The following is a 56,528-nucleotide window of genomic DNA, read 5'->3' as shown; positions in this document are numbered from 1 at the left end:
ACAGCGGTAGTGTTCCAGCCAGCGTTTGGGAAAGGTGGTGATGAGACCAGCGAGAGGATCGGTATCCCCCGGCGTTGCCGGCCCGAGGCTGATGAGGTAGCTGCCGAAGCCGAGTTGGCGCAGCACTTTGTTCAGCAGGCGCTCCCAATCGCAACGGTTGGCATCCTTGGCGAGGCTCGTGAAGGCGGTCAGCGTAGCAGCACGCTCGGTCTGGGTCCGGCCGCAGGCGGGGGAGTGGTGTTTGTCCATAAACGGATCGCTCTAGTTGTAGCAGGAATGAAACAGTCGGAGTACAGGAAGGAAGGGGCGCATGCCCCTTCCGGATGGATCACTTGTGCACATGACACCGGATGAAGCTGCGGAACAGGTCCAGGCCGTTTTCGGTGAGGATGCTTTCAGGGTGGAACTGCACGCCCTCCACCGGCAGGTGGCGATGGCGCACGCCCATGACATAGCCGTCGTCCGTGGATCTGGACGTGATCTCCAGGCAGTCGGGTAACGGCTGCTCGCTGATCATCAACGAGTGGTAGCGGGTCGCCCGAATCGCATGTGCCTGGGTGTGGTCATAGACGCCCTTGCCGTCGTTCTCGATCGTGCTCACCTTGCCGTGCATCACGTGTGGGGCCCGGCAAACCTGGGCTCCGAAGGCCAGGCCGATGGCCTGGTGACCCAGGCACACACCCAGCAGCGGCAGGCGTCCTTGAAAGTGCCTGATCACTTCGATGTAGCCCACATCGGCCGGATGCCCAGGCCCAGGGCCCAGCACGCAGAAATCCGGTGAGAACGCTTCAATGCGCTGGATGAGGCCCGGTACGTCGTGACGCTCGACGTGGGTTTCCAGCCCCAGTTGTTCCAGGTATTGGCTGATGATGAAGACGAAGCTGTCATAGGCGTCGATCAAGAATACTTTCACAGTGCGATCTCCTGGCCGGTCACTGCCCGATAGACGGAACCCATCTTGTACAGTGTCTCTTTCCACTCAAGCTCTGGCACCGAATCGGCCACCACTCCGGCGGATGCACGCAAGTGGTACGTACCCTCATCGAAGACCGTCGAGCGAATGCACAATGCGGTGTTGACACTGCCATCGAAACCGACCAGGCCCAGGGCCCCGGCATAAATGCCCCGGCGGTTGCTTTCCATCCCTTCGATCAGCTCCATCGCTCTGACCTTGGGCGCGCCGGACATGGTGCCCGCGGGGAACGAGGCCTTGATCACGTCGAAAGCATCCAGGCCCGGGCGCAGCAAGCCGCGAACATTCGACACCATGTGGTAGAGGTGCGAGTACTCTTCCACTAGCATGAACTCATCGACCTCCAGCGAGCCGGCCTGGCACACGCGACCGATATCGTTGCGACACAGGTCGATGAGCATCAGGTGTTCGGCGCGCTCCTTCTCGGAACGGGTCAGCTCCAGGACCAACTGAGTCGGATCGACGCCAGGCTTCTTGCCCACGGTGCCGGCGATCGGGCGCATCTCGATCAAGTCGTCCTTGATCCTGACGAACAGCTCGGGGCTGGCGCCGATCAGGTCGATGCCGCCAACGTGGGCCAGGTACATGTAGGGTGAAGGGTTGCGCAGGCGCAGGTTCTGGTACACGTCGAACGGCGAAACCTGCGAGCGGATGCGAATCTCATGACCGAGCTGGATCTGGTAGACGTCGCCGGCGCGGATGTGCTCCATCGCCACTTCGACACGCTCGACGAATTGCTCCGGGGTCACCGTGCGCTCTTCCTCGAAGCCCTCGGGGTACGGTAGCGGGGCCAGCGCCTCGGATGCCGGGGTTGTGCTCAGGAAGGGGTAGTCCTCCAACGTGCGGGGCGACCAGAGATCGTGGTTATTGATCAAGGTTTCGACGATGCCATTGCTGTGGAAATAAACCAGGGTCTGATAGACCGACAGAGCAATGAGCGGGTAGTCGTAGGTCTGTTTGGCCAGATCGGGAAGTCGCTCGATCAGGCGAACGCAGTCGTAGGAGAAATAGCCGAAGAAGGCCAGGCTGGAAGGGGCATTGGATGCAGGTTGGAACGTTGCCTGGATCGCCCGGAGCAGGTTCCACGCAGCCTCGCTGTCGGGTAGATGGATCTTGTGTTCCGGATCGACCTGCATGCCCGCTTGCCGCAGGCTGGCGGACAAATGTTCACACAGGGCGGCGCAGCCTCGCAGTTGGGCCTGGCCCTCATTGATACACACTTCGAAAAGCGGTTCGAGCCCGACGATCGTCGCCCGGCGATCACGGCTTGGGCCGGACAGCGATTCAAGAATGAAAACAGACTCGCGACCCAGTTTTTCCAGTGCATTTGCATATATGCCAAGTGCATCCGTCGGTCGACGTTCTTCACGGCGAAGAACATTCACGCCAATTAAATTTTTATTCACGGTTAATACCATATTCAAGGTGTAACGATTCAGGCGCTCGATTAAGAGAGCGCCACGGAAATATAAAGCGCGCGGGCACTTTAAATACGTGTTGACGGATATTCTGAATAGACGGGACGGACGCTGTTCATGTCGCGCGCACTAAAAAGCTTGCAATGGATTGCAGCCAATTGTTGCGCAGGGCACAAGGCGCGAGCGCCTTCGATTTCAGAGGGGAAAGATCAGGACGTTGCTGGCAGGCAGCAGACAGACTCCGGTCTTCGCTAGATTAGCGACGCCAGATATTGCTTTTGAAGATGGCCAGAATGGCCCGGGAACAGCTGTCGGGATAGCTGTGGGAGGAACTGATAGCAGAAAGGTGATAGTACATTTTTAGACATCCCAGTCTTGGCTAAGCACTGCGGGAATAATTGGCAGTGCGGCGAAATTACCAGCGTGCCCTGGGGCTGTCAACTGCTGAGGGCATATTAATCTTTCATTCATTTCTGAATGTCGACGGGGCGAAGAGCTATCCCTGTGCGTATGTAATCGCGCGTGCTTTTAACAAGAAACTCGTGCGCGCACAACTGCGAGATAGCGCAGCTGGGTATTTATAAGTTCTGTTACTAACGTAGCGGCCGTTGAGTTCCAGTAACCCATCAAACCTGAGCGGCTGAAATGAAAGAGCATTTAGAGACATTCAAGAAGCGGTACGATCCGATTCATCATGCCTATTGGACCGACGTCCTCGGCGACACCGAGCTGGCGGCCTGGCACCAGGCACAGTTGCGGGAAGTGGTCGGCCACGTGAAGCGGTCCTCGCCGTTCTATTCCAGGCACCTTGCCCAGGTCGACGAGCGTTCGCTCACCTTGGATGACCTCGCCACCTTGCCATTCACGACCAAGGATGATCTGCGCGAAGCAGGCTTCGACATCTTGTCCGGCCCGCTGGAGGACAGCATCTTCTATTACGAGACCACGGGGACCACCGGGCCCGCCACGCCATGTCCGCGGGACCGCAAGGAGAGCTACACGAGCAATCGCCAACTGGCCATGGCTTACCAGGCCGTGATCGAAAAGCATTTCCCGGGCGAAAAGACCGTGGTCGGCATCATGGGACCTACCGAGGTCCATTCCTTCGGTGACACCCTGGGCGATGTCTGCACCCAACTCGACCTGTGTAATGCCAAGATCTGGCCGCACTCACCGGTGATCGGTTGGCCCAAGGCACTGCAACTGCTCAAGGACCTGCGGATCGGCGTGCTCGCATCGGCGCCGGGGCTCTTGCTGGCCATGGCCAAGGAAGCCGAGCGTCAAGGCTTGAACCCACGCGAGGACTTCGCCCTGCGCGCGTTCATGATGAGCGGCGAGCTGTGCACCCCTGCGTTGAAGAACAACCTCTACAGCCTGTGGGGCGCGCAGGCCTACAACAGCCTGTATGGCTCCCAGGAAGCGATGATCATCGCGGCCTGCAACGCCAACGACCAGTTGGTGCCGCATCGCCTCAACTACATCATCGAGGTGCTCGATCCCAAGTCCGGGGAAAGCCTGGGCTGCACCGGCGACGGTGAGTTGTGCGTGACCATGCTGATCCCTGGCAGCAAGCCGTTGATTCGCTACCGCACGGGCGATCTGGTCTCGATCCAGTCGCGCCCCAGCTATCCGCAATCGATGCGCCAGACCGTCAAGGTCGTCGGTCGGGTGAAGGATGCCGTGCAACTGAACGATCGCGCCTTCTCGGCCGCACAGATCGAGCAGGCGCTGCTTGAAGGCGTCGAACAATGCCTTGGTTACCAGATCATCCTCAGTCGCGCCAATGGTCGCGACACCGTCATCGCCAAGTTGGAAATGTCGCGCTTCTTCGAAGGCGATCGTGGACGTCTGGTGCTGCTGATCAAGGAGCGCCTGCGCGAACGGCTGGGGGTCGATGCCACGGTCATGGTGGTGGGCGATCTGGCCGAGCATGTGAACCTTGGCAGTTGGTTCAGCTGGAAAGAAGCGCGCATCGTCGATCAGCGCCAAGGCCAGTGAGGTCAGCGATGAGCCTGTCTGTTCGCGTGATTGACAATGCCAACGAACTGTTCGAGTCCGTCAGGCAACTCAGGAGTCGCTACCTGGGGATCAACCCGGCACGGGAGGATGACTTCGAGCGAAGGGAGCAGGTGCGCGACGCCTTGTCCTATCACCTGGTCTACCTGGACAAGGACGAAGTGGTCGGGACGTTGCGCGTCACGCCGCTGGGTCATGGCCTGAGCTTCGTCGAGCGAGCGGTCGACGTGCAGGCCTATTTCGAACAATCGACAGATGCCTTCGATGCCAATCGCCTGGTGCTGGACGAGCGATACCGAGGCGGTCGGCACCTGCGCATGTTTCTCCTGCAAGCGGCCATTTGGCTGAAAGCCAACACTCACCTGCGATTCATCTCGGCACTGTGCCGCGGCCAATTGGCTGCGCTCTATGTCGGCCTGGGCGGGCGCGTGCTGGTGGATGACGTTACCTGGACCGGGGAACAGGTCGAGCGGCGCTACAGCCTCGTGTACCTGGAACTCGAAAGTGTTTACCTCAATGTTAAAGGAGCCAATTGAAATGCAAGCATTCTTCAAGGAACTCGACGCTATCGTCGACGCGGGCTGGGCCCAGATCAAGCAGGGCGCCTACTGGAAATTCAGCCTGGACAACCCAACGCCGCCAGCCCTCTACCAACAGCTCATGCTGCAGGTCTACCACTACACCCGCTACAACTCGGTGAACCAGGCCGCCTGCGCCTTCAGTGCCGATCCAGAGGAAACGACGCTGTTGCGCTTTGTCTACAAGCACGCCTTGGAAGAGCTGGGCCACGAGCGCATGGTGCTGCGTGACCTGGAGTCGGTCGGGCTGTTGCCGCAAGCCATGCCGGCGCCCCTGGCGCCGACCCAGGCACTGATCGCCTTTCTCAACGATGTGGCCATCCGCAAGGGGCCGATCGCTCGCCTGGGTTACAGCTACTGGGCCGAGGACGTCTACGAGCATATCCAACCGATCCTGGAACGGTTCCGTGCCGACCTGGGCTTGAAGGATGAGCAGATGACCTTCTTCGTCGCCCACTCGACCATCGACGAGAAGCACGCCGAGGAAGTGCGTATGGCGATGCAGCGTGCGGTGAAGACCGAAGCAGATCGTCGTCAGATCAAGGAAGTGGCACGCGTCACGCTCTGGCTGACCGGGCAGTTGATGGAAGAGGCTTTGCGCGCCTACCTGGCTGGCGAAGAAGGGTTGCGGGAGGCATCCTGAATCATGAATCTGACCATCATTGTCGGGTCAAGCCGACCTTGTGGTGTCAGTGCACGGGTGGTGGCGCTGGTGCGCCACCACCTGGGCGAGGAGGTCGCGGTCGATGACATCTGGCTCAAGGATTACCGGATCGACTACTGCGACGCCGACAACGCCTGTTCCGGCCAGGACTGCCAAGTGCAGGACGACGTCGGGCAGTTGGTGGCGCGGCTGGACCGCGCCGATGCGGTGCTCTATCTCCCCGTCATGCATGCCTACGGCACCAACAGTCGCTTCCAGGCGTTTCTGGAGCGAGTCGGCTATGGCTTCCTGCGGCCTCGGGAGCGTCCGCTGCGCGACAAGCTCGCGGCGATTGCGGTCGTCGGCCGACGCTATGGACACACGGCGGTTTTCTCCCAGGTCGCGCTGAACGTGCTGCTCAACAAAATGATTCTGGTCGGCTCGGGATTTCCGCCGTGCTTCCAGACCCAACTGGCCCACGATCCTGAAGCGGAACAGGCCCTGCGCGAGACATTGGACCGGCTCTGCGAGCATCACTGTCGACTTAACCCCCCAGCACTTGCGACAGGCAAGCCGGAAAGAATCCTGCGGCCCATTCAATTTCAGAAGGGATAACTGTCATGCCATTGAAAGACTCATTGCTCGCGTTACTGGTCGCGTTTCTCTGGGGCGCGCAGGTCACTGCAGTGAAAATCGGCGGCGCCGAGTTGCCGCCTATCCTCATGGTCGCCATGCGCTACGCGATCATGGCGCTGTTTCTCCTGCCGCTGCTCAAGCGCGTCAAACGTGAACAGTTTGCGTCCGTGGCCCTGATCGCCACGATTACCGGGACCTTGCATTTCGGTTTGCTGTATTGCGGTATCGCTCGGGTAGACGCCTCTACCTCGGCGATCATTTATCAATTGGCGGCACCGTTTACCTTGGTCCTGGCATTCGCGTTATTGGGGGAAGTCCTGAAACTGCGGCTCCTGGCGGGCATCCTGCTGGCGTTCGCCGGTGTCCTGGTGCTACTGGCTACGCCATCGGCGGGCGGGACGTTCATCGGCATGTTGCTGGTGGCGCTGGCGGCCTTGGCATTCGCTGCCGGGTCAGTGTTGACCAAGCGTCTCGGACCACTGGATCCGCTGGCCTTGAGTGCCTGGACGGCGGTCATCGCCGCACCGCAGCTGTTGCTGTGGTCGTTCGTCCAGGAAGGCGAGCAATGGACACGCGTCTACACGGCCAGCGCCCAGGCGTGGTGGGCGGTGCTCTACACCGCACTCAGTGGTGGTCTGCTGGGGTTCGGTCTGTGGTTCTGGTTACTCGGCCGTAACTCGATGCAGCAACTGAGCCCGTACCTGCTTCTGGTGCCGGTGTTCGCGATCGCTGTCAGCCAGGTCATGCTCGCCGAAGGTTTCAGTCAGCGCCTGGTGATCGGCGCCGTGTTGACGCTGTCAGGCGTGGCGCTATGCCAACTGCGCCTGCCGGCAAGGTTCTTCCTCAGGGCCGGTAGCAAAGGGCAAGGAGTGGCGGATGAACCGCGTTGATCGATTGCTGCTCGGCACTTTGCGCCTGGTCCACCGCTGGCAGTTCGGTTTGAAACTGCGCTGGCACACCGGTAAACATGGACGCCTGGCCTATCTGCAAAGCCCTGCACGGAACCTGCGGACGACGCTGGTCATGCTCCACGGCTTGGGTGCCAGCAAGGACCAGTGGGGCTCTGCGATGCTGGGCATGGCGCGCCATCACCCTTGCGTTTTCGTCGACTTGCCGGGGCATGGTCAATCCGTGTACGAGGCGGGTGCCGGCTTTGGTCCCCTGGCAATGCTGGCGGAACTCGAAGACCTGCTGGATACCCTCGTCGAGGGTCCCTTCGTGCTGGTCGGCAGCTCTTTGGGTGGGTGCGTGGCCGGCCTGTATGCCGCCAAACACCCGCAGCGTGTCAGTCACTTGGTCTTGCTGGCGCCTGCCGGTCTGGGTGAGCAAGCGCTAGGCCCCACATTGAAAGCCAGCCTGCAAGGGGCGGGAACGGTGTTTGGCTATCGTACGGTCCAAGAGATGAAGCGCTTCTGGAGCCTGGTGTTCCAGGCGCCGCCCGAGGTAGGAGGGCGCTTGGCCCAGGCCATGGCGGCCAGCGGCAGGTCGAGGTTTGCCGCTGTGCAGCGGGTCGTCGAGGATTTCCGTCGCGAAGGCCTGGACGTGCTGCTCGAACGGTTGCCACAGATCGCTGCCAAGACGCTGGTGATTTGGGGCAGGCATGACCAGGTATTCCTGCCGGCGACCCTGGAGAACCTGCTCCAGCAACTGCCCGATGCACGCGGCGAGTTCATCGAGGACTCCGGGCATGTGCCCTATCTTGAACGGGGCGCCGATGTGGTGGCGGCCATCACAGGGTTCATTGCAACGTCCAGGGGGCAGGAGGAGTCGATCAAAGCCTGGCCGCCAAAGTCCCCTTTCTGACCTCCCATAGCCTCAACAGCCGGGTATAGCTGCCGTAACGTGCACCTGACTGCGCGCGAAGGAGCGTCCTGATGAACCGTAGAACCTTTATGCTCGGCACCGTGGGAGTGGGTGCGTTGATGGCAGGGGCAGGCGCGCTGTTGCGTCCGAGCGACCGGGGCAGTCCCTACAACGAGTACTTCCGCGCGCTGAACCAGGAGCTGAAGGCCCATGGGCCGATGCGGCCGGTGATGCTGATCGACCTCGATAGGCTCGATCACAACATCGATGTGGTCATGCAATCGGTCAAACGTGCCGGCAAACACTTGCGCCTGGTGGAGAAGTCCCTGCCGTCAGCGGGGTTGTTGGCGTACATCGCCAAACGGACCGATAGCCAGCGGCTGATGTCGTTTCACCAGCCATTCCTCAATCAGGATGCGGTGACCTTTCCCGAGGCCGACCTCTTGCTCGGCAAGCCTTTGCCGGTGCGCTCGGCCGAGCTGTTCTACCAGACCCACAAGGGTACCTTTGACCCTTCCAGGCAATTGCAGTGGCTGCTCGACACCCCGCAGCGGCTGATGGATTACCTGGCGTTGGCACAGGGCCTGGGCATCCGGATGCGGGTCAATATCGAGCTGGATGTCGGCCTGCATCGCGGCGGAGTCGCTGACCAGGCGGTGCTCGGCGAGATGCTGAGGCTGATCAGTGCCCATCCGCAGCATCTCGAATTTTCAGGCTTCATGGGGTATGACCCGTTTGTCGGCATGGGCGTGCCCCGGATCCTCGGTTCGTCCCAGGCGTTGTTCGACCAGGTGATGGTCATTTACAACGGTCATGTGAACTACGTTCGTGAGCATTTTCCGGCGCTTTGGCACAACGGACTCACACTCAATACCGCCGGCAGCCCCAGCTACCGCATACACGAACAGGAGCGCTTGAGCAGCGAGGTCTCGGTGGGGACGGCGTTTCTCAAGCCGACGCATTACGACTTGCCATCGCTGGCCGAGCATGTGCCGGCGGCCTTTATCGCAACGCCGGTGTTGAAGAGCACCGGGGCGGTCAATTTTCCCGCTTTGGATGACAAGTCCCGCTTGTTCTCCTGGTGGAACCCGAATCAGCGCGGGACATTCTTCATCTATGGCGGCAACTGGATGGCCGAGTTCGAGTCCCCCTCGGGGCTGCAAAGTAACGAACTCTATGGTCGCAGTTCCAACCAGGAAATGGTCAACGGCTCACCGGCCGTGTGGCTGAACGTGGAAGACCAGGTGTTTTTACGGCCGACCCAGACTGAGTCCGTGCTGCTGCAGTTTGGCGACTTGCTGGCCGTGCGCGGGGGGAAGATCGTCGAAACCTGGCCGGTGTATTGACCGGCGCTTCACCGGCGCAATCCTCCATCGTGCCTGGCCGGTAAAACGGTCGCTCAAAGCTTGCCGCGCAACAGAAACAGCACCAGCGCCACCAGGCAGGCCGTTGCCTGGATTCCACCCAGCGTCGTGACCGGTGCGAAGCTCAAGACCGAGGCCAGCCAGGTGGTCAGCGCAGCCGCGCCCATGGAGAGAAAACCCAGCAGTGCGGAGGCCATCCCGGCTTCTTTGCCGAAGGGGCCCATGGTGATCGCCGTGCCCAGCGGATTGGCCAAGCCCATGCCCCACAGGAAGGTGACCATCGAGAGGGCATACCACCACAGGCCAGGCACGGCCGGACCTGCCAGAAGCAGCCCACCGCCGATCATGGCGCAGGCGATGCCCAGGAGCGTGATGACTCGAGCACCATGACGATGGGCCAGGCGCGGGGCCGCCATGCCGGCGGCGAACACGACGAATACCGTAGAGGCGAAATACAGGCCGGTCTGCACCAACGTCAGGCCGATGCCTTGCATCAGGATGGCGGGCGCCGCCGCGAACGAGGCGAACAGGCCGCTCATCAGCAAGCTCATTGAGAGGGCGGGGAGGATGAAGCGCCTATCCAGTACCAATCGGCGATAGGCGAGCACCACGCTCTTGGCCGAGTGTGGCGCCCGGCGATCGGCGGGATGGGTTTCTCCGAGGTCGCGCACGTAGAAAAACGCCAGTACCACGGCGGCCAATCCCACCAGGATGAAGATGGCACGCCAGCCGAGCGTGACGGCCAGCACGCTGCCGGCTAACGGCGAAAACCCCGGCGCCGCAGCGGTGGCGATCATCGTCAGCGACAGGGCGCGGGCGAGCGTCTCGCCTTCGAACAGATCCCGCGCGATGGCGCGCGACAGCACCGAGGCCGCGCACACGCCCAGCGCCTGCACGACGCGTCCGGCGATCAGCACATCGAGGGTGCTGGCCAGGCCGGCGATGACGGTGCCGACGACGAACACCGACAGGCCGCCCAACACCAGTTTCTGGCGCCCGTAGCGGTCGGCCAGTGGCCCGACCACCAGTTGGCCCAAGGCGAATGTGATGAAGAAACTGGACAGCGTCAGGCCGAGCTCGCGAGCGGTCACGCCCAGGTCTTCACCGATCGCCGCAAACGCCGGGAGGATGATATTGGTGGAGAGCATGCTGATCGCCGCCAGGCCCGCGAGCAGCGCCACGACTTTGCCGGTCAATGGTTGTGTGGAGGCTTGCGGTTGCCTACCGGTGATCGCCAATGAAGGTCTGGCTTCCATACGTCATCTCCTGCGCGGGTGGAGGGCGTGCCTCAACCTGAGTCTGCGGCCCGTGGCGGTTCACATGATGGTCATAATATTTCGACCAAATATGATGATCATCATCTCGGGCGTCAAGCTAAATATTGGTGGTTCGAGTTTCGTGACAGGAATCATCCGCGCACTGTCTGCCACCGGACAGCTGATCAACAAGGTTGTCACCATGCAGGCATTTCCCGTGAACGAATGCATGTCTAACGTGCTGTAAATAAAAGACTTATTACTTGGCACGAATCGTGTTGATAGAGCAATGAGAAGCACTCGGAAGGGGTGCTGAATCTATCGAGCAGGAGTTCCCATGCCACGTGAAATTCGATTGAATGCCTTTGAGATGAACTGTGTGGGTCACCAGTCGCCCGGTCTCTGGAGGCATCCCAAGGATCGCGCCTGGCAGTACAAGGACCTGGATTACTGGACCGACCTGGCCAAGCTGTTGGAGCGCGGCAAGTTCGACGGCATCTTCATCGCCGATGTGATTGGTATCTACGATGTGCTCGGTGGTAATGGCGATGCGGCCATCCGCCAGGCGACGCAAGTGCCGGTCAACGATCCCTTGGCGTTGATCACGCCGATGGCGCTGGTGACCGAACACCTGGGCTTTGGCCTCACCGCCTCGCTGACCTTCGAACACCCTTATCCCTTCGCCCGTCGCCTGTCCACGCTGGACCATTTGACCAAGGGGCGCATCGGTTGGAACATCGTCACCTCTTACCTCGACAGCGGGGCGCGCAACCTCGGACAGAAAGCCCTGAGCGATCACGATGCGCGCTACGACTACGCCGACGAATACCTGGAGGTGCTCTACAAGTTGTTCGAAGGCAGTTGGGAGGAGGGCGCGGTGGTGCGCGACCGTGAGCGCGGCATCTTCAGCGACCCGAGCAAGGTCCACGAGATCCGCCACCAGGGCAAGCACTTCCAGGTGCCGGGCATCCACCTCTGCGAGCCGTCGCCGCAGCGCACGCCGGTGCTCTATCAAGCGGGAGCGTCGAGTCGTGGCAAGGACTTCGCCGCCGGCCACGCGGAATGTGTGTTCGTGGCCGCGCCGTCCAAGGTGATCCTGAAGAAGACCGTGGCCGATATCCGCCGGCGTGCTGCCGAAGCCGGACGCGATCCGCGCAAGGTGCTGATCTTCAACCTGCAGACGGTGATCGTCGACGAGACCGACGCCAAGGCCCAGGCCAAGTGGCGGGAACTGAAAACCTACAGCAGCTACGAGGGCGCGCTGGCGCTGATCTCCGGTTGGACCGGTATCGATTTCGGTCAGTACCGGCCCGACCAGGTGCTCAAGCACATCCATACCAACGCCATCCAGTCGGCCGTGGAAACCTTTTCTACCGCCGATCCGGGCAAGCAGTGGACCGTCCAGGAGCTGGCCGACTGGGTCGGTATCGGCGGCTTCGGCCCGTTGATTGTCGGCAGCGCGCAAACCGTGGCCGACGAGCTGCAGGCCTGGGTCGAGGACACCGATGTGGACGGTTTCAACCTGGCCTATGCCTTGGCCCACGAAACCTTCCGCGATGTGGTTGAGCTGCTGGTGCCCGAGTTGCAACAGCGCGGTGCGTACAAGACCGAATACCGCCCTGGCACCTTGCGCGACAAGTTGTTCGGCGACGGTCCGCGATTGCCCGCTAACCACCCTGGCGCCGGCTATCGGGACTTGAAGCGCCTCGCTCCGCGCAGCCGCCTCGCTGAACCGGCCCTGGCTGGTGAGGAGTAAGCGCATGAGTGTCCACGAACTCAATTCGCCGCTGCTCGACCGAGTGACGGACAGCGCCCTGGCGGCCTTGCAACGCTGGGCCAGGGAACGACCGACGCAGATCGCCCTGCGCCATCGGCGCCTCGGTCTCTGGAAGGCCTGGCGTTGGATCGATGTGCAGCGCGAGGTCGAGCGGGTATGCGATGGCTTGCGCCAGCAGGGCTTCGCCCCTGGCGCGCGGCTGGCCCTCAGTGGCGCCTTTGAGCCGAGCCTGCTGATCCTGGCACTGGCCGCGCGCCAACTGGGTGGGCACAGCGTGGTGATCGACCGCGACAGCCGGGGTGAGGATCTACAACGTCAGTTACGCCTGACCCGTCCGGCGTTCGCCTTTGTCCAGCGTCGCGAAAGCGTGTCGCACTGGCTGCAGTGCGGCCTGAATGAGGAATGGCCGCTGCGGCTGTATTCGGCCCAGGTCAACGTAGCGAATCGTGGTCTGTGGCAGGTGCAGTCGCTGTCGGTGCTGTTCGTCACCGAGGCGCCGACCGCGCAACGCCAGGGCTGGGCCCAGGTCGCCGAGGACGCGGTGGTGTGGGTCGATGAAGGCACCGAGTGGCGCGATGGCCTGGCCCACTTGTTCAGTCGCTGGCTGGAGGGCGGCGAAGGCTTGGCGTTTCCGGAAACGCGCGAGTCAGCCAGTCGCGATCGTCGCGAGATCGCCCCCACGGCCTTATTGCTGTCCGCGGTGCGAGTCGAATCGCTGGCGGCGGAAATCGAAGCTCGCCTGCCACTTCCCGGCAGTTGGCGCCGACGCCTGTGCGAATGGACCCTGGACGATCCGCGGCGTGGCCTGCGACGCTGGTTCAAGGCGCGGGTGCGACACCTGCTCGGCTTCCAGCGGCTGCGCCGGATCGAAGTGCCGAGCGCGCCCGCAGACGCGGTGCTGCAAGGCCCCGCACGCCAAGCGTGGTTACAGGAGTACCTGGAGCGAGCGGCATGAGTGCGCTGCTGGAGGTGCGCAACGTGTCGCTGTCGTTCCAGGGCGTGAAAGCGATTTCCGACCTTTCGTTCAGCGTCAAGCTTGGCGAGATCTGCGCGCTGATCGGGCCGAACGGTGCGGGCAAGAGTTCGCTGCTGAACATCCTCAACGGCGTCTACCGGGCCGACGCCGGCCAGTTGTTCTTCGCCGCCGAACCGTTGCGCCGCCCGCATCCGCTGAAGGCGGCGCGACTCGGTATCGGTCGGACGTTCCAGAACAATGCGCTGTTCAAGAAAATGAGCGTGGTGGACAACCTGCTCACCGGCCTGTCGCGCTTCCAACGGACGTTTTTTCTCGAACAGGCCTTGGGTTTGCCGCGTGCCCGGCGCGAGGCGCGGGCGTTCGCCGAGCGTGCCGAGCGGGTGCTGGAGTTTCTCGAGTTGCAGGCCTGGCGCGACGTCGCCGTGGGCAGCCTGGCCTACGGCCTGCAGAGGCGCGTGGAGCTGGGCCGGGCACTGATTGCGCAGCCGATGCTGCTGTTGCTCGACGAGCCGATGGCCGGCATGAACACCGAGGAAAAACAGGACATGAGCCGCTTCATCGTCGATATCAATCGTGATCTTGGTACCACGGTGATTCTCATCGAGCACGACATCCAGGTGGTCATGGGCTTGTCCAGCCACGTGGTGGTGCTGGATTACGGACGCAAGGTCGGCGACGGCTCGCCGGCCGAAGTACAGGCCAATCCCGATGTGATCGCTGCCTATCTGGGGACGCCTCGCCCATGAACTTCTTTCTGGAAACCCTGATCGGCGGGCTGCTGGCCGGCACCTTGTATTCGCTGGTAGCCATCGGTTTCGTGCTGATCTACAAGGCCAGCGGCGTGTTCAATTTCGCCCAGGGCGCCATGCTGTTGTTCGCCGCGCTGACCTTCGTCAGCTTGCGCGAACAGGGCCTGTCCTTTGCCCTGGCGTTGCTCCTGACGGTGTTGGTGATGGTCGTCGGTGCGCTGCTGATCGAGCGCCTGGTATTGCGGCCATTGGTCAACCGTTCGCAGATTACCCTGTTTATGGCCACCCTCGGCCTGTCGTTCATTATCGAAGGCCTGGCCCAAGGCTTGATGGGCGCCCAGGTGCGCGCCCTGGACCTGGGCATCGAGGACGTCCCGCTGTTCGTCGGCGAGATCATGATCAGCCAGTTCGACCTGATCGCCGCCGGGGTGTCCGCGCTGACCGTGGCGGTGCTGGCCCTGCTGTTCAACAAGACCCGCATTGGTGTTGCCCTGCGCGCCGTGGCCGACGACACCCGTGCAGCGCTGTCGCTGGGCATCAACCTCAACCGCATCTGGCAGATCGTCTGGGCCGTGGCCGGGGTGGTCGGGCTGGTCGCCGGGCTGCTCTGGGGCGCGCGCCAGGGCGTGCAGTTTTCGCTTTCGCTGGTGGTGCTCAAGGCGTTGCCGGTACTGATCATCGGGGGCTTCACCTCGATTGGCGGGGCCATCGTCGGCGGGCTGATCGTCGGCGCCGCCGAGAACCTCGCCGAGGCTTATATCGGCCCGCTGATCGGCGGCGGCATCACGCCCTGGTTCGCCTATTTCCTCGCCTTGATCTTCCTCTACATCCGACCGGCCGGCCTGTTCGGCGACCGGATCATTGAACGGGTATGACGCCATGACCGCTACTGTTCCGCGCCTGACTGCCAGCTTCGACGAGGCGCCCCTGACCCTGGTGCGCCGGCGCTGGCGGCCGGGCTTGCTGCTGTTGTTGCTGGTGGCCTTTGTCGGCCTGCCGTGGCTGGGCAACGACTATTGGCTCAACGCGATCCTGATTCCGTTCCTGGTGCTGTCGCTGGCCGGCCTGGGGTTGAACCTGCTGACCGGCTACACCGGCCAGACGTCGGTCGGCGCCGCCGGTTTCATGGCGGTGGGCGCGTTCGCCACCTACGGCCTGCTGCTGCGCGTACCCGGATTGCCGTTGCCACTGGCGCTGATCGGCGGTGGTTTGATCGCCGGGCTGGTGGGGTTGCTGTTCGGCATCCCCAGCTCGCGGATCAAGGGCTTCTACCTGATGGTCACGACGCTGGCCGCGCAGTTCTTCCTGGAGTGGGTGTTCGCCAAATTCCCCTGGTTCTACAACTACGCCTCGTCCGGCACCATCAGCGCGCCACGACTGGAGCTGTTGGGCCATAACCTGACCACCCCAGTCGGTCGCTACCTGTTGACCCTCAGTTGCGTGGTACTGCTGACCTGGATAGCGGCCAACCTGGTGCGCAGCCAGGTCGGCCGTAACTGGATGGCGATCCGTGACATGGACACCGCTGCCGCCGTGATCGGCATTCCTGTGGAACGCTACAAGCGCCTGGCCTTCGCGGTCAGTTCGTTCTACCTGGGCATCGCCGGGGCGCTCTGGGCGTTCGCCTACCTGGGCACGGCCAGTGCCGGCAGCTTCGACATCAACCGCTCGTTCCAGATTCTGTTCATCATCATTATCGGCGGCATGGGCAGCATCGCCGGCAGCTTCATCGGCGCGGCCTTCATCAGCCTTGTGCCGATCCTGCTCAGCCATGCCGGGCTATGGCTGTTCAACGGCAACGTCGACGCCGGGCAGTTGCAGAACCTGCAGAAGGTGCTTTTCGGCGGCCTGATCATCTGGTTCCTGATCAAGGAACCGGAAGGACTGGCCCGCCTGCTTGGTGACTTGCGCGAACGCATCAGGGTCTGGCCGCTGCGGTTCTGAGCGCCGACCCACGACCCAACAGACCTTGACCCGACCCAGGGAAAGGAGGTTTCCAACCGCCGGCCGTCATGACGCGGCCAGGCACTCAAACCGAGAAAGACAATCATGCATGCAACCTTCAAACGTCGTCTCGCCGCCATCGGCCTGGCACTCGGCGCCTGCGCGGCGCTGGTACCGGCTGCCCAGGCGGCCAACGAACAGTTCTTCCCGCTGGCCACCTACCGGGTCGGCGCCTATGCCTCCAGCGGCATTCCGGTCTGGGCCGGAATGATCGACTACCTGCGCTACATCAACGAGGTGGAAGGTGGCATCAACGGCGTCAAGCTGGTCTGGCAGGAGTGCGAGACCGAATGGACGGCGGAGAAGGGCATCGAATGCTACGAGCGCTTCAAGAACGGTCTCGATGGCGCGCCGGTGGCGGTCTATCAGCCCAACGGCGCACCGGCTGCCTACGCCCTCGCGGACAAGGCCGAGGCCGACAAGATTCCCTTGATCACCCTTGGCTATGGCCGTACCGAAGCCACCGACGGCAGGGTGTTCCCCTATAACTTCCCGGCCATGCTGACGTTCTACAGCGAGGCCTCGGCGTTCATCAACTACGTGGCCGAGCGCGAGGGCGGGCTGGACAAGCTCAAGGGCAAGAAAATCGCCACCGTCTACCACGACTCCGCCTACGGCCGGGAAACCCAGGGGCCGTTGGCGTTGCTGGCGCAGAAGTACGGCTTCGAGAACATCCAGATCGCGGTGGCCGATCCGGGTAACGAGCAGGCCGGGCAGTGGCGCCAGGTGCGGCAACTCAAGCCGGACTGGGTGTTCCTGCGGACCTGGGGCGTGTCCACACCGGTGGCGATCAAGACCGCGGCACGTTTCGGCTACCCGGTGGAACGCATCGTCGGCGACATCTGGGCCAGCTCCAACGAGGACGTGCTACCGGCCGGTGAGGCAGGCAAGGGGTATCTGGCATTGACACCGTACCCGGGCGGCGCCGACTTTGACATCCACCAGCGCATCCGCCAGCACATCCTCGATACCGGCAAGAGCGATCTCAAGGATCCGAAGAGTTTTGGCAGCGTCTACTACAACTCCGGCCTGGTGAATGCCGCCATTGCCGTCGAAGCGATCCGCACCGGGCAGAAGCATTTCGGCAACCGTCCGCTCAACGGTGAGGAAGGTCGCTGGGGCCTGGAGCATCTCGACCTCAACGATGCACGCCTCAAGGAAATCGGTTTTCTTGGGCTGATGCAGCCGCTGCGGTTGTCCTGCAGCGACCACGAGGGCGGCGGGGCGGCCAAGGTGCAGCAATGGGACGGCCAGCAGTGGAACCTGATCACCGACTGGGTCCAGGCCGATCGCGCCACGTTGCGCCCGTTGATCGATGCCAAGGCCGCCGAATACGCGAAAGAGAAGGGCGTGACCCCTCGCGATTGCCCGGCGCAGTGACCCTGCACACGGCTCGGTAAATCGAAACGCAACCGGGCGCGACTGCGCCCAAGGAGTAGGGAACCATGACCCTTGCGGCCCTTGCGGGCGCCGAAAGCAGCGAGTTGCTGGCGGTGCAAGACATCGAAGTGATCTACGACGGCGCGATCCTCGCCGTGGCCGGGGTTTCCCTGCGAGTCGGACAGGGCGATATCGTCGCCCTGCTCGGCGCCAACGGCGCGGGCAAGAGCACTACGCTCAAGGCCATTTCCGGACTGGTCCAGGCCGATCGGGCGCAGGTCAGCCGTGGGCGGATTGTCTTCCAGGGACAGGACACCGCCGGGGTTGCGGCCAATCTGCTGGCACGCCAGGGCATTGTTCATGTGCTGGAGGGGCGGCATGTGTTCGCCCACCTGAGCGTCGAGGACAACTTGCGCAGCGGCGGCTTCCTGCGCAAGCCGACGCGCCGGGAGCTAGAGCAGGATCTGGAGCGGATCTACGCCTGGTTCCCGCGGTTGAAGACCAAGCGCAAGACCCAGGCCGGGCTGACCTCGGGCGGCGAGCAGCAGATGCTTGCCATCGGCCGGGCCTTGATGACCCAGCCTCGACTGGTGCTGCTCGATGAACCCTCGATGGGGCTGGCGCCGATTCTCGTCGAAGAGATTTTCGCCATCGTCGCGCAGCTCAATGCCCAGGAGGGCGTGAGCTTTCTGGTGGCCGAGCAGAACATCAATGTCGCCCTGCGCCATGCCAGCTATGCCTACATCCTGGAGAACGGTCGGGTGGTGGGCAAGGGTGACGCCAGCGAGCTGGCGGCGCGGGAAGACCTCCAGCATTTTTACCTGGGTGGCAAGGCTCGCTGAGGAACTGTTCGCTGGGCAACAGTTCACCGACAGTTTGCCGCTCACGGGGCTTTCAAACGTACCCGGGTATTTCTTCAATACATTGAATATAAAGCGTTTTTAATATTGGTACGGGCTGTGCTTTAACGCTGGATGAACCCGTTATGCATGGAGTAGCACATGACCGCCTCACCGTCTTTCGATCTGCCTGGACAGGCCCATCCGGCACCGCGCAGTCCGGCTCACATCATCCGTAGCGACGCCGAGGCCATCGAGGTGGCGCAGCGCCTGGCCGAGGATTTCGCCCGCGAGGCAGCCTTGCGCGACCGCGAGCGACGGCTGCCCTGGGAAGAACTCGAACGTTTTTCCGCGAGCGGGCTGTGGGCGATCCGTGTGCCGAAGGCCTACGGTGGCGCCGAGGTGTCCTATGCCACCCTCAGCGAAGTGATTGCGATCATTTCCGCTGCCGATCCGTCCCTCGGCCAGTTGCCGCAGAACCATTTCGGTGTGCTCAGCAACCTCAGCCTGACCGGCAGCGAGGAGCAGAAGCGCCGCTACTACGCCAAGGTGCTGCAGGGCTATCGTTTCGGCAACGCCTTTTCCGAAGCGCGCAGCCAGTACGTCACCACCTTCCAGACGCAGATCCGCTTCGACGGCGACACGGCCGTACTCGACGGCGAGAAGGCCTACTGCACCGGTGCGTTGTTCGCTCACATCGTGCCGGTCGCCGGGGTGGACGAGGCGGGGCACGTGCATATCGCCTTCGTTCCACGGGATGCGGCGGGCCTGACGGTGATCGACAGTTGGGATGGCTTCGGTCAGCGCATCACCGCCAGCGGCCAGGTGCGCATCGAAGGTGTACGGGTACCGGCGAGCGACGTGGTGCCGGCCTGGAAGGCCTATGACCAACCCACCTCAGACGGCCCGATCTCGCAAATCATTCAGGCTGCGGTGGACACCGGCATTGCCCGTGGCGCGTTCGCCGAGACCTTGCGCGTAGCGCGCCAGGCGCGGCCATGGGTAGACAGCGGGCTGCAACACGGCTGGCAGGACCCGCTTGGCCAGGCGCTGATCGGCGAGTTGGCCTGGCGCCTGCAAGCGGCCGAAGCGATTCTGCGTCGCGCGGCGCGCGCGGTCGACCGGGCCGTCGCCGAGCCCAGCGAGGAACGGGTTGCTGAAGCTTCGGTGATTGTCGGCCAGGCCAAGGTGTTGTCCACCGAGATTTCCCTGGAGGCTTCCAGCCGTCTGTTGGAGTTGGGCGGCACCCGCAGCGTCTCGGCCAGCCAGGGGTTGGACCGGTTCTGGCGCAATGCGCGGACCCACACTCTGCACGATCCGGTGCGCTGGAAATATCACTTGGTCGGCAATCAACTGCTCAACGGCATCAAGCCGCAACGTCATTCCTGGAACTGAGGTATCGCCATGTCCAACTTACATTCCCCCGGCCGTAGCGACCTGGCCCATGCTCGGCATGTCGAGGCCGCGCTGATCGACTATCTGCGTGCGCAAAGTGCCCGCCACGAAGCGCTGGTAATCGCCGCCGTCGGCGAACTGCGCATCCGCATCGACGCTGCTGACGCCTTGCTGGAGTACGCCGATGAGTCCCAGTCAGCCGCCATCGCTTTTCGTCTGGCGGCTGCCGAGGCGGCGCGCCAGGCCGGCGACGTGTACTTCGAACTGGCTGGCCGCAGCCTGCCGCGGCCCCTGCCACACAGCGCCGAACCGGTATTGCTGACCCAGCGTCGACTGCTGGGCGACCACTACCTCAACGGCGCCGCGTTGGCCGACGAGCAAGAAGGACGCCTGGCTGCGGGATAGGCGATGGATCGGCCAGGCAACGTGATGAAACCGGGGAGTGCCGGAGTGCTCCCCGGGAAACAGAACCGACGCCGGCTCAAGCCAGCCCAAACACCCTGCGCGCGTTACCGTGGAAGAACTTCTCCAGCACGTCGTCTTTCAGCCCCAGTTGCAGGGCGTCCTCGATGCTTTGACGGATCGGTCGGAAGGTGTAGGAAGAGCCGAACAGCAACTGGTCGGCCAGGTAGCCGTTGGCCGCTTGCACGTAACCCTCGCTGCCCGGCTGGAACAGGTACATGTCCGGCACCAGGTGAATGTTTTCAAAGCGGAAAGCAACGCCGAGGACCTGCTGCACGTTGGGCCAGTAGCCGTGGTAGACGACGATCGTCAGGTCCGGGAACGCACGGGCTACGGCCGCCAGGCGTGCCGGGTCGTTGTAGCTCGGGTCCGGGGTGGTCGGCCCGCTCATCAGGAACAGCGGGATACCGCGCTTTTGCAGGTGTTCGTAGAGCGGCCAGTACAGCGTATCGTCGGGGTGCCGGGCCGGCTCGGCGAAGCCCGGTTCCAGGTCGATGCCGGCCAGGCCCAGGTGATCGATCGCCCGATCTATTTCCGCCAGGGCGCCTTCGATTCCTTGTAGCACCGGCTCTACCGAGCCGATGCCGATCAGCTCGTCGTGACCCCGAACGATTTCGTGGATGCGCTCATTCGGCAGGTGCTGGCTCGGTGTGTGGCGGCCCACCACCACGGCTTTGTCCAGCCCGGCGTCACGCACCTCGGCGAGAAAACCCTCCGGTGTCAGCGAACGTTCGAAGTGATCGTCCGGGCCGCGGGTGCCGACGCGCCGGTTGAGCCAGCGCGCCACGGCGTGTTCGGGCGAGCCCGGTACCCCGCCGAAGAATGGGTGCAGGTAGGCCGGGCGACAACGCAGGTCGATGACGTTCATGCGACGTTCTCCTTGCCGGCGCGAACGTCGAAGGCGCCGCCAGTGAAGGCGCCTTCCACGGTGACCTTGCCCTTGCCCGGCAGGAGGGGGAACACCAGTTCGGCGAAGCGATAGGCCTCTTCCAGGTGCGGGTAACCCGAGAGGACGAAGCTGTCGACGCCCAAGTCGGCGTATTCCAGCAGACGTGCGGCGACGGTTTCCGGATCGCCGACCAGTGCCGTACCGGCACCGCCGCGCACCAGGCCGACACCGGCCCAGAGATTGGGCGCCACTTCCAGCTTGTTGCGGTCGCCGCCGTGCAACGCGGCCATGCGCCGCTGGCCTTCGGAATCCATCTTGACGTAGTTGGCCTGGGCGGCGGCGATGGTGGCGTCCTCGAGGTGGCTGATCAACTCGTCGGCAGCGGCCCAGGCGGCTTCGCTGGTTTCCCGCACGATCACGTGCAGGCGCACGCCGAAGCGCACGCTGCGGCCATGCCTGGCGGCACGAGCGCGCACGTCGGCGATCTTCTCGGCCACGGCCGCCGGCGGTTCGCCCCAGGTCAGGTAGGCATCGACATGCTTGGCTGCCAATTCGTGGGCGGCCTCTGATGAACCGCCGAAGTACAGCGGCGGGTGGGGGTGTTGTACCGGCGGGAAGAAGTTCTGGGCGCCACGCACTTTCAGGTGCTTGCCGTCGAAGTCGACGGTTTCGCCCTGGAGCAGGCGACGCCAGATGGTCAGGAACTCATCGGAGGCGGCATAGCGCTCGTCGTGCGTGAGGAACACTCCGTCGGCTTCCAGTTCGGTGGCGTCGCCGCCGGGTACGACGTTGAGCAGCAGGCGGCCACCACTGGCCTGATCCAGGCTGGCGGCCTGGCGCGCCGACGCCGTGGGGTTGCCCAGCGAGGTGCGCAGCGCCACCAGCAGCTTGATGCGCTGGGTCACCGGAACCAGGCTGGCGGCGGTCACCCAGGGATCCAGGCAACTGGCCCCGGTGGGGATCAGCAGGCCATCGTAGCCGAGCTGATCGGCGGCCACGGCGATCTGGCGCATGTAGGCATTGGTCGCCGGCCGGCCACTGTCGGAGTGTCCCAGGTAACGAGTGTCGCCGGAGGTGGGAAGGAACCAGAAAATATCCAGGCTCATGAGGTTCGGTCCTTGTGCGGTTGGGCGTATGGAAGGGCGCATGGGCCCTTCCGGCATCGCAACGCTTGGCATATTGGGGCGTTGTCGGTCACCCACGGGGGCGCCGCATCGCCTGGTTTTAGTGTGCTCAGATCGACAGTTGCAGCGCCCGATCCGGGCGTGTGTGGGTGTCCGGGCGACGTCGATTGACCACCAACTCGCCAATGGCGATCAGGCGTGCTCGCGTGACGTTGCGACTCAGGCCCAGCAAGCTGGCGGTGCGCACCTGGTTGCAGTGGCAGAAGCGGTAGGCGGCGCGCAGCAGGCTGTCTTCGACCTTCTCGTGGAGGCCGCCAGCCTGTTCTTCGAACAACCGGTGGAACGTGCGCAGCAGTTGTTCGTCGGCGCTCTCGCCGAGGGCGGCCTGCGGTGGCTCCTGGCGCTCGATGCGCAGGGACGACAAGCGCAAGTCGTCTTCCTGCACCAGGCCGTTGCGGCACACCAGCAGGGTGTGGTGGATGACGTTCTCCAGTTCGCGGATGTTGCCCGGCCAGCTATAGCCCGCCAGTTTGCGCTCGGCTCCGGAGGTCAGGCGCACTTCGCCGTAGCCCAGGCGGTTGCAGTAGGTCTTGATGAAGTGACGGGTCAGCGGCAGGATGTCGCCGGGCCGTTCACGCAACGGATAGAGTTGCAGGCTGACCACGTCGAGGCGGTAGTACAGGTCTTCGCGGAAGTGGCCGGCGCCGATGGCCTTGTCCAGCTGCACGTTGGTGGCAGCGACCACTCGCACGTTGATCGGGATGCTCTTGCGCGAGCCCAGGCGCACCACCTCGCGCTCCTGCAGCACCCGCAGCAGCTTGACCTGGATGGCCATCGGCAGGTCGCCGATCTCGTCGAGGAACAGTGTGCCGCCGTTGGCTTCCTCGAACCAGCCGGCCTTGGCGGTGAGGGCGCCGGTGAAGGCACCTTTCTCGTGGCCGAACAGCTCCGCCTCCACCAGCGATTCGGAAAAAGCCCCGCAGTTGACGGCGACGAAGGGCCCGGCGCGACGGCCGCTGAGGTTGTGGATGTGACGTGCGACCAGCTCCTTGCCCGTGCCGGTCTCGCCAATGATCAGGACGCTGGCCTCGCTGGGGGCGACCTGTTGCACGTGGGCGAGCAGCGCCTGCGATCTAGGGTCTTCGAAGACCTGTGCGGTCGCCCGGATCGAGGTAGCCAGTGTCGGCGAAGGGGGGAGAGTCAGCAGTTGCATGGGCATCCCTATGAGTAGAAGGAGGGGGTGGGGCGCGTCTGGTTCAGTGCCCATTCACCCAGTTCGTGGAGTTTGTAATCCACGGGGTCGTGCAGGCTCTGGGTGCGCAGGTTGCGCCAATGGCGGTCGAGGCGCAGCGAAGCATGGGTGGCGCGGGCGCCGGTGACTTCGAATAGGCGGCTACAGATATCCAGGCCGGTGCGTACGGCGGCGACTTTGGCAGTGGCGATGGACAGCGCCAGTTGGGCACGCTCCTCGGCACCCAGGGCGTGACCCTTGTGCCAGGCCTCATCCAACTGGTCGGCGGCGCGTTCCACCAGCAGTCGCACACTTTCCAGGCCGACCCAGAACTCGCCGTAGTGGCGCAACACATAAGGGTCTTCGCTGACATGCTGGGCCTTGGAGCGGAACCACGGACGGCCTTCCTTGAGGGTGTAGTGCCGGGCTTCTTCCAGGGCGCCTTCGGCAATACCGAGGAATATGTGGGAGAAATGCAATTGCGCGATCAGCGGACGCAGGCAGGCGAAGGGCGTACTCAAGGGGCCGGGGTCGAGCAGCAATTCGTTCTCTTCTACCCGCACCCGTTCGAAAGTGGCACTGCCGCTGTCGGTCTGGCGTTGGCCCATATTGTCCCAGTCGCCATGCAGGGTGATGCCGGTGCGGCCACTGGGGATCGCGGCGATCAGCAGTTTGCCGCCAGCGCTTTCGTCGATGGCCGAGGCGATCAGCATTTCCGAGTCGCTGGCACCGGAGCAGAAGCTCTTCTTGCCGGAGAATTCGCGCCAGCCGTCGAAGGTCTTGACCACGGTACGGGTGTCCAGTGGGTTCAGCGCGTTGCCCCAGAACCAGTTCTTGCGGGCGGTCTGTTCGAACCAGGGTTGCCACTGATCGGGGCGCGAGAACAGGCGCACGGTGGCCAGCATCAGGTGCTGAAAACCGAAGACGTGGGCGATGGAACTGTCCACCTTGGCGAACTCGCGCACCACGCCAAGGGTTTCGCTCCAACTGGCCCCGAGGCCACCGAACTGGGTGGGAATGCTCAAGGCCAGCAGACCGCTCTGGCGTATGGCATCGCGTTGCAGCTTGGGCGTGCCGCCGGCCTCGTCGCGCTCGACGGCGGTTTCGGCGAACTCCGCAGCCAGGCGGCGGGCGGTTTGCAGCGGCGTCAGCACGGTGGGTTGTGGTTGGATTCTCATGCGATGTCCCTCGCAAAAACGCCTTCCAGGCAGATGCAATCGTGATTCATGCGGGCTCCTCAGGCGATCTTGCGCAGGGCGTGCGCCTGGCCGGCAAACAGGCGAGCGGCGCGTGCGGCCGCCAGCTCGATGCGCGACTGCAAGGCCGCGTTGACGATGCGGTAGTCGGCGAAATCGGTCTCGCTGGCATACACGCCGATGGGCAGGGTGAGTGACTGGAAGAAGCTGAACAGCGGGCGCAACTGGTGATCGAGGACCAGGGCATGGCGTTCGCTGCCACCGGTGGCGGCCAGCAGTACCGGCGTGTTGATCAGCGCGTCCTGGCCGACCAGATCGAACAAATGCTTGAACAGGCCCGGATAGGTGCCGCGATAGACCGGCGCGGCCACCACCAGCAAATCGGCAGATTCGATCAGGCGCAGTTCGTGCTCGACGGTTTCCGGCAGTTCCTTGCGCCACAGCGCACTGCCCAACGGACGGGCAATGTTGCCCAGTTCGATCAAGTGGGGGTCGATGACCAGATGCTGACCGAGCTCGCCCAGGATGGCTTCGGTCAATGCCAGTGTGCGCGAGGGGCGGGCGGTACCGCCGGAGACGGCGACGACTTTCAGTGGAGTGCTCATCCTAGGTGTTCCTGTTGGACTGTTGATCGAGGTACATAGGCTTGAGCAAGGGCCGTACCAACGCGAAAAGCCCAGCGTTTACTGGGCTTCGCGGGGATGGGAGGGGGCGTGACTGTTGGTCTGGCGGATGAATTGTTGAATGGCTGTTGCCCAGGCAACAACCGAGCCGCTGTTTCTGGGGCAACAGTCTTCAGTGGCAACAGTCTTCAACCCTACAGGTCGTCCGCCATCGATGCTACAGTCCCGCCTTTGCAGGGGAGAGCGCGTCATGCGGATCGTGGTATTGGCTTTGACGATGGCGCTGCTGGCGGGATGCGCGACGGCCAACGAAACCTTTGGCATGGGGCAAGTTTGCGGCCTTCATCCGTACTGCGGTGCGGCTACCGATATCGAGATCATCAAGGGCTCGATGAACGACAACGATGTGTATTCGCGCGCGCTGGCACCGTTTGCAATCGTTGACCTGCCTTTCAGTGTCGTGGCCGATACGTTGATTCTGCCCTATACGATTTTTCATATGAGGCCTGCCGAGGAGTAGGCCTCTCTGAATGATTCGAACCCGCTCCCTCGCCCCAGGGATTTAAACCCCTGCGACAGCCTCGCGAACGAAGTCTTCGTAGGTGCGCAGCGGGCGTCCCAGCATCGCCTGGAGCCGTTCCACGGTGCCTTCGGCGGCCTGCATGCCAAACGTCTGGATACCGGACATCATCAGGCGCATGTCATAAGCCAGCCAGGCAGGGCCATGCGCAGCCAATTGTGCTTCGAAGGCGACCACATCGTCACCGCCGTAGGCGACCTCGCGCCCCAGGGCGGCGCTCCAGATTTTCGCCACGGCGGTACCGGTCAATGCGTGCGGGCCGACCAACTCCAGGGTGATCCGATCCAGGGCCGAAGGTGCCTTGTCGCGACGCAGCAACTCGGCAGCGGCGATATCGGCGATGTCCCGGGTATCGATCATCGACACGCCCGCCGAGCCGATCGGCATCGGGTACACCGAGTAATCCTGAATCGTCTGCCGGACCATGAATTCGTTTTGCATGAAGTAAGCCGGGCGCAGGATGGTCGCCGGGATGTCGAGACTTTCGATCATGCGCTCCACCGTGTGCTTGCCGGTGAAGTGCGGCACGTAGGTGAACTTGTCGGCATGGATCACTGACAGGTAGACGATGCGCTCGATGCCGGCTTCGCGAGCGAGGTTCAAGGTGATGAGGGCTTGTGTCACCTCGTCGGGCGTCACGGCGTTGAGCAGGAACAGCGTACGCACCGATGCCAGTGCGCTGCGCAGCGAAGGGACGTCGGTGAGGTCGGCGACGACTTCAGTGACGCCCACCGGGAAACTGCCCTTGTCCGGCTGGCGCACGAGGGCCTTGACCTCGGCGCCTGCGCTGGCGAGGCGTTGAATGATGAGTGAACCGAGGGTGCCCGTGGCACCGGTAACGAGAATGCTCATTTTGAATCTCCTGCAAAGGGTGGGTGAGTCAGACAGTCCGCTACGACCTTGTCGGCGGTTGCGATGGACAAACGATAGGGTGTTGCAGGAATAAATCGAAGACCCCAGGATGTAGACACTCCGTTGCAAAAATGGAACACCATGAACCTGAACGCACTGATCGATTTCACCCTCGTGGCCACGAACGAGGGGTTGGGCAAGGCAAGCCGTGCCAGCGGAATCTCCAAGGCGACCTTGTCGCGCCGCATCGCCGACCTCGAGGAGCAATTGGGGGTCAGGCTGATCGAGCGCAGCGCCCGCGGCCTGAAGCTCACCGAGGCCGGTGCGCTGCTGATGGCCAGGGCCGAAGGGCCGCTGGCCGAGGTGGCCGAGGCCATGGCGGCGGCGAAGGAGGGTGTATCGGCGCCGCGCGGACGCTTGCGTGTCGCTGCTCCGGTCCTGTTCTCGCAGCTGGCGATGGGACGCATCGGCGCAGACTTTTGTGCGGCTTACCCTGACGTCACGATCGAGGTCATTGCGGAGGACTGCGTGGTCGATCTCGTCGAGGAACAATTCGATGTCGCCATCCGGATCAACCCCGGCCCGGACAGCGATTTAGTCGGTCGCTGTTTCGCCAAGGACCGGCTGGTGGTGGTGGCCGCGCCTGAACTGCCAATGCCTGCACCCGGGGCCATCCGCTCGGTTCCCGGCATTGTGGTGTCCAGTTTCGAGCCCACACAGTGGACACTGGACGGCGGCCACTTGGTTCTGGAACCGATCCCCAGGCTGCGGTTCTCTTCGTTCCTGATGATCCGCGATGCGGCCATCGCCGGTGGTGGGGCGGCCCTTATCCCGCAGTCGATGGCATGGAACCAGCTGGCCACTGGCGAGTTGGTCCAGTGGGGCACGGTATCGGGGAAAGAAGCCGAACTCTGGGTCTTGCACACGTCCCGACGTCTTGCTGCGCCGAAGGTGCGGGCATTTGTCGATTTCATGTGTGCCAGGTACCCGGACATGTCCCTGGTTTTGCAGGGATAAAAACGCTCACGTCAGGTCGTCGGTCATGAGCCTCACCCTGTGGCAATCGGTCGGCCCGAGTTTCTGACCGCTTGCCGAGCGCACCTCCATCGGCATGAGAGTTTGCCCGGACGCGTTGTCCAACAGCACGGAACGCGTTTCCCCCGGCTCGAACAGGAAACGTTCGCCCCACTGCCGCAGGCTGACCACCACCGGAAAGATCTCCCGGCCTTTCTCTGTCAGGACGTACTCCTTGTAGGCGCTCCCATCCGAGGCGGGTCGAATGTCGAAGACGCCGGCCTCGACCAAGGCTTTGAGTCGCGAAGCCAGAATGTTCTTGGCCACGCCCAGGCTCTTTTGAAATTCGCTGAATCGACGGATGTCGTCGAATGCGTCGCGGATGATCATCAGTGACCAGCGATCACCCATCACATCCAGTGTCCTGGCGACCGGGCATTCGTTGTTTTGCGATGAAGCGGTTTCCATTTTATTGACCCTCTGGAAAGCATTGCCAAGTTGGCCGGAATTTTGTGGTTGCAAATTGAAACCTGATAAAGCAACAATTCACACAGGTTTTTAATTGAAACCAGTTTAGCGCCAAGGAGACGTGCATGACAGCAGAGGCCGACGGTTTCACCCAGCAGCCTTCGGGAAATCAGGAGGGCGAGGGAGCAAGCTCCTTCTCCACGGGCTCTTTGAATGAACAGCCGTGCCCGGGGCTTTCGCCGTCGCTCACGTTATTGTTTTCCGTGACCTGCGCATTGGCCGTCGCCAATGTCTACTTTGCCCAGCCCTTGCTCGCCTCGATGGCCGAGAGCCTGGGCGTCGCTTCCGGATTGATCGGGGCGGTGGTGACGGCCACCCAGGTGGGGTACGCGCTGGGGTTGCTGTTCATCGTCCCGCTGGGGGACAGGGTCGACCGTAAACGGCTGGCTTTCGCGCAATTGGTGTTGTCTGCCATCGCGCTGGCGGCCGTCGGCGCAGCCCGGCATTGGTTGGCTTTGCTGGGCGCCGTGGTCGTGATGGGGCTGCTGGCGGTGGTTGTCCAGGTGCTGGTGGCGTATGCCGCCGTGCTGTCCTCGCCCTCCCAACGGGGACAGGCCGTGGGCACCGTCACCAGTGGCGTTGTCCTGGGGATTCTCCTGGCGCGGTTTACCTCCGGGGCGATCGCCGACCTGGCGGGCTGGCGCGGGGTTTATTTCGTTTCCTCGGGCTTGATGCTGACCATCGCGGGAGTGTTCTGGGCCGTGGTGCCTGCCGCTGTGTCGCCCCGTCACCGGCAGCCCTACCTGGCGCTTATCCGTTCGCTGTTCGTGCTGTTCGTGACTGAGCCGATGCTACGGGCCAGGGGGCTGCTGGCCTTGCTGATCTTTGCCGCTTTTTCGGTGTTGTGGACTGCGATGGTGCTGCCGTTGAGCGCCGCGCCGCTGTCACTTTCACACACGGCCATCGGCCTGTTTGGCCTGGCGGGTGTCGCCGGTGCCCTGGCGGCCAGAAGCGCCGGTCGTTGGGCCGATCAAGGTTTTGGACAACGGGTGACCGGTTTGTCGCTGGGGCTCCTGACGTTCTCCTGGCTGCCCATCGCATTTACCGAGAGCTCCCTGATCGCACTGGTCTGCGGCGTGGTGCTACTCGACTTCGCGGTACAAGCCGTGCACGTCACCAACCAGAGCCTGATTTTCGCCGCGCGGCCCGACGCCCAGAGTCGCATGGTCGGTGCGTACATGTGTTTCTACTCGGTGGGCAGCGCACTGGGAGCGGCCGCCGCGACCCAGGTCTATGCGTTGTGGGGATGGATGGCGGTCAGCCTGCTGGGGGCCTCGATCAGCCTCGTCGCGTTGGTGGTGTGGAGACGCTCGCTTCATTGCGGCCACTGCTCAAGCAGGATCGAGACGAATTTCTCCGCGGCCGGGGAGAGCGATGCGCCCCGGCGGTAAACCAGGCCCAGGGAGCGGTTTACCACCGGCTCGATCAGCGGCACGCTGACCAGGGTTGGATGATCCCCGGCCGGCATGGCCAGGCTGGGCATCGCCGACACGCCCAGGCCGGCCTCGACCAGTCCCAGGGACGTAGACAAGTGCTGCACTTCGTAGAACCACTGTGGGCGCCAGCTCAGGCCCGACAGTGCGTGGTCCAGCAGCATGCGGTTGCCGCTCAGGCGCCCGACCCCGATCAGCCGGTAGTCGCTGAGTTCCGACCAAGTGACCGCACTGCGTTCAGCCAATTCATGGTCGCGTCGGCAGGCCAGCACAAAGGGTTCGTTGACCAGGGGCACGAATTCGATGTCCGGGTGCTGGCCGCTCATCATGTTGATGCCGAAGTCGGCTTCGCCGCGCAGCACCGCTTCGAGCCCTTCGTTGGCGCTGAGGTCGAGCAGGCGGATGCGGATTTTCGGGTAGCGCTCGTTGTAGAGGCGGATCACCGAAGGCAGGAAATAGAACGCCGCCGTGGGGATGCACGCCAAGGTCACCCGGCCGATCTGCCGCTCCGCCAGTTCGCGGATGTTGAGAATCGAGTCGTCGAAATCATCCAGCAAGCGCCGCGCCTTGGGCAGGAAATCACGGCCGACACTCGTCAGGCTGACCTTGCGGGTTGTGCGGTCGAGTAAGGCGGTTCCCAGGCCCTCCTCGAGTTTTTTCATCCGACGGCTCAGGGCCGGTTGTGACAGATGCAGCGCATCGGCGGCTTCGTGGAAACTGCCCAGTTCGGCGATTTTCACGAAAGATCGTATGTCCTGAAGCTCATATTCCATGTTCTACCTCACCGGAGAGGGGGATGCGCGGTGCAAATCATCGTAAAGTAATTCATTTGTGAAACGCAATAATCTCTCTGATCTTTGCATTGGAAACACTTTTCAAATTTTGCCACTCTTGTGTCCAGAGCATCAATTATCCAGATTGATCAACAAGAGTTAGTGAACATGCAGCGAATTCCTTGTGTGCTAATGCGCGGCGGTACGTCCAAAGGCCCGGTGTTTCTCGCCTGGGATCTGCCGGTCGCCATCGCCGAACGTGACGAGCTGCTGCTCAACCTGATGGGCTCCGGCCACGAGCTGGAAATCGACGGCATCGGTGGTGGCAGCCCACAAACCAGCAAAGTGGCGATCGTCAGCCCATCGCTGCACCCAGACGCGGATGTCGATTATTTGTTCGTCCAGGTCATGGTTTCCCAGCGTCGTGTCGATACCGCCCCCAACTGCGGCAACATGCTCTGCGCCGTCGGCCCCTTTGCCATCGAGCAGGGGCTGGTCAAGCCTTCTGGCAATCTGACCCGGGTGCGCATTCGCAACCTCAACACCGGGACTTTCGTGAATGCCGAAGTGCAAACCCCGCAAGGCAAGGTCAGCTATGAAGGCGACACCGCCATCGACGGCGTGCCTGGCACGGCCGCTCCGGTACAACTGACGTTTCTCGATGCGGCGGGCAGCAAGACGGGGAAACTCTTCCCGACCGGGCAGACCCAGGACCTGATCGACGGTATCCCGGTGACCTGCATCGACATGGCGATGCCGATGATGATCGTCGAGGCCAGCCAGCTCGGCAAACGCGGTGACGAAAGCCCTGCCGAACTGGACGCCGATAAAGCCTTTCTGCAGCGGCTGGAGTCCTTGCGGCTGAAAGCCGGCCTGGCGATGGGCCTGGGTGATGTCAGCGACAAGGTCATTCCCAAGCCGGTGCTGGTGTCTCCGGCCAAGTCTGGTGGGACGATCCAGGTGCGCTACTTCATGCCGCACAACTGTCACCGCGCCCTGGCGATCACCGGCTCCATCGGCCTGGCCACGGCGTGCGTAACCGAAGGCAGCGTCGTTGCACAGTTGCTCGGCAACGTCAGTAAACCGCGCTTGCAACAGGTTCGGATCGAACACCCAAGCGGCGGTATTGATGTCGTACTGTCCTACACGGGTGAAAAGGGTGAGACCATTCAGGCTTCGGTAGTACGTACCGCGCGCCGGCTTTTCTCGGGTTACGTCTACGCCACGGCGCCCCAACGTCTGGCCGGATAGCCCTGGCCGCCAGGGTCTTTTGCATCAGAACAATTCTAAAAATGGGTGATGCCATGAAAGTTGTTAAATCGCTCTACTTCCAGATCATCTGCGCCGTGCTGCTGGGCGTGGTCGTCGGGCACTTCTGGTCGCAACAGGCAATTGCCTTGAAGCCGCTGGGCGATGCCTTCATCAAGCTGATCAAGATGATGATCGCGCCGGTGGTGTTCTGCACCATTGTCACGGGCATCGCCGGTATGAGCGACAAGCGCTCGCTGGGGCGCTTGTTGAGCAAGACCCTGCTGTTGTTCCTGGCGCTGACGGTGATTAGCCTGATCATCGGCCTGGTGTCGGTCTACCTGTTCAAGCCCGGCGCGGGCATGAACATCGACCCGACGCAGTTGAGTACCCAGGGGGTGTCGCAGTACACCGAATCCGCCGCGAAACTGAGCGTGGTGGACTTCTTCATGCACATCATTCCCGACACCTTCATCGGCGCCTTCAATAAAGGCGAGGTGCTGCCGGTGCTGTTTATCGCGGTGCTCTGCGGTTTTGCCCTGTCGTCCCTGGGCGAGCGCGGCAAGCCTGTGCTGGAGGTCCTGGAATCGGCTTCGCACATGGTGTTCAAGATTTTCTCCTACCTGATGCGTTTCGCTCCGATTGGCGCTTTCGGGGCCTTGGCCTTCACGGTGGGGCAGTACGGCATCACGTCGCTGGGCTCGCTGGCCAAGTTGATCATGACCTTGTACATCGCCTGCGCTTTCTTCGTCTTCGTGGTGTTGGGCAGCCTTTGCCGCGCCCACGGTTTCAGCCTGTGGAAGCTGTTGCGTTACCTGCGTGAAGAGTTCCTGGTGGTGCTCGGCACGTCCTCGACCGAGCCGGTAATGCCGCGGATGTTGGAGAAACTCCAGGCCCTGGGGTGCAAGAAAGGGGTCGTGGGGCTGGTGCTGCCGACCGGTTACTCGTTCAACCTCGACGGCACGGCGATCTATCTGTCGCTGGCGGCGATCTTCATTGCCCAGGCCTGCAACATCGACCTGACGCTGACCCAGGTCATCACCATGCTGGCGATCATGCTGCTGTCGTCAAAGGGTGCTGCGGGTGTGACCGGCAGCGGGTTTGTCGCCCTGGCCTCGACCTTGACGGTCATCCACGACATTCCCCTGGCGGGCCTGGCCCTATTGATCGGGATCGACCGATTCATGTCCGAAGCGCGGGCGTTGACCAGCCTGGCGAGCAACGCCGTCGCCACCGTAGTGATCTCCCTCTCGGAGAATGCCTGTGACCGCGAAGTGCTGTTGCAGACCCTGGACGGCAAACCCGTCCTGACACAGACCCCGGCAACGGACTCGAGCTGGGACGGCACGAAGGTCGCCAAACACATCTAGCCGCTCACGGCTGACTCGACAGCACCGCGCAAGCTCACTCGATACCTCTGCGCCAGGCACACTTCAGCGTGTTGCCTGGCGGGTGGGAGGGCGTGCGCCTGGGTGTCTGCCAAGCTACTCATAACAACAAGAGATCTGACATATGCTCGCTTTACTTGGCTTGGCCATGGTGGTGGTTTTCACCTTCCTGATAATGACCAAACGCTTGTCCCCGATCGTCGCCCTGACGGTAGTGCCCATCGTCTTCGCCGTGCTTGGCGGCTTTGGCGGGACCACCGGCAAGATGATGCTGGACGGCCTGAAAATGGTTGCGCCGTCGGCGGCACTGTTGTTGTTCGCGATCCTGTTTTTCGGCCTGATGATCGACGCCGGTCTGTTCGACCCGCTGATCCGCAAAATCCTCAAGCGGGTCAATGGCGACCCGATGAAAATCGCCGTGGGCACCGCGTTGCTGTCGCTGTTGGTGGCGTTGGACGGTGACGGCACGACGACCTACATGATCACCTGTGCCGCGATGCTGCCGCTGTATAAGCGCATCGGCATGAACCCGATGATTCTGGCGACCATTTCCATGCTGTCCTTGAGCATCATGAGTGGCATGACCCCTTGGGGCGGCCCGGCGACCCGTGCGATCGCAGCGCTGGGCCTGGATGCCGGTGAGTATTTCGTGCCGTTGCTGCCGACCATGATCGGCGGTGCGATGTGGGTTGTGTTCACGGCCTTCCTGCTGGGCCGTGCCGAGCGCAAGCGTATCGGCAACGTCCAGCTGCAAAGCGGTGGCGGTGACTGCTACATCAACGCAATCATCGAGGACACGCCACACAAGCGCCCGAAACTGGCCTACGTCAACCTGCTGCTGGTGGTCGCGGTGATGGTCGCGCTGGTGATGGGGCTCATGCACTCGGCGATTCTGTTCCTGATCGGTTTCGTCCTGGCGCTGATGATCAACTATCCGCAACTGGATATTCAGAAGGAGCGCATTCTCGCCCATTCGGGCAACGCCATGACCGTGGTCCTGCTGGTGTTTGCCGCGGGCATCTTCGCCGGGATCTTCTCCGGAACGAAAATGGTCGATGCCCTGGCACAGACCCTGGTCGATTGGATTCCGCCTTCCTGGGGCCATCTGTTCCCGCTGGTGGTGGCGATTACCAGCATGCCGCTGACCTTCGTATTGTCCAACGATGCCTACTACTTCGGTGTCGTGCCAATCCTGGCCAATGCCGCGGCTGCCTACGGGATCGATCCGGTGGAAATTGCCCGGGCCTCCATTCTCGGCCAGCCGGTGCACCTGATGAGCCCGCTGGTGGCCTCGACCCTGTTGCTGGTGGGCATGGTCGACCGCGACTTGGGCGACTTCCAGAAAGCCACCGTCAAATGGGCGGTGCTCACCTCCCTGGTGATTACCGCGCTGGCCCTGCTGACCGGGGCACTGACGCTGTTTTCCTGATTCACCCGACAACCTTGTTTTCCTGCCTGGCACGCCCCCGCAAGCGGGGGTGCGCAGGCGTGCGCGTCCAATAACAACAACGAGTAGCCAGACATGACCATTTTGCTGACCCGCGGGGCTTTGTTTCCAATCCTTGGCCTGTTGCCCCTGGCCACGGCCAGCGCCGAAGGTTTCATCGATGACAGCAAGCTGAAGCTGCAATTGCGCAACGTCTACTTCAACGAAAATTTCCGCGACGAGCACGGTATGAGCGCCCGGGCGGCAAGGACCGCCAAGAGTGAGCGCACCGAATGGGCCCAGGGCTTCCTGCTGGATTACCAGTCAGGCTTTACGCCGGGCACCCTCGGCTTCGGGGTCGATGCCCTGGGCCTGCTCGGGGTCAAGCTCGACTCCGGGCGTGGCCGCAGCGGCACCGGCCTGCTGCCGGTGCATGACGACGGTCGCGCCGCCGACGAGTTCGCCAGTGCGGGCATGACCGCCAAGGCCCGGTTGGCCAAGACCACGCTCAAATACGGCACCTTGCTGCCCAAGACCCCGGTGCTGGTCTACAACGATGCGCGGCTGTTGCCCCAGACTTACCAAGGCACCCAGATCAGCAGCAATGACATTGACAACCTCACCGTCACCGGCGGGCACCTGGAGCGTTTCAAGCTGCGGGATTCGAGCGACAGCATGCCCATCGTGCCGGACGGCTACGGCGGCGATAAGTCCGGTGACTTCAGCTATGCCGGTGCCGACTACAAGCTGGGCAAGCAGATCCGCCTGAGTTACTTCTACGGCGAACTGGAGAATTTCTATCGACAGAACTTTGTGGGCATCCAGCATGATCTGCCCCTGGGCGCCGGGGTATTGACCAGCGACCTGCGCTACTTCAACAGCGTCGATTCGGGGTCGGCCTACGGCGGCAAGATCGACAACGACATGCTCAGCGGGTCGCTGTCCTACGCCGTGGTCGGCCATACACTGAGCGCCGGTTACCAGACCCTCAGCGGCGAGGCGGGCCTGCCTTACATCAGCGGCGCCACGGTGTACTCCTTCAGCAACGTCGGGATCGGCAAGTTCATCGAGGAAGACGAGAAGACCTGGATGCTCGGTTACGGCTACGACTTCGCTCGCCTCGGTGTGCCCGGCCTGACGTTCTCCACCCGCTACCTGAGCGGTAACGACGGTAAGTCCAACACCACGGTCAAAGAGTGGGAACGTGACGCAGAGATCGCCTATGTGGTGCAGCAGGGGACGTTCAAGGGGCTGGGGGTGAGGTTGCGAAACTACGTCTATCGCTCGGACTTTTCCCGTGGCCGTGACAGCAACCGGATCTACTTTACCTACGACATCGCTCTTTGGTAGGGCACTTCTCGCCGCCGCCGCTGCCTGATCCCACGGGGCAAGCGCCTTGGCCCCGCGGTCATCGCAGTGGCTCGGATCGATTCTTTGCGACATCATGACGCGTCCCGTCACGACGCGTGGGTGACGGACGGAACAGACCGTGTCGTCTTGTGTGGCCGCACACCTTGGCGCCAATCACCTTTGGGCAAAGCCCCGTCGAGGCCGCTGTGGATCGAAACCGAGAGCGACGCAACAACCTTTCCCTGGATGGCCTGAATTTTTTCCTCGCGGATGTGCGCGATGGTTTGGGGCCTTACCTGGCGATCTACCTGCTGGCGGTGCATCACTGGGACCCGGCCAGCATTGGCGTGGTGATGACGGTCGCGGCCATGGCCGGGCTCGTCGCCCAGGCGCCCGCCGGCGCGCTGATCGACCGGGTGCGCAGCAAGCGTGCCGTGGTGGCCGTGGCCGCTTTGGTGGTGACGCTGGGTTGCCTGATACTTCCGTTCACGTCGTCCTTTGGCCTGGTGGCATTGACCCAGGCCATCGGCGCCGTGGCAGCGTCAGTCTTTGCGCCGGCTATCGCGGCGATTTCCCTGGGCATTACCGGCGCCAAGGCCTTTACACGGCGCACGGGGCGCAACGAAACATTCAATCACGCGGGCAATGCCTGCGCCGCGCTGCTGGCGGGTGGGTTCGCCTGGTTGTTCGGTCCCATCGCGGTGTTCTACCTGATGGCCGCCATGGCATTGGCCAGCATCGTGGCGGTCGGTTGCGTGTCCGCCGAGGCCATCGACCATGACGTGGCCCGGGGCCTGGAGGCGGGGCAGTTGGTTCACGGCCCTGTACCCTCGACGCTGCGGGTCCTGCTGGATAACCGTACGCTGCTGTTGTTCGCCATTTGCTGCGGGCTGTTCCACCTGGCAAACGCGGCGATGCTCCCGCTGGTCAGCCAGAAGCTCGCCCAGGCCAATGTGCACCTGGCCACGCCGTTGACGTCGGCTTGTATCGTTGCGGCGCAACTGGTCATGGTGCCCATGGCGTGGCTGGTGGGCGTCAAGGCCGATGCCTGGGGTCGCAAGCCGTTGCTGTTGGCCGGCTTCCTGATCCTGCCCATCCGCGGTGTGTTGTACGTGCTCTCGGACGACCCCTACTGGTTGGTGGCGGTGCAACTGCTGGACGGTATCGGTGCCGGGCTGTTTGGCGCGCTGTTTCCCCTGGTGGTCAAGGACCTGACCCAAGGCACCGGGCGCTTCAACGTCAGCCTCGGGGTGTTGTCGACGGTGTTCGGGCTCGGCGCCGCGTTGAGCAACAGCCTGGCCGGCTTCGTGGTGCAAGGGGCTGGCTACAGCGCGGCGTTCCTGACCCTGGCGGCGATTGCCGCGCTGGCATTCGGCCTGTTGTTGGCGATGCCGGAGACCTTCAGGCCAAGCCGCGTGACCCAGGCCGACCCCCTTGCGGTGCCCGACGGCGGGGTCGCCTAGGTCCCGCGGCCCCCGGCCTTTGGTGCAGGGCCCGGATGTTCGCTCAAACGATATCGTCGATCAGGATGTGGCGCTCGCCCCGGCTGCACCGCTCGATCCGCGCTTCGACCTTGTAGACTTGGCGCAGCATCGACTCGGTAATCACCTCGGCGCTCGGGCCGCTGCCCTGGGCGGTGCTGTCGGCGATGACCAGCACTTGGTCGGCAAAGCGCAGCGCCTGGTTCAGGTCATGGATGGCGATGAACACAATGACCTGGCGTTTGCGCGCCAGGGCCCGCATGAAATTCAGCACTTGGACTTGCCGATGCATGTCCAGGGCGCTGGTCGGCTCATCCATCAACAGAATTTCCGGTTCGCGCACCAGGGTCTGGGCGATCGACACCAGTTGCTGCTGTCCGCCGCTGAGCTCTCCGAGATTACGGAACGACAACTCAGTGATGCCCAGCGCGGCGAGAATGTCGTCCACCCGCTTCAGTTCATCATCATGGACGACCCAGCCCGGCGTGAGCTGCTTGCGTGCCAGCAGCACCGACTCGTATACCGTCAACCGGGCGCTGGCGTTCAAGCCCTGGGGCATGTAGCTGATGCCCTGCGGTCCCTTTTTCGAGTCCTCCAAGACCACCTGTCCGGGGCCGTCGATCAACCCGGCCATGCGCTTGAACAAGGTGGATTTGCCCGCCGCGTTGGGGCCGACTACCGCCACCACCTGGCCGCCGACAAAAGCTGCCGTGGTCACGCCGTGAATGACCAGGCGCTGGCCATAGCGGGCCCCGAGATTCTCCAGCCGAATCGTTACCATGAGTTTTTCTTCCCACCGAGAATCAAGGAGATGAAGAAGGGCACGCCGATCAGCGACGTCACCACGCCGATGGGGAAAATGGCCCCAGGGATCAGGGTTTTGCTGATCACCGAACTGGCGGACAGAATCAGTGCGCCGGTCAACAAGGACGCAGGCAGGAAGAACCGTTGGTCTTCGCCGATCAGCATCCGCGCGATGTGCGGGCCGACCAGGCCGATGAAGCCGATCGTGCCGACGAACGCCACCGGGAACGAGGCGAGCAGGCTGACCATGATCAGCGTCTGAAAGCGCAGGCTGCGCACGTTGATGCCGAAACTCGCGGCCTTGTCGTCCCCCAGCCGCAGCGCGGTCAAGGCCCAGGCGCGCCTGGCGAAAATCGGCAGGGTGACCAGGATCACCAGGCAGATCACTCCGAGCTTGGGCCAGGTGGCTTTGGTCAGGCTGCCCATCGTCCAGAACACCACGGCGGCCACGGCTTGTTCGGTGGCGAAGAATTGCACCAGCGCCAGCAACGCGTTGAAGGTGAACACCAGGGCGATGCCAAGCAGCACGATGGTCTCGGCGGTGACACCGCGGCGCAGGCTCAGGAAGTGGATCAGCAATGCCGACAGCATGGCCATGATGAACGCGTTCACCGGCACCATGTACTGCGCCGCCAGCGGGAACAAGGCCACGCCAAACGCCAGCCCCATGGCCGCACCGAAACTGGCGGCGGCGGAAATGCCCAGGGTGAACGGGCTGGCCAGCGGGTTGTTGAGGATCGTCTGCATCTGCGCGCCGGCCAATGACAACGCGGCGCCGACCGCAACGGCCATCAGCGCCACGGGCAGGCGGATGTCCCACATCACCACGCGGACCTGGGGCGACGCGCTGTCCGGTGAAAACAGCGCGCCGAGCACTTCGTCGAGGCTGTAGCGTGCCGGCCCGAGGGCCAGGTCGAGCAGGACACTGCAGATCAGCAACAGCGTGAGCCCCCCGAGGATAAGCCGCTTGCGCAGCACCAGGCGCCGGTAGGTGTCACGTTGCATCACCAGGGTTTCGTTCAACGACGTCATGGCTTGTCCTCTGTCTGGCCCAGGCTGACGGCATAACCCGGCTCATAAGGGACCGGCAGGAACTGCTCGTGCAATTGGCGGAACGAGGCGTCCGGGTCCAGGTCGGCGAACAACGTCGGGTGAAACCACTTGGCCAATTGCTGGATGGCCACGAACTGATAGGGGCTGTTGTAGAACTGATGCCAAATGGCGTGGAACGCCTGGTCGTCCTGGGCCTTGATGCCGGCGTAGGCCGGTCGCTGGGTGTACCACGCCAGTTTTTTCCTGGCTTGGGCCATGTCCGCCCCCGGGCCGACGCCGACCCAATGGCCACCGGGTGCAAAGGCTTCCCAGTTGGCGCTGGTGATCACCACCTGTGCCGGGTTGGCGACCACCACTTGCTCGGCATTCAACTGGCCGAACGTGGTGGGGATGATGCCTTTGGCGATGTTGTCGCCACCGGCCATTTCGACGAACAGGCCGAAGTTCTCGTTGCCGAAGCTCAGGCAGCAATCATCGGTGTAGCCGCCGATGCGTTCGATGAAGACCTTTGGCCGGGCAGGGTGGCGCGCTTCAATGACGTCGGTGACCCGTCGAATCTGTTGGTTGCGAAAATCGATGAAGGCTTCGGCACGGGCTTGCTTGCCGAACAGTTGGCCGAACAGGCGCATGGTCGGCTCGGTGTTCTGCATCGGGTTGTTGCGAAAGTCGACGTAGACCACCGGGATGCCCAAGGCGTCGAGCTTCTCGATGTAGCGCGCATCCTCGGTGGCGTGCTGGGCTTCGATATTGAGGATGATCACATCCGGACGCTGGGAGATGGCCTGTTCGATGTCAAAGGTGCCGTCCTCGAACCCGCCGAAGGTCGGGATCTTGGCAATGTCGGGAAATTTGCGCAGGTAGGCGCCGTAGGTGTCCGGATCTGACTGGATCAGGTCCTTGCGCCAGCCGACGATGCGTTCGATGGGATTTTGCGTGTCCAGCGCCGCCACCAGGTACAACTGGCGGCCTTCGCCGAGGATCACCCGCCTGACCGGGAGATGGACCTTGACCTGGCGCCCGAGCAGGTCGGTCACGCTGCCCAGGGCAGGGTCCGCCTCGGCGGCCAGGGCGTTGCGGGGCGTCAGCGAAAGAAACGACACACCGAGCAGCCCGGCGAACAGCAGGGCGGCGAGGGTGTGAGGGCGGCGAAAAACGGTAACCATGGTTCAGGCCTTTACAAAAGCCGGCCTGGACAACGGCGCCAGTCGCCGCCCCGGCCCGCAGGTTTCAGAAATCAACGGTGGCGGATAACAACAGCGTGCGCGGTGCGCCTTGGGAGAACGCGCCATAGGACGCGACCCCCGACCAATAGGCGCGGTCAAAGACGTTCTGCACCGTGGCGCGAAATGTCGTGGGGCGTTCGGCAATGCGCGTGGCATAGCGGGCACCGACATCGAAGCGGGTCCAGGCATCCAGTTCCTGGGTGTTGGCCTGGTCGACGTACTGGCTGGCGGTGTAGATCGCACCGCTGGTCAGTGTCAGCCCGTCGATGCCCGGGGTGTCCCACTCGGCCCAGAGGTTGGCCTGGACCTTGGGCACGCCCACCGGTGTATTGCCGCGGTTGGCGGCGACGCTGGTGCGGGTCAGTTCCCCGTCGAGTAGCGTCACGCCACCGAGCAGGCGCGTGCCCCGGGCAATCTCGCCGGACAGGTTCAGTTCCACGCCACGGTTGCGTTGCTGGGCCTGGACCGAAAACACCCCGGACGACAATTCACCGCTGGGTTTCTTGATCTGGAACAGCGCCAGCGTGGCCATGAAACGTTCGTAGTCGACCTTGACCCCGATCTCCTGCTGGCGGGAGATGTAGGGTGAAAAAACCTCTTCGGCGTTCGTGGCGGCAGACGGCGCGATGTCGCCCTTGCTCAGGCCTTCGATGTAGTTGTAGTACAGCGCGACATGGTCCCAGGGCTTGGCGACGATACCGAGCAGGGGTGTGGTCTTGCTTTTATCGTAGGACGGGGTGGCGACGGTGGTGGTGTAGTTGTCCGACTGGATGTTTTGCCGGCGCAACCCGAGGGTGACTTGCAGGCGCTCATCGAGCACCGACAAGGTGTCGGCCAGGGCGACGCCTGACAGTTCGCTTTCGGAGACTTTTGGCGTGTGAGGTTCGGCGAGGTCGGGCCTGGGCCGGTCGACCGGGTGATAGATGTTCGAGAGGATGGCGGGGCCGGAAACAATGCCCCGGGACAATTCATCGCGATAACGGCTGACTTGCAGCACCGCGCGGTGGCTGACTGGCCCGGTGTCGAAGCCCAGGCGCGCGCCGGCATCGACGGTGTAGCGTTGGACGTTGAATTTGTAATAACCGGGAACCGATGACGTGTCGCCGGCGGCGTTGATGATGGTCGGGGTCTGGTCGGACATGCGCTCGACCTCGGATTTTCCGCCGCCGGCGTGGGCAAACAGGGTCAGTTGGTCGCTGAGGTCGTACTCGCCACTCAGCAACGCCGATTTGTCCCGGGCCCGGGAACGTCCCCAGTCCTGGCTGACACTGGTGCGGCCGTTGGCGGCGGAGGGAATTTGCATGCCAGGGGCGATCAGGAAAGGGCGTGAGGCGGCGTCGAACTTTTCATCCTGGCTGATCAGGTCCAGGGTCATGCGCAGGCGATCGCCTTGGTAATCCAGGGCCATGGCGCCGGTACCGACGTCTCGGGACTGCTTGTCGATGGCCGTGTCACCCTGCTGCAGGCTACCGTTGAGCCTGATCCCGAACCGGCGTTCTTCGCCAAAGCGCCGACTGACGTCGAGGTGGCCGCCCAGTTGCGAGTCCGTGGCGTAGCGGCTGGTGAATCGGGTCAGGTCCTCGTCGAGGGCGCGCTTGGGGACCACGTTGATCACGCCGCCCACGGCGCTGTTGGGCGACATGCCATACAGCAGCGCGGCGGGCCCCTTGACCAGTTCGATACGCTCGGCGTAATCGGTGAACACCCGGTAATTGGACGCCACGCCATACACACCGTCGAAAGCCAACTCCCCGAGGTTGCCTTCCCCCAGCGGAAAACCGCGGATGAAGAACGAGTCGACGATGCCGCCCGCCTGGCCAGTGGAGCGCACCGAAGCGTCGCGTTCCAGCAAGTCGCCCACGGTGGTCGCCTGTTGATCCCTGATCATCGTCGAGGTGTAGCTGCTGATGCTGAACGGTGCATCCATTACATCGGCGTTGCCCAGCAGGCCGAGGCGTGCGCCGCGGGCGACCTGGCCGTTGGCGTCGGTAGGTGGCAGGTCGGTGCTGCGTCTGCCGGCGGCGTCGACGCTGATCTGCGGCAAGGTCACCCGGCGCAGCACCAGTGTGTAGCTGCCATCGTCCCGGGCAACCATCTCCACGCCGCTGTCGGCCAGCAGATGGGTGAGTGCTTGCGCTGCCGGATACGTGCCGGAAAGCCCAGGGCTGACCAGGCCCTCAGTGATCGAGGGCTGGAACGACAGGGCAATGCCGGCGGTCACCGCAAAGCGCGACAGGGCAGGGCCGAGCGGGCCCGGGGCGATGTCATAGGCGCGGGGGGCGACGGCTTCCAGTTGCGCGGGCACGGCGGCGAAGGCGAACGGCCCGGTGACCGTGCTCAACGCAAGGCTCAACAGCACACTGCGCATGACGGGCTTGGACGGACGATCCGGACGCAGGGGCCGTGCAACGAGCATGGATGGATGACCCTATGGACGAGATGAAATGGTTATTCCTTTCTTTGCCAGTTGAGATCAAAAAAAGTATCACCCGAGCAGCAAATAATTTTTTGTGGGATCAGGCTGGGGAGAGCGTCACCCAGTAACCGCTCAAATGACCGGTGACCAGGACCGGGTAGGTTTGCACCAGCATGTTGAGCGTGCGCTGGGTATCGCTGATGGGAAACGCGCCGGACACCCGCAGCTCGGCAATGGCCGGGTCGCAACGCACGAAGCCCCGGCGATAGCGCGCCAGTTCGGCGACGAAATCCGCCAGGCGCATCCTGTCGGCCATCAGCATGCCTTGGGTCCAGGCGCTGGCATTGCGATCTGTCGGGGTCAACGGGCCGAAGGCCTGGGAGGAGAAGTCGGTGCGCTGTCCGGCGTTGACGATGAGCGGCGCGGCCTGGCGAGCCTCGGTCAACTCAATCCGCACCGCGCCTTCGAGTACCGCCAGATGGGTGCGCGATGGCAGTTGGCGCACGATGAACCGCGTACCCAGGGCCTGCATCCGGCCCTCGCGGGTGCTGACCAGGAACGGTCGGGCCTGTGGCGAGGCATCCGGCGCGGTCTGCACCAGGATTTCCCCTTCGCGCACACGGAGGAGCCGCTGTCGGGTGTCGAACAGCACGTCGATGGCCGTGCCGGTATTGAGGGTGAGGTGAGAGCCGTCGGCCAGGGTCAACTCGCGGCGCTCGCCGATGGCGGTGCGGTAGTCGGCGGACCATTGCTGCGATTGCGCCAGTTTCCAACTGCCCCAACCGACAGGCACCGCTACCAGCAGCAACGCCAGTTTGCCGAGGGCCGCGCGCCGTTCGGGGCTGCTTGGGCGATCCAGCGCCGACATCGCCAATGCGCGTGGCAAGCCGCCGAGCTTGCTTTGCAGCAATTGCGCACGAGACCAGGCCCGACCGCGCTCGGGGCTACTGGCCCGCCAACATTCCCATTCGACGCGCTCGGCGTCACTGAGGTCGCTTTCGCTCAAGCGCATCAGCCACTCGGCGGCTTCTTCGAGGACCTTGGGGTCGAGCGGCGGCTCACGGCGACGAGTGAGCATTCATTCCACCAGCATCAAGCACTGTACGAATGCCTGCTTCATGTAGCGCTTGACCGTGATCAGCGAGACGTTCAGCTGTTGGGCGATGTCGTCGTATTTCAGGCCGCCGATCTGCGACAGCAGGAATGCCCGCTTGACCGGCGCCGGGAGGGTGTCGAGCATGGCGTCGATTTCGTGCAGGGTTTCCAGCACCAGAAAGCGCAATTCAGGGGACGGCACTTCCTGGGCCGGCAAATGCGCGAGCGCCTCCAGGTAGGCACGTTCCAGGGCCTTGCGCTGATACCAATTGATGAGAATGCCCTTGGCCACGCAGCTCAGGTAGGCCCGGGGCTGGTCAATGGCCGTGACTTGGGAGGCGAGAATGCGCGTGAAGGTGTCTTGCGCCAGGTCCGCCGCATCCATGGCGTTGCCCAGCTTCTTCTTCAGCGTGTTGTACAGCCAGCCGTGATGGCCGGCGTACAGGTCTTCGATCACGCGCAGATGCTGGTCGTTGTTCGCGGGCAGGGTTTCGCTCATGGCTGCGTTTTTTTGCAATTGAGAAGTATTCCCAATGCTAAAGGACAACTTGCCTGCGGCGCAAGCGGCATGCAGGGTCCAAGGGAAACTCTTTGATCAGTCCCCGGGCGGGGCGGGGGTGGCTTGCAGGCTCGCGGGCCAGTACCGCAAGGCGACGATGGGGATCAGGGCCAACACATAGGCCAGGCAAACGAACAGGTAGGTGTACTGCAAGCCATAGACCTGGCTGAGCAACCCACCGGCCGAGATGCCCGCGATCGAGGCGAATTGCGCAGTGCCTTGGGCTATGCCCAGCACCTGGCCTTGTCGCGCGCTGTCGGCGGATTTCGAGATCAACGCCATCAGCACCGGCGTGGTAGCCCCCAGCAGCACCCCCCAGATGAAGTAGACGACGACAAAGACGATGGCATTGCGCGTGACCCCCGCCAGGGCGGTCAGGGCGATGCAACCGAGCACGACGTAGATGATGCGGTGCAAGGTGTCCTGCTGGGTACGGTGCTCGAAGTAGCGCGACCAGGCCGTGGCCGAGAGGATGAAACCCAGCGCCAGCAAGCCGTAGCATAGGCCGACCACCGAGTTGCTGACGTCGAATACCGAGCTCACATACAAGGAGAATGAGGTCTGTGGCAGCATCCGGGCCAACAGCAGGATGCCCATGACCCACAGCAACGACAGCAATGGCGTTCCTTGCCAGACGCTGTCGGTACGGCTCGCGGTCGTCGGGGCCTGGCTGACTGCGGGTTTTTTCACCGGAGGCACGTCCGGCAAGGTCACGGTGGCCACCACCGTGCACACTGCGCACAAGGCCGAGGCGATGATGTTGATCCAGAAGAAGGTGGCGTAGTCGAGGATCAGGCCCCCGACCACCGCGCCGAGCAATGAGCCGACGTTGGTGGATATTTGCAGGATCGCGAACAGCCGCGCCCGTCGCGAGGGGGCTTCGATGCTGACGCCATAGGCCTGGGCCGGGGCGATGTACCCGGCAAAGGCGCCCTGCAGGAAGCGCAGCACCAGGATGATCCAGATGTCGCTGCACAGCGCCAGCCCGAGCTGAGTCAATGACAAGCCCGCCAGGGCGCGGATCATCATCAACTTATGACCGTAGCGATCACCGATACGGCCCCAGAAGGCACTGGTCAGAATGATGCCCAGCATCGGCCCGACATACACGGCGATGCTGGCGAAGCTGAAGACCGTCTCCGAGGACGTCAGCCCGCGCAGGTGGACCGGCCAGAACGGCCCGCTCATTTCCATCGCGCCCATGGAGATGAGCTGGATCGCGAATAGAAGGTAAATCAGGATTCTGACGTTCGAACCCTGGATGGCACCTGCGTGGGACATGACTCAGCCTCGGTGGTTAAACGCTCGCAAGCGGGTGGGTCAGCGTGTGCTGTAAACGATAGTTGGAGTACTGCAGCAGGTGCATGCGCAACAACGATCGGGTCGGCCACAAGGCGATCTTGTGCAGGTGGGTGAGGAACACCGCGTCGAGCACGCACATGCGCATCGGCTCGATATCTTCCACGAACACGGTCGGCAAGATGCCCGGCTGCACATGAGGTTGCAAGGTGTACCCGCGTTCCTCCAGCAGGGACGCGCGTAGCCGAAATCGCGGATCAGCAGGCTACGCGCTTTGCCATCGGGGGCAAACATCACCATGGTGTTTTGCTGATGGGCTTCAAGGCCGATGCCGTATATCAGGTAGATCGCGACCACTGGGCGGGTGACCACCTGAGGGCCCGGCCCACTCTGAAAAAATAATCCCCGGGAGGTGATACTTTTTCGCAGGTCGACTGGCAATAGGAGTGATTACCATTTTCTCTCGTTGGAAAGGATCCTTAAGCCATGTCTGTTGCACGTCGACCTTGTGGTGAGTCTGCGTTATCCCTCGCGATTCGTAGCGCCACGCTGAGTTTCATTCTGGTCGCAGGAAGCGCCACCGCCTGGGCGGCAACCCCCGAGCAGGCGCCTGCCGCCGATAAAATCCTGGACGTCTCCAACGACAACGGGCAAGGCTTGACCCTTGACGCCACCACCATCAGCGGCACCCACAACGACCCGGGCGCACTGCCACCCGTACTCGCCGGCGGTCAGGTGGCGCGCGGTGCACGCTTGGGGATGATGGGCAACAAGGACGTGATGGACATGCCGTTCAGCGTGACCAGCTACACCGAAAAGACCCTGGCCGACCTGCAAACCGTGACCGTGGCCGATGCCCTGCAACGAGACCCTTCGGTGCGTTCGACGGGCCAGGTGGGCGGCATCGTCGATTCGTTTTTCATCCGTGGTTTTCCCATCGGCGAGGGCAACCTCGGCGAGTTGGCCTACGACGGTGTATACGGCGTGGCACCCAACTATCGGGTGTTCACCGACTACGCCGAACGGGTCGAAGTGCTCAAGGGGCCGGGTGCGCTGATGTACGGCATTTCTCCGAACAGCGGGGTGGGCGGGGTGATCAATATCGTTCCCAAGCGTCCGTTGGATGAAGACCTGACGCGCTTTACCGGCAGCTACGCGTCCGATTCCCAAGTGGGCGGGCACCTGGATGTCAGCCGTCGATTCGGCTCGGAAAACCAGTTCGGCGTGCGCTTCAACGGCAGCCTCGAGGGGGGCGACACGGCCATCGACGACCAGAAACGCGAACTCGACATCGGTGCTATCGCCCTGGATTATCGGGGCGAGCGTCTGCGCTTAAACCTCGACTTCATCAGTCAGAAAGAAAGCTTTGACGGCGCCTCGCGACCCTTCACCGTCGCGCCTGGCGTTGAAATCCCATCGGCCCCCAACGGTCGCACCAATGCGTCACAGAAATGGGGTTGGTCCGACACCAAGGAGCAGTCGGCCTTGCTGGGTGGCGAATACGACCTGACGGACGCGGTCACGGTGTTTGCCCACGCCGGTGGCGGTCGCTCGGACGTCAAGCGGATGTCCGACCAGGTACCAAGAATCCTCAACAACGCCGGCGATATCAGCAACACGCCGGGGTATTACAAATTCAACGTAGACCGTTCGACAGCCGATGTGGGGGTTCGTGGGGTGTTCGACACCGGCCCTGTCAGCCACACGACCACGCTGATGGCGACCACCTACCAGGATGAACTGTCCCGGGGGATCAACAACGGGCCGGAGGTCCGCTCGAACATCTATCACCCGGTGAACGTGCCCAAGCCGGCCATCAATGCGCCCAAGGTGCTGCGGGTCTCCGAGTCGCAGTTGTCCGGCTTCGCCTTGACCGACACCTTGTCGGTCCTGGATGACCGTCTGCAACTGACCCTGGGGCTGCGTCGGCAAAATATCGAGTCGCGCAACTACAACGCCAGCGGCTCGGTCAGTTCCCGTTATGACGACAGCGCAACGACCCCGATGGTCGGCGTGGTGGTCAAGCCCTGGGAGGACGTGTCGCTCTACTACAACTATGTCGAGGGGCTGAGCAAAGGTGACGTCGCGCCAGGCAATGCGAGCAATGCCGGCGAAACGTTTGCACCTTATGAGTCCAAACAGCATGAGGTTGGGGTCAAGTACGAGCACGGCACGTTCATGACCACCCTGGCGCTGTTCCAGATCGAGAAGCCCAGTGGCGAAATCGGTGCGAACAATGTTTTCTCTGTACAGGCTGAACAGCGCAACCGTGGCGTGGAGCTGAGCGTGTTCGGCGAAGTGGCCCCCGGCACACGCTTGATGGGTGGCGTGACATTGCTCGATGGTGAGCTGACGGATTCCGCCACAGCGGCCAACCGTGGCAATAAGCCGGTGGGCGTGCCAGACGTACAAGCCAACCTGTGGGCTGAATGGGATACTCCGTGGGTGGAAGGCTTTACCCTCACCAGCGGCGCGATCTACACCAGCAGCCAATACGTGAACCAGGCCAACACCCAAGAGCTGGATGCCTGGACCCGCTTCGATGCCGGCGCTCGTTACGCCACCAGGATCGAAGGTCGACCGACGACTTTCCGAGCCACGGTCCAGAACGTCTTTGACCGCGAGTACTGGTCGGGTGTCGCCTCGTACGGTGCCTTCTCCCCAGGCTCGCCGCGCACATTGCAGTTGTCGGCTACGGTGGATTTCTGAGGCATGGCGAGGGGTGGCTCAAGCACAAGGTCACCCCTGTCACTCTTCTTTCCTGATCTCTTCTCTATAAGGTAAGGCTATTCACTCAAGAAAAACGATGAACCTGTGGCCAGACAAACCTTAAGCGAACAGCATTATTGGCCTTTGGCAGGCAGCCCCATCTTCGCCAGCGTCAGCGTTTCATCGGCGCGCCCCCAGCCACCGTCTGCCACCTCTTCGACCAGGACCATGGTGAATGGACGCACCCCTTCGCCGAAGTATTCGACGAACATTTCCGTGGTGCGATGGATGATCTCTTCCTTGCGGGCGTGGTCCAGGATTCCTTCGGGAAATTTGTAGTTGGCAAATGGCATGGATCGACTCCGTGAGTGTGAAAGATTCGCCAGGGGCGATGGCCCCTGGCGCGCATCTTTCTCCTTTAAGCCCGTGGAATAAACCCTTCTGGATTGGCATCTGAATTCAACGTGCGTGAACAATCGACCGCTTGGACTCAGTGCGAATGACGCGGCTCGCCACTGCGGGCGATCACGCGCAGATGCAACGTGGCAGGCTCCAGGCAGCCCCCGGTGGACAATTGCCCGACCAGTTGCCGGTACAGTTCCTGCCAGGGTGTTTGCGACGGAGGGATGTTCGGTGTCCATTCGAGTCGGCGCCGGGCCATTTCTTCGTCGTCGATCAGCAGGTTCACGGTGCGTGTGTTCAGGTCCACTTTCAGCCGGTCGTTGGTTTGCAGCAATGCCAGGCCTCCGCCCACGGCTGCTTCAGGGGACATGTTCAGGATCGATGGGCTCGCCGAGGTGCCGCTCTGGCGCCCGTCGCCCAGGCAGGGCAGGGAGTCGATGCCTTGTTTGATCAACGCGGCCGGTGGGGCCATGTTCACCACCTCGGCGCTGCCGGGGTAGCCCACGGTGCCGACACCGCGAATGACGAGGATGCAGCGCTCGTCGATGTCCAGCGCCGGATCGTCGATGCGGGCGTGGTAATCCTCCGGTCCTTCGAACACGATGGCCCGGGCTTCGAAACTGTTCTCGGCGCCGGGCTCGGAGAGGTAGGTCTTGCGAAACGCTTCGCCCACCACCGACATCTTCATGATCGCGCTGTCGAAGAAATTGCCGCTGAGCACGATGAAGCCGGCCCGGTGCTTGAGCGGGGTGTCGAAGGGATAGATCACGTCGGCGTTGCTGGTCAGGCTGCCGCTGACGATTTCGCCGATGGTCCTGCCGCTGACCGTGGCGCAGTCTTCGTGCAGGCGCCCGGCTTTTTGCAGTTCGTGCATGACCGAGGGCACACCGCCGGCCCGATGGAAACCTTCACCCAGGTACTTGCCGGCGGGCATGCAATTGACCAGCAGCGGCACGTCCTCGCCAATCCGTTGCCAGTCATCCAAGCTCAGTTCGACGCCCATGTGCCGGGCGATGGCGATCAGGTGCGGCGGGCAGTTACTCGAAGCACCCAGGGCCGAGGCGACGGCGATGGCGTTCTCGAAGGCTTGGCGGGTCATGATCTGTGACGGACGAATGTCTTGCAGCACCAACTCACAGATGCGTTTGCCGGTGGCATAGGCCATTTGCCCGCGCTCGCGATAGGGCGCCGGAATGCTCGCGCAACCGGGCAGCGACATGCCCAGGGCTTCGGCCAGGGCGTTCATCGACAGGGCGGTGCCCATGGTGTTGCAGTGACCCACCGAAGGCGATGCCGCGGTGGTCATTTCCATGAAGCCTTCGTAATCGATCTCGCCGGCGGCCATCAGGTTGCGCGCATGCCAGAGCACGGTGCCCGAGCCGATCAGCTCGCCCTTGTGATGGCCGTCGAGCATCGGCCCGCCGGACAAGACAATGGCGGGCAAGTCGGTGGTCGCCGCCGCCATCAGGCAGGCGGGCGTGGTCTTGTCGCAACCAGTGGTGAGCACCACGCCGTCCAACGGGTAGCCGTGGAGGATTTCCACCAGCCCCAGGTAGGCCAGGTTGCGGTCCAGGGCAGCGGTGGGCCGACGCGACTGTTCGGCGATCGGGTGCACCGGGAATTCCATGGGGATGCCACCGGCGTCACGGATGCCGGCCTTGACCCGTTGGGCCAGTTCCAGGTGATGACGGTTGCAGGGGGTCAGGTCGCTGCCGGTCTGGGCGATGCCGATGATCGGGCGTCCCGATTGCAGCTCTTCGCGGGTCATGCCGTAGTTCATGTAGCGCTCGACATACAGGGCGGTCATGTCCGCGTGAGCCGGGTCATTGAACCATTGCTCGCTGCGCAGGCGGCGTTTAGGCGTGTCACTCATGATTCATGTCTCTCTTGTAATTGGATGAATCGGTCACGGTCGTGGCGTCAGCGGCCCAGCAGTCCACGGGCGGCGAGGTTGCGCAACAAGGCGCTGACGCCAAAGGTCCAGGGGGCGGCGTCGCAGCTGTGGGTCACCTGATTATGCAGGCTGCCGAGCAGTGGGCTGCTGATGCTGACCCGGTCCCCGCGTTTGTGGGTGAAACCGCTGCCGGGATGGTCGCGGTCTTCGGTGGGGGCGAACAGGGTACCGAGAAACAGCACAAAACCATCCGGATATTGGTGGTTGGCGTTGAGTGTCTGGCTTGCCAGGTCCTGCGGATCACGGCTGATCTGGCTCATGGAGCTCGAACCGTGCAGACGGTAACCATCTTCGCCTTGTACCTGGAGGTCGACCACGCAGGCGCGTACGTCATCCAGGCTGAAGTGTTCGTCGAACAGGCGAATGAACGGCCCGATGGCGCAGGACGCGTTGTTGTCCTTGGCCTTGCTCAGCAACAGCGCGCTGCGACCTTCGATGTCTCGCAGGTTGACGTCGTTGCCCAGGGTGGCGCCGTGGATCTGGCCACGGCTGTTTACCGCCAGCACCACTTCCGGTTCCGGGTTGTTCCATTGCGATACCGGATGAATGCCAATTTGGCTGCCGCTGCCCACGGCGGACAGGACCGGCGCTTTGGTGAAGATTTCCGCATCCGGGCCGATGCCGACTTCCAGGTACTGCGACCACATGCCCTGTTCGATGAGCAAGGCTTTCAGGCGCATGGCTTGTTCGGAACCCGGCACGATCGCCCGCAGGTTATCGCCGATCACGTTGTGCACGGTGGCGCGTACCGCCTCGGCCCTTGCCGCGTCGCCGCCTGCCTGTTCCTCGATTACCCGTTCGATCATGCTGGCGGCGAAGGTCACGCCGGCGGCCTTGATCACTTGCAAGTCCAGCGGCGGCAACAGGAACGGCTTGGCCGGGTCGGCATGAAGGCCGGTATTGGCCAGCAGCGCTTCGACGCTGGCGATGAAAGTGCCGGGCGTTTGCCTGACCGCCGCCAACGGTGAGGACGTTTCCAGCACATCGCTCAAGGTCGCGAAACGGTCCGACAGGTCGAACACCCCATCACTGCGCAGCACGACGGGTGAAGGCCCGGCGACACGGCCAGGCACCCAGGCACGACCGATCAGGGTACCGGCGACGCCATCCGCTGGCAGGGTGTTCTCGGGAGTAAGCATCAGCGACATGGGCAGTCTTCCTGGTTCGTAAAACTTTCAAGCTAGGGCGCGCGGTTGATGAACTCCAATGAGATATATTCAGTATCTGATAACGTCCGGTTATTGCATCGTTGAGGATTGCCCATGTCCGATCTGTCTTTCTCCAGCTTCTGCGGCTGGCTCAAATTCCGCCATCTGCTGTTGATCGATACCTTGGGGCGCACCTGCAACATGCATCTGGCGGCCGAGCAGATGAACCTCAGCCAGCCCGCCGTGAGCAAGATGCTCAAGGAAATCGAAAGCCTGCTCGGCTTCGCCCTGTTCGAGCGCCGCCCCCGGAGCATGCCGCCCACCGCATTGGGCGAACATGTGCTGCGTTACGCGCAGATCGCCTTGAACGATGCACGTTCGTTCGTCGAGCAAATCAGCAGCCTGCGCGAAGGCGGCCATGGCTACCTCAAGGTCGGCGGTATCTTTGCCGCGACGGCGGTGGCCTTGCCCGAGGCGATCCTGCAGATCAAGCAGCGCTGGCCCTTGCTGTCCATCGAGGTGGTGGAGCAGACCAGCAACCATTTGATGAAGATGCTTGAAGAGAAAAAACTCGACCTGGCAGTGGCCCGGTTTACCGAGCAAAGCCAGCAACAGCGCTACGACTTCCAACCCCTGGCCCCGGAACCGTTCTGCATCGTGGTCAATGACCGCCATCCCCTGGCGAACGCCGGGCCGACCTCCCTGCAGCAACTGGTGGACCTGCCATGGATTCTCTACCCGGTCGGCACGCCGATCCGTGCGCGCATGGAACTGGCCTTCGCCGAGGCCGGGGTGGGGATGCCGCGCAATACCATCGACACCATTTCCATGCAGACCTTTCTCCAGGTGCTGCAACGCGGGCCCATGATCGGCATGCTGCCCAATGCCATGGTCGATCCGTTGCTTGAAAGCGGCCAGCTCAAGACCCTCGACACCCCGCTGCACCTGGTGCCGCAGGACTACGGCATCCTCACGCGAAAGGACGAACCGCTGGTAGGCGCGGCGCTGGAGTTCGCCGAGATTCTCAAGGACAACGCCCGTCTGAGCGGTTGAATGTGCTGCCGCCATCGCGAGCAAGCTCGCTCCCACAGTTGTTTGGTGTTGACTGAGCGATCCGCGACACTCCCGCCTCCTGTGGGAGCGAGCTTGCTCGCGATGGCGGTGGATCGGCCTTAACTGAACCCTGTGGCGAGGGAGCTTGCTCCCGCTTGCCCAACCGAAGCCTCGATAACAATACGTTATCGAGTAATCCAAAAATGCCATTGGGAAGAATCGATCCCCGACAGTAGAGTCCTCGTTCAACCGCCGGATGAGTCACTCATTCGACGTGACCCAATAAAAACAATCAGGGGTTACCTCATGCAAACCATCTCCGAGCCGTTGCCCGCCCAGGCCGCTTGCGAACCGGATTTCGAAGACCGGACCTACCGCAAGGTGATCTGGCGGATCCTGCCCGTGTTGCTGTTGTGCTACATGGCGGCGTACCTCGATCGGGTGAACATCGGGTTCGCCAAGCTCGACATGCTCAACGAGCTGCAATTCAGCAACACGGTGTATGCCTTGGGCGCCAGTATGTTTTTCTGGGGCTATTTCCTCTTCGAAGTGCCCAGCAACCTGTTGCTGCATCGCTTTGGCGCACGGTTCTGGATCGCCCGGATCATGCTCAGTTGGGCGGTGATCTCCATGGCCGTGGCCTACACCGTGCCGCTGGCGGCTTTCTTCCACATCGAATCGAGCACGATGTTCTATGTGCTGCGCTTCCTGTTGGGCATCTGCGAAGCGGGCTTTTTCCCGGGCGTGATCCTCTACCTCAACTACTGGTTCCCGACCCACCGCCAGAGCCGAGTGATGTCCGGGTTCCTGCTGGCGCTGCCCGTGAGCCTGACCCTGGGCGGCATACTCTCCGGCTGGCTGATGAACAGCATGCAAGGGGTGCATGGCCTGTCCGGCTGGCAATGGATGCTGCTCATCGAAGGCATCCCGTCGATCATCATGGCGTTCGTGGTGATCGTCTGCCTGGCCGATAACATTGACAAAGCCAAATGGCTGACGGTCGCGGAAAAAGCCCTGCTCAAGGCCAATCTGCAAACCGACAACCAGGGCAAGGCCACGCGCTTGAGCGAAGTATTCTTCAACCCGCGGGTGTGGTTGCTGGTATTGATCCTGCTGACCTTCAACACCGGTTTCTACGGCCTGGCGTTCTGGATGCCTTCGATCATCAAGAGCACCGGCATCACCAACAGCTTGCACATCGGTTTGCTCACCGCCATCCCGTATTCGGTGGCGGTGGTGGCGATGCTGCTCAACGCCCGGCACTCCAACCGCACCGGTGAGCGGCGCTTGCATGCGGCGATCCCGGCGTTCATTGGCGGCGTCGGCCTGATCCTCAGCGCCTTCTTCGCTGACAATCTGGTGTTGTCTGTGCTCTTTCTCAGTGTCTCCGCTTCCGGGATCCTCAGCCTGATGCCGATTTTCTGGACCCTGCCAGGCACCGTGCTGTCGGGGGTCGCCGCGGCCGCCGGCATCGGCATGATCAACGCCATCGGCAACCTGTCGGGCTTCACCGGCTCGATGATCACTGCCGTGGCCGAAACCCTCACAGGCAACATCAACAACGGCACTTATGTGCTGGCCTTGTGTCTTTTGGTCAGCGGCGGGCTGATCCTGGCCATCCCCGCTTCGATGCTCGGCAGGACCCCCAAGCACGCCGCCACGGCAGCGCAACTGGAGACCGCATGAACCTGCAGAACAAGCGCGTGCTGGTAACGGCAGCGGGGCAGGGCATTGGCTTGGCCAGCGCCATTGCCTTCGCCCGGGCCGGGGCCGAGGTGATCGCCACGGACATCGATATCCATGCATTGGCGGGGCTCGAAGAGGTCACCGCCATGCCCCTGGATGTCACTTCGACCGCTGCCATTAGTGCCGCCTGCGAGCGCATCGGCGGGCTCGACGTGCTGTTCAACTGCGCAGGCTACGTGCACAGTGGCAACATACTGCAATGCGACGAAGCAGCCTGGGCACGCTCGATGGACCTCAATGTCACGGCCATGTACCGCATGATCCGCGCCTTCCTGCCAGGCATGCTGGCCCGGGGCGGCGGCTCAATCATCAACATGTCGTCGGTGGCCTCCAGCGTCAAGGGCGTGCCCAATCGCTTCGCCTATGCCTCCAGCAAGGCGGCGGTGGTGGGCCTGACCAAGGCTGTCGCCGTCGACTTCGTCAGCCAAGGCATCCGCTGCAATGCGATCTGCCCGGGCACCGTGGACTCGCCTTCGCTGCGCCAGCGTATCGCCGACCAGGCCGTGCAACAGGGCGTCGATGAGGCGCAGGTCTACCGGCAATTCCTCGACCGCCAGCCCATGGGGCGCATCGGCAGCACTGAAGAGATCGCCCAGTTGGCGGTGTACCTGGGCAGCGATGCGTCTGCCTACACCACGGGTGCCATTCACGTCATCGACGGTGGCATGAGCCTCTGAACCCGGTCTTCACTTGAGCAGGAGTACGACATGAAACTATTGCGCTACGGCGAAAAGGGTTCGGAAAAACCCGGGCTGTTGGATAGCGACAATCAGCTACGCGACCTCTCGGGCCATGTGCCGGACATCGCCGGTCAGGTCCTGGGCGCGGACAGCCTGGCAGCGCTCGCCGCCCTCGACCCGCGCAGCCTGCCGCTCGTTGCCGGCCAGCCGCGCATCGGTGCCTGCGTTGGGCAAGTCGGCAAATTCATCTGCATCGGCCTGAACTACGCCGACCATGCGGCCGAGTCGAACATGGAGGTGCCGAAAGAGCCGATCATCTTCAACAAATGGACCAGTGCCATCTGCGGGCCGAACGACGACATCCAGATCCCGCGCGGCTCGCTCAAGACCGATTGGGAAGTCGAGTTGGGCGTGGTCATCGGTAAAGGCGGGCGCTACATCGACGAAGCCAATGCCATGGAGCATGTCGCTGGCTACTGCGTCATCAACGATGTGTCCGAGCGCGAGTGGCAACTGGAGCGCGGCGGCACCTGGGACAAGGGCAAGGGTTTCGACACCTTCGGTCCACTTGGCCCCTGGCTGGTGACCCGGGATGAAATCGCCGACCCGCATACGCTGGATCTGTGGCTGGAGGTCGACGGACACCGCTATCAGAACGGCAATACCCGAACGCTGATCTTCAGCGTGCCGCAACTGATTGCCTACCTCAGTCGCTGCATGAGCCTGCAACCGGGGGATGTGATCTCCACCGGCACGCCGCCCGGCGTCGGCTTGGGCATCAAGCCCGCCCCGGTGTTCCTGCGGCCGGGCCAGACCATGCGCCTGGGAATCCAGGGCCTGGGCGAACAGCGCCAGGTCACGGTGCAGGCGGACTGATCTGGGCTCGCTGCCCCCTCAAGCCCCTGTGGGAGCGGGCTTGCCTGCGAAGGCGGCGTCACAGTCAATGAAGATGTTGAATGTGCTGGCCTCTTCGCGAGCAAGC

General features: G+C 62.9%; 53 protein-coding genes and 1 pseudogene (1 of these 54 running past the window's edge). 30 read left to right on the top strand and 24 right to left on the bottom strand.

The annotated features are described in order from the left end of the window. The 3 genes from BM321_RS20305 to BM321_RS20295 form a co-directional block, all read right to left on the bottom strand. Positions 1-249, bottom strand: the 5' portion of a protein-coding gene (locus BM321_RS20305) for a helix-turn-helix transcriptional regulator (protein WP_256573454.1). Its footprint begins 597 nt before the window's first position; only the first 249 of its 846 coding nucleotides appear in the window; it begins with the start codon at positions 247-249; the stop codon falls past the left edge of the window. 79 nt (positions 250-328) lie between these two features. Then, positions 329-913, bottom strand: a complete 585-nt coding sequence (locus BM321_RS20300) for an anthranilate synthase component II (protein ID WP_092444300.1) — start codon at positions 911-913, stop codon at positions 329-331. Then, positions 910-2,391: an anthranilate synthase component I family protein gene (locus BM321_RS20295; protein WP_175534953.1), complete on the bottom strand. Its 1,482-nt coding sequence runs from the start codon at positions 2,389-2,391 to the stop codon at positions 910-912. Before BM321_RS20295 ends, BM321_RS20300 begins: the two co-directional genes overlap by 4 nt. Positions 2,392-3,036: 645 nt before the next feature. Here BM321_RS20295 and BM321_RS20290 point away from each other — a divergent pair. The 7 genes from BM321_RS20290 to BM321_RS20260 all read left to right on the top strand — a co-directional run bounded on the left by BM321_RS20290 (position 3,037) and on the right by BM321_RS20260 (position 9,413). Further along, a complete protein-coding gene (locus BM321_RS20290) occupies positions 3,037-4,389 on the top strand; it encodes a phenylacetate--CoA ligase family protein (RefSeq protein WP_092444296.1) in 1,353 nt (450 codons plus the stop codon). Positions 4,390-4,397: 8 nt separating this feature from the next. Continuing rightward, the gene (locus BM321_RS20285) at positions 4,398-4,943 is read left to right on the top strand and encodes a GNAT family N-acetyltransferase (RefSeq protein WP_092444294.1); all 546 of its coding nucleotides are present in this window, start codon (positions 4,398-4,400) and stop codon (positions 4,941-4,943) included. A gap of 1 nt (position 4,944) precedes the next feature. After that, positions 4,945-5,628, top strand: a complete 684-nt coding sequence (locus BM321_RS20280) for an iron-containing redox enzyme family protein (protein WP_063321722.1) — start codon at positions 4,945-4,947, stop codon at positions 5,626-5,628. A gap of 3 nt (positions 5,629-5,631) precedes the next feature. Then, positions 5,632-6,243, top strand: coding sequence for a flavodoxin family protein (locus tag BM321_RS20275; protein ID WP_092444292.1), 612 nt, complete (start codon positions 5,632-5,634; stop codon positions 6,241-6,243). A 5-nt stretch (positions 6,244-6,248) separates the two neighbouring features. Further along, the gene (locus tag BM321_RS20270) at positions 6,249-7,154 is read left to right on the top strand and encodes a DMT family transporter (protein ID WP_092444291.1); all 906 of its coding nucleotides are present in this window, start codon (positions 6,249-6,251) and stop codon (positions 7,152-7,154) included. Next, complete coding sequence (locus BM321_RS20265) at positions 7,141-8,067, top strand: alpha/beta fold hydrolase (protein WP_092444289.1); 927 nt, start codon at positions 7,141-7,143, stop codon at positions 8,065-8,067. The genes BM321_RS20270 and BM321_RS20265 overlap by 14 nt, the downstream gene beginning before the upstream one ends. Before the next feature lie 140 nt (positions 8,068-8,207). Next, complete coding sequence (locus tag BM321_RS20260) at positions 8,208-9,413, top strand: DSD1 family PLP-dependent enzyme (protein WP_175534952.1); 1,206 nt, start codon at positions 8,208-8,210, stop codon at positions 9,411-9,413. A 53-nt stretch (positions 9,414-9,466) separates the two neighbouring features. Here the strand turns inward: BM321_RS20260 and BM321_RS20255 are convergent, their stop codons facing one another. Next, entirely contained in the window at positions 9,467-10,687 is a 1,221-nt protein-coding gene (locus BM321_RS20255; RefSeq protein ID WP_092444286.1) for a multidrug effflux MFS transporter, read from the bottom strand. Between the two features lie 91 nt (positions 10,688-10,778). Between BM321_RS20255 and BM321_RS30580 the strand changes: the two genes are divergently transcribed. The 10 genes from BM321_RS30580 to BM321_RS20205 all read left to right on the top strand — a co-directional run bounded on the left by BM321_RS30580 (position 10,779) and on the right by BM321_RS20205 (position 20,212). Continuing rightward, positions 10,779-10,934, top strand: a complete 156-nt coding sequence (locus tag BM321_RS30580) for a hypothetical protein (RefSeq protein ID WP_175534950.1) — start codon at positions 10,779-10,781, stop codon at positions 10,932-10,934. A 90-nt stretch (positions 10,935-11,024) separates the two neighbouring features. Beyond that, positions 11,025-12,443 (top strand): LLM class flavin-dependent oxidoreductase, encoded by a 1,419-nt coding sequence (locus BM321_RS20245; RefSeq protein ID WP_092444282.1) that lies wholly within the window; start codon positions 11,025-11,027, stop codon positions 12,441-12,443. A 4-nt stretch (positions 12,444-12,447) separates the two neighbouring features. After that, positions 12,448-13,419 (top strand): AMP-binding protein, encoded by a 972-nt coding sequence (locus BM321_RS20240; RefSeq protein WP_092444281.1) that lies wholly within the window; start codon positions 12,448-12,450, stop codon positions 13,417-13,419. Further along, on the top strand, positions 13,416-14,186 hold the full coding sequence (locus BM321_RS20235; protein ID WP_092444280.1) for an ABC transporter ATP-binding protein: 771 nt from the start codon (positions 13,416-13,418) through the stop codon (positions 14,184-14,186). Before BM321_RS20240 ends, BM321_RS20235 begins: the two co-directional genes overlap by 4 nt. Continuing rightward, a complete protein-coding gene (locus BM321_RS20230) occupies positions 14,183-15,064 on the top strand; it encodes a branched-chain amino acid ABC transporter permease (RefSeq protein WP_060742781.1) in 882 nt (293 codons plus the stop codon). The genes BM321_RS20235 and BM321_RS20230 overlap by 4 nt, the downstream gene beginning before the upstream one ends. Before the next feature lie 4 nt (positions 15,065-15,068). Further along, entirely contained in the window at positions 15,069-16,133 is a 1,065-nt protein-coding gene (locus tag BM321_RS20225) for a branched-chain amino acid ABC transporter permease (RefSeq protein WP_060742780.1), read from the top strand. Between the two features lie 105 nt (positions 16,134-16,238). After that, on the top strand, positions 16,239-17,573 hold the full coding sequence (locus tag BM321_RS20220; protein WP_092444278.1) for an ABC transporter substrate-binding protein: 1,335 nt from the start codon (positions 16,239-16,241) through the stop codon (positions 17,571-17,573). Between the two features lie 65 nt (positions 17,574-17,638). After that, entirely contained in the window at positions 17,639-18,415 is a 777-nt protein-coding gene (locus BM321_RS20215) for an ABC transporter ATP-binding protein (protein ID WP_092444276.1), read from the top strand. 159 nt (positions 18,416-18,574) lie between these two features. Next, positions 18,575-19,807 (top strand): SfnB family sulfur acquisition oxidoreductase, encoded by a 1,233-nt coding sequence (locus BM321_RS20210; protein ID WP_092444274.1) that lies wholly within the window; start codon positions 18,575-18,577, stop codon positions 19,805-19,807. A gap of 9 nt (positions 19,808-19,816) precedes the next feature. After that, positions 19,817-20,212 (top strand): hypothetical protein, encoded by a 396-nt coding sequence (locus BM321_RS20205; RefSeq protein WP_092444272.1) that lies wholly within the window; start codon positions 19,817-19,819, stop codon positions 20,210-20,212. Between the two features lie 76 nt (positions 20,213-20,288). Here the strand turns inward: BM321_RS20205 and BM321_RS20200 are convergent, their stop codons facing one another. From BM321_RS20200 to msuE, 5 genes are all read right to left on the bottom strand, one after another. Further along, on the bottom strand, positions 20,289-21,137 hold the full coding sequence (locus tag BM321_RS20200; protein ID WP_092444270.1) for an amidohydrolase family protein: 849 nt from the start codon (positions 21,135-21,137) through the stop codon (positions 20,289-20,291). Next, positions 21,134-22,264 (bottom strand): FMNH2-dependent alkanesulfonate monooxygenase, encoded by a 1,131-nt coding sequence (gene ssuD, locus BM321_RS20195; protein WP_092444268.1) that lies wholly within the window; start codon positions 22,262-22,264, stop codon positions 21,134-21,136. The genes BM321_RS20200 and ssuD overlap by 4 nt, the downstream gene beginning before the upstream one ends. 127 nt (positions 22,265-22,391) lie before the next feature. Continuing rightward, positions 22,392-23,495, bottom strand: a complete 1,104-nt coding sequence (locus tag BM321_RS20190; protein ID WP_092256295.1) for a sigma-54 interaction domain-containing protein — start codon at positions 23,493-23,495, stop codon at positions 22,392-22,394. An 8-nt stretch (positions 23,496-23,503) separates the two neighbouring features. Next, positions 23,504-24,691 carry an acyl-CoA dehydrogenase family protein gene (locus BM321_RS20185; RefSeq protein ID WP_092203571.1) on the bottom strand — a complete coding sequence of 396 codons (1,188 nt, stop codon included), beginning with the start codon at positions 24,689-24,691 and terminating at the stop codon, positions 23,504-23,506. 59 nt (positions 24,692-24,750) lie between these two features. Beyond that, a complete protein-coding gene (msuE, locus tag BM321_RS20180; protein WP_092165460.1) occupies positions 24,751-25,314 on the bottom strand; it encodes an FMN reductase in 564 nt (187 codons plus the stop codon). 139 nt (positions 25,315-25,453) lie between these two features. Here msuE and BM321_RS20175 point away from each other — a divergent pair, with 139 nt between their 5' ends. Continuing rightward, a complete protein-coding gene (locus tag BM321_RS20175; protein WP_256573453.1) occupies positions 25,454-25,852 on the top strand; it encodes a YceK/YidQ family lipoprotein in 399 nt (132 codons plus the stop codon). Positions 25,853-25,894: 42 nt separating this feature from the next. Here BM321_RS20175 and BM321_RS20170 read toward each other — a convergent pair whose 3' ends face one another. Continuing rightward, positions 25,895-26,764: an NmrA/HSCARG family protein gene (locus BM321_RS20170; RefSeq protein ID WP_092444266.1), complete on the bottom strand. Its 870-nt coding sequence runs from the start codon at positions 26,762-26,764 to the stop codon at positions 25,895-25,897. 141 nt (positions 26,765-26,905) lie between these two features. On the opposite strand from BM321_RS20170, the gene BM321_RS20165 reads away from it, so the two are divergent. Further along, positions 26,906-27,781, top strand: coding sequence for a LysR family transcriptional regulator (locus BM321_RS20165; protein WP_092444264.1), 876 nt, complete (start codon positions 26,906-26,908; stop codon positions 27,779-27,781). Between the two features lie 6 nt (positions 27,782-27,787). Here BM321_RS20165 and BM321_RS20160 read toward each other — a convergent pair whose 3' ends face one another. After that, positions 27,788-28,246: a winged helix-turn-helix transcriptional regulator gene (locus BM321_RS20160; protein ID WP_092444262.1), complete on the bottom strand. Its 459-nt coding sequence runs from the start codon at positions 28,244-28,246 to the stop codon at positions 27,788-27,790. A 125-nt stretch (positions 28,247-28,371) separates the two neighbouring features. Here BM321_RS20160 and BM321_RS20155 point away from each other — a divergent pair, with 125 nt between their 5' ends. Beyond that, positions 28,372-29,697 (top strand): MFS transporter, encoded by a 1,326-nt coding sequence (locus BM321_RS20155; RefSeq protein WP_092444260.1) that lies wholly within the window; start codon positions 28,372-28,374, stop codon positions 29,695-29,697. Here BM321_RS20155 and BM321_RS20150 read toward each other — a convergent pair. After that, entirely contained in the window at positions 29,622-30,512 is an 891-nt protein-coding gene (locus BM321_RS20150; protein ID WP_003200706.1) for a LysR family transcriptional regulator, read from the bottom strand. The two genes, BM321_RS20155 and BM321_RS20150, sit on opposite strands and share 76 nt — an antisense overlap. Positions 30,513-30,680: 168 nt before the next feature. On the opposite strand from BM321_RS20150, the gene BM321_RS20145 reads away from it, so the two are divergent. From BM321_RS20145 to BM321_RS20125, 5 genes are all read left to right on the top strand, one after another. Beyond that, positions 30,681-31,763: a 4-oxalomesaconate tautomerase gene (locus tag BM321_RS20145; RefSeq protein ID WP_092444258.1), complete on the top strand. Its 1,083-nt coding sequence runs from the start codon at positions 30,681-30,683 to the stop codon at positions 31,761-31,763. Between the two features lie 41 nt (positions 31,764-31,804). Continuing rightward, entirely contained in the window at positions 31,805-33,130 is a 1,326-nt protein-coding gene (gene dctA, locus BM321_RS20140) for a C4-dicarboxylate transporter DctA (protein WP_092444256.1), read from the top strand. Positions 33,131-33,272: 142 nt separating this feature from the next. Beyond that, positions 33,273-34,577: a CitMHS family transporter gene (locus BM321_RS20135; RefSeq protein WP_060742757.1), complete on the top strand. Its 1,305-nt coding sequence runs from the start codon at positions 33,273-33,275 to the stop codon at positions 34,575-34,577. 93 nt (positions 34,578-34,670) lie between these two features. After that, positions 34,671-35,924, top strand: coding sequence for an OprD family porin (locus BM321_RS20130; protein ID WP_092444254.1), 1,254 nt, complete (start codon positions 34,671-34,673; stop codon positions 35,922-35,924). Positions 35,925-36,130: 206 nt separating this feature from the next. Then, positions 36,131-37,387 carry an MFS transporter gene (locus BM321_RS20125; RefSeq protein ID WP_092444379.1) on the top strand — a complete coding sequence of 419 codons (1,257 nt, stop codon included), beginning with the start codon at positions 36,131-36,133 and terminating at the stop codon, positions 37,385-37,387. 43 nt (positions 37,388-37,430) lie between these two features. Here the strand turns inward: BM321_RS20125 and BM321_RS20120 are convergent, their stop codons facing one another. From BM321_RS20120 to BM321_RS31040, 9 genes and pseudogenes are all read right to left on the bottom strand, one after another. Further along, positions 37,431-38,186, bottom strand: coding sequence for an ABC transporter ATP-binding protein (locus BM321_RS20120; RefSeq protein ID WP_092444252.1), 756 nt, complete (start codon positions 38,184-38,186; stop codon positions 37,431-37,433). Next, positions 38,180-39,241 carry a FecCD family ABC transporter permease gene (locus tag BM321_RS20115; protein ID WP_063321700.1) on the bottom strand — a complete coding sequence of 354 codons (1,062 nt, stop codon included), beginning with the start codon at positions 39,239-39,241 and terminating at the stop codon, positions 38,180-38,182. Before BM321_RS20115 ends, BM321_RS20120 begins: the two co-directional genes overlap by 7 nt. After that, positions 39,238-40,425 carry an ABC transporter substrate-binding protein gene (locus BM321_RS20110; RefSeq protein ID WP_092444250.1) on the bottom strand — a complete coding sequence of 396 codons (1,188 nt, stop codon included), beginning with the start codon at positions 40,423-40,425 and terminating at the stop codon, positions 39,238-39,240. The genes BM321_RS20115 and BM321_RS20110 overlap by 4 nt, the downstream gene beginning before the upstream one ends. A 64-nt stretch (positions 40,426-40,489) precedes the next feature. Beyond that, positions 40,490-42,901, bottom strand: coding sequence for a TonB-dependent receptor (locus BM321_RS20105; protein ID WP_092444248.1), 2,412 nt, complete (start codon positions 42,899-42,901; stop codon positions 40,490-40,492). A gap of 100 nt (positions 42,902-43,001) precedes the next feature. Beyond that, positions 43,002-43,979 carry a FecR domain-containing protein gene (locus tag BM321_RS20100; RefSeq protein ID WP_092444246.1) on the bottom strand — a complete coding sequence of 326 codons (978 nt, stop codon included), beginning with the start codon at positions 43,977-43,979 and terminating at the stop codon, positions 43,002-43,004. After that, a complete protein-coding gene (locus BM321_RS20095; protein WP_072405012.1) occupies positions 43,980-44,495 on the bottom strand; it encodes a sigma-70 family RNA polymerase sigma factor in 516 nt (171 codons plus the stop codon). It lies immediately after the preceding gene. 96 nt (positions 44,496-44,591) lie between these two features. Further along, a complete protein-coding gene (locus BM321_RS20090) occupies positions 44,592-45,836 on the bottom strand; it encodes an MFS transporter (RefSeq protein ID WP_092444245.1) in 1,245 nt (414 codons plus the stop codon). Positions 45,837-45,852: 16 nt separating this feature from the next. Beyond that, positions 45,853-46,062, bottom strand: coding sequence for a hypothetical protein (locus BM321_RS31045; protein WP_256573463.1), 210 nt, complete (start codon positions 46,060-46,062; stop codon positions 45,853-45,855). Between the two features lie 92 nt (positions 46,063-46,154). Then, positions 46,155-46,211 (bottom strand): annotated as a pseudogene (locus tag BM321_RS31040) (hypothetical protein); the annotation flags it as partial. Positions 46,212-46,340: 129 nt separating this feature from the next. On the opposite strand from BM321_RS31040, the gene BM321_RS20080 reads away from it, so the two are divergent. Then, the gene (locus BM321_RS20080; RefSeq protein WP_092444243.1) at positions 46,341-48,563 is read left to right on the top strand and encodes a TonB-dependent receptor; all 2,223 of its coding nucleotides are present in this window, start codon (positions 46,341-46,343) and stop codon (positions 48,561-48,563) included. A gap of 134 nt (positions 48,564-48,697) precedes the next feature. Here the strand turns inward: BM321_RS20080 and BM321_RS20075 are convergent, their stop codons facing one another. From BM321_RS20075 to BM321_RS20065, 3 genes are all read right to left on the bottom strand, one after another. Then, positions 48,698-48,916 carry a tautomerase family protein gene (locus BM321_RS20075; RefSeq protein WP_003200762.1) on the bottom strand — a complete coding sequence of 73 codons (219 nt, stop codon included), beginning with the start codon at positions 48,914-48,916 and terminating at the stop codon, positions 48,698-48,700. A gap of 137 nt (positions 48,917-49,053) precedes the next feature. Beyond that, a complete protein-coding gene (locus BM321_RS20070) occupies positions 49,054-50,838 on the bottom strand; it encodes an IlvD/Edd family dehydratase (protein ID WP_092444241.1) in 1,785 nt (594 codons plus the stop codon). Positions 50,839-50,885: 47 nt separating this feature from the next. After that, positions 50,886-52,067: a fumarylacetoacetate hydrolase family protein gene (locus BM321_RS20065; protein ID WP_092444239.1), complete on the bottom strand. Its 1,182-nt coding sequence runs from the start codon at positions 52,065-52,067 to the stop codon at positions 50,886-50,888. A gap of 114 nt (positions 52,068-52,181) precedes the next feature. Between BM321_RS20065 and BM321_RS20060 the strand changes: the two genes are divergently transcribed. From BM321_RS20060 to BM321_RS20045, 4 genes are all read left to right on the top strand, one after another. Continuing rightward, the gene (locus BM321_RS20060; protein ID WP_072404995.1) at positions 52,182-53,120 is read left to right on the top strand and encodes a LysR family transcriptional regulator; all 939 of its coding nucleotides are present in this window, start codon (positions 52,182-52,184) and stop codon (positions 53,118-53,120) included. Between the two features lie 306 nt (positions 53,121-53,426). Continuing rightward, positions 53,427-54,806, top strand: a complete 1,380-nt coding sequence (locus BM321_RS20055) for an MFS transporter (protein ID WP_092203592.1) — start codon at positions 53,427-53,429, stop codon at positions 54,804-54,806. Continuing rightward, the gene (locus BM321_RS20050; RefSeq protein ID WP_092444237.1) at positions 54,803-55,543 is read left to right on the top strand and encodes an SDR family oxidoreductase; all 741 of its coding nucleotides are present in this window, start codon (positions 54,803-54,805) and stop codon (positions 55,541-55,543) included. The genes BM321_RS20055 and BM321_RS20050 overlap by 4 nt, the downstream gene beginning before the upstream one ends. Before the next feature lie 30 nt (positions 55,544-55,573). Continuing rightward, the gene (locus BM321_RS20045) at positions 55,574-56,422 is read left to right on the top strand and encodes an ureidoglycolate lyase (protein ID WP_092444235.1); all 849 of its coding nucleotides are present in this window, start codon (positions 55,574-55,576) and stop codon (positions 56,420-56,422) included. Positions 56,423-56,528: the final 106 nt, after the last annotated feature.

This window comes from Pseudomonas sp. NFIX10 (genome assembly GCF_900111955.1).
Classification (GTDB): domain Bacteria; phylum Pseudomonadota; class Gammaproteobacteria; order Pseudomonadales; family Pseudomonadaceae; genus Aquipseudomonas; species Aquipseudomonas fluorescens_AA.
The sequence above is the reverse complement of the archived record's forward strand: the minus strand, read 5'-3'. Positions and strand labels throughout refer to the sequence as shown.

Excerpts from the sequence above, each read along its gene's own strand:
- BM321_RS20265 (WP_092444289.1), top strand. The coding sequence starts at position 7,141 with ATGAACCGCGTTGATCGATTGCTGCTCGGCACTTTGCGCCTGGTCCAC.
- BM321_RS20155 (WP_092444260.1), top strand. The coding sequence starts at position 28,372 with ATGACAGCAGAGGCCGACGGTTTCACCCAGCAGCCTTCGGGAAATCAG.
- BM321_RS20200 (WP_092444270.1), bottom strand. The coding sequence starts at position 21,137 with ATGAACGTCATCGACCTGCGTTGTCGCCCGGCCTACCTGCACCCATTC.
- BM321_RS20165 (WP_092444264.1), top strand. The coding sequence starts at position 26,906 with ATGAACCTGAACGCACTGATCGATTTCACCCTCGTGGCCACGAACGAG.
- BM321_RS20255 (WP_092444286.1), bottom strand. The coding sequence starts at position 10,687 with ATGGAAGCCAGACCTTCATTGGCGATCACCGGTAGGCAACCGCAAGCC.
- BM321_RS20290 (WP_092444296.1), top strand. The coding sequence starts at position 3,037 with ATGAAAGAGCATTTAGAGACATTCAAGAAGCGGTACGATCCGATTCAT.
- dctA (WP_092444256.1), top strand. The coding sequence starts at position 31,805 with ATGGGTGATGCCATGAAAGTTGTTAAATCGCTCTACTTCCAGATCATC.
- BM321_RS20220 (WP_092444278.1), top strand. The coding sequence starts at position 16,239 with ATGCATGCAACCTTCAAACGTCGTCTCGCCGCCATCGGCCTGGCACTC.
- BM321_RS20235 (WP_092444280.1), top strand. The coding sequence starts at position 13,416 with ATGAGTGCGCTGCTGGAGGTGCGCAACGTGTCGCTGTCGTTCCAGGGC.
- BM321_RS20095 (WP_072405012.1), bottom strand. The coding sequence starts at position 44,495 with ATGAGCGAAACCCTGCCCGCGAACAACGACCAGCATCTGCGCGTGATC.
- BM321_RS20275 (WP_092444292.1), top strand. The coding sequence starts at position 5,632 with ATGAATCTGACCATCATTGTCGGGTCAAGCCGACCTTGTGGTGTCAGT.
- BM321_RS20110 (WP_092444250.1), bottom strand. The coding sequence starts at position 40,425 with ATGGTTACCGTTTTTCGCCGCCCTCACACCCTCGCCGCCCTGCTGTTC.
- BM321_RS20145 (WP_092444258.1), top strand. The coding sequence starts at position 30,681 with ATGCAGCGAATTCCTTGTGTGCTAATGCGCGGCGGTACGTCCAAAGGC.
- BM321_RS20065 (WP_092444239.1), bottom strand. The coding sequence starts at position 52,067 with ATGTCGCTGATGCTTACTCCCGAGAACACCCTGCCAGCGGATGGCGTC.
- BM321_RS20105 (WP_092444248.1), bottom strand. The coding sequence starts at position 42,901 with ATGCTCGTTGCACGGCCCCTGCGTCCGGATCGTCCGTCCAAGCCCGTC.
- BM321_RS20240 (WP_092444281.1), top strand. The coding sequence starts at position 12,448 with ATGAGTGTCCACGAACTCAATTCGCCGCTGCTCGACCGAGTGACGGAC.
- BM321_RS20175 (WP_256573453.1), top strand. The coding sequence starts at position 25,454 with ATGGCTGTTGCCCAGGCAACAACCGAGCCGCTGTTTCTGGGGCAACAG.
- BM321_RS20115 (WP_063321700.1), bottom strand. The coding sequence starts at position 39,241 with ATGACGTCGTTGAACGAAACCCTGGTGATGCAACGTGACACCTACCGG.
- BM321_RS20225 (WP_060742780.1), top strand. The coding sequence starts at position 15,069 with ATGACCGCTACTGTTCCGCGCCTGACTGCCAGCTTCGACGAGGCGCCC.
- BM321_RS20270 (WP_092444291.1), top strand. The coding sequence starts at position 6,249 with ATGCCATTGAAAGACTCATTGCTCGCGTTACTGGTCGCGTTTCTCTGG.
- BM321_RS20230 (WP_060742781.1), top strand. The coding sequence starts at position 14,183 with ATGAACTTCTTTCTGGAAACCCTGATCGGCGGGCTGCTGGCCGGCACC.
- BM321_RS20190 (WP_092256295.1), bottom strand. The coding sequence starts at position 23,495 with ATGCAACTGCTGACTCTCCCCCCTTCGCCGACACTGGCTACCTCGATC.
- BM321_RS20070 (WP_092444241.1), bottom strand. The coding sequence starts at position 50,838 with ATGAGTGACACGCCTAAACGCCGCCTGCGCAGCGAGCAATGGTTCAAT.
- BM321_RS20100 (WP_092444246.1), bottom strand. The coding sequence starts at position 43,979 with ATGCTCACTCGTCGCCGTGAGCCGCCGCTCGACCCCAAGGTCCTCGAA.
- BM321_RS20135 (WP_060742757.1), top strand. The coding sequence starts at position 33,273 with ATGCTCGCTTTACTTGGCTTGGCCATGGTGGTGGTTTTCACCTTCCTG.
- BM321_RS20295 (WP_175534953.1), bottom strand. The coding sequence starts at position 2,391 with ATGGTATTAACCGTGAATAAAAATTTAATTGGCGTGAATGTTCTTCGC.
- BM321_RS20245 (WP_092444282.1), top strand. The coding sequence starts at position 11,025 with ATGCCACGTGAAATTCGATTGAATGCCTTTGAGATGAACTGTGTGGGT.
- BM321_RS20170 (WP_092444266.1), bottom strand. The coding sequence starts at position 26,764 with ATGAGCATTCTCGTTACCGGTGCCACGGGCACCCTCGGTTCACTCATC.
- BM321_RS20050 (WP_092444237.1), top strand. The coding sequence starts at position 54,803 with ATGAACCTGCAGAACAAGCGCGTGCTGGTAACGGCAGCGGGGCAGGGC.
- BM321_RS20130 (WP_092444254.1), top strand. The coding sequence starts at position 34,671 with ATGACCATTTTGCTGACCCGCGGGGCTTTGTTTCCAATCCTTGGCCTG.
- BM321_RS20150 (WP_003200706.1), bottom strand. The coding sequence starts at position 30,512 with ATGGAATATGAGCTTCAGGACATACGATCTTTCGTGAAAATCGCCGAA.
- BM321_RS20055 (WP_092203592.1), top strand. The coding sequence starts at position 53,427 with ATGCAAACCATCTCCGAGCCGTTGCCCGCCCAGGCCGCTTGCGAACCG.
- BM321_RS20215 (WP_092444276.1), top strand. The coding sequence starts at position 17,639 with ATGACCCTTGCGGCCCTTGCGGGCGCCGAAAGCAGCGAGTTGCTGGCG.
- BM321_RS20120 (WP_092444252.1), bottom strand. The coding sequence starts at position 38,186 with ATGGTAACGATTCGGCTGGAGAATCTCGGGGCCCGCTATGGCCAGCGC.
- BM321_RS20205 (WP_092444272.1), top strand. The coding sequence starts at position 19,817 with ATGTCCAACTTACATTCCCCCGGCCGTAGCGACCTGGCCCATGCTCGG.
- BM321_RS20280 (WP_063321722.1), top strand. The coding sequence starts at position 4,945 with ATGCAAGCATTCTTCAAGGAACTCGACGCTATCGTCGACGCGGGCTGG.
- BM321_RS30580 (WP_175534950.1), top strand. The coding sequence starts at position 10,779 with ATGATGATCATCATCTCGGGCGTCAAGCTAAATATTGGTGGTTCGAGT.
- BM321_RS20210 (WP_092444274.1), top strand. The coding sequence starts at position 18,575 with ATGACCGCCTCACCGTCTTTCGATCTGCCTGGACAGGCCCATCCGGCA.
- BM321_RS20075 (WP_003200762.1), bottom strand. The coding sequence starts at position 48,916 with ATGCCATTTGCCAACTACAAATTTCCCGAAGGAATCCTGGACCACGCC.
- BM321_RS20160 (WP_092444262.1), bottom strand. The coding sequence starts at position 28,246 with ATGGAAACCGCTTCATCGCAAAACAACGAATGCCCGGTCGCCAGGACA.
- BM321_RS20285 (WP_092444294.1), top strand. The coding sequence starts at position 4,398 with ATGAGCCTGTCTGTTCGCGTGATTGACAATGCCAACGAACTGTTCGAG.
- BM321_RS20185 (WP_092203571.1), bottom strand. The coding sequence starts at position 24,691 with ATGAGAATCCAACCACAACCCACCGTGCTGACGCCGCTGCAAACCGCC.
- msuE (WP_092165460.1), bottom strand. The coding sequence starts at position 25,314 with ATGAGCACTCCACTGAAAGTCGTCGCCGTCTCCGGCGGTACCGCCCGC.
- BM321_RS20045 (WP_092444235.1), top strand. The coding sequence starts at position 55,574 with ATGAAACTATTGCGCTACGGCGAAAAGGGTTCGGAAAAACCCGGGCTG.
- BM321_RS20060 (WP_072404995.1), top strand. The coding sequence starts at position 52,182 with ATGTCCGATCTGTCTTTCTCCAGCTTCTGCGGCTGGCTCAAATTCCGC.
- BM321_RS20080 (WP_092444243.1), top strand. The coding sequence starts at position 46,341 with ATGTCTGTTGCACGTCGACCTTGTGGTGAGTCTGCGTTATCCCTCGCG.
- BM321_RS20090 (WP_092444245.1), bottom strand. The coding sequence starts at position 45,836 with ATGTCCCACGCAGGTGCCATCCAGGGTTCGAACGTCAGAATCCTGATT.
- ssuD (WP_092444268.1), bottom strand. The coding sequence starts at position 22,264 with ATGAGCCTGGATATTTTCTGGTTCCTTCCCACCTCCGGCGACACTCGT.